53 protein-coding genes (1 of these 53 only partly in view) are annotated in these 57156 nt (G+C 67.3%); 14 read left to right on the top strand and 39 right to left on the bottom strand.

The window, feature by feature from the left end; all coding sequences use genetic code 11:
• The 8 genes from ACL9RL_RS15810 to ACL9RL_RS15775 all read right to left on the bottom strand — a co-directional run.
• Positions 1–1020: the 5' portion of a vWA domain-containing protein gene (locus tag ACL9RL_RS15810; protein ID WP_422781237.1), read on the bottom strand. Its footprint begins 24 nt before the window's first position; 1020 of the gene's 1044 nt are visible here — the first part of the coding sequence; the start codon lies at positions 1018–1020; the stop codon falls past the left edge of the window.
• The gene (locus tag ACL9RL_RS15805) at positions 1017–2015 is read right to left on the bottom strand and encodes a vWA domain-containing protein (RefSeq protein WP_422781236.1); all 999 of its coding nucleotides are present in this window, start codon (positions 2013–2015) and stop codon (positions 1017–1019) included. The genes ACL9RL_RS15810 and ACL9RL_RS15805 overlap by 4 nt, the downstream gene beginning before the upstream one ends.
• Positions 2006–2536 carry a hypothetical protein gene (locus ACL9RL_RS15800; RefSeq protein ID WP_422781235.1) on the bottom strand — a complete coding sequence of 177 codons (531 nt, stop codon included), beginning with the start codon at positions 2534–2536 and terminating at the stop codon, positions 2006–2008. Before ACL9RL_RS15800 ends, ACL9RL_RS15805 begins: the two co-directional genes overlap by 10 nt.
• The gene (locus ACL9RL_RS15795; RefSeq protein ID WP_422781234.1) at positions 2523–3410 is read right to left on the bottom strand and encodes a DUF58 domain-containing protein; all 888 of its coding nucleotides are present in this window, start codon (positions 3408–3410) and stop codon (positions 2523–2525) included. Before ACL9RL_RS15795 ends, ACL9RL_RS15800 begins: the two co-directional genes overlap by 14 nt.
• 7 nt (positions 3411–3417) lie before the next feature.
• Positions 3418–4452 (bottom strand): AAA family ATPase, encoded by a 1035-nt coding sequence (locus ACL9RL_RS15790; RefSeq protein ID WP_422781233.1) that lies wholly within the window; start codon positions 4450–4452, stop codon positions 3418–3420.
• A gap of 161 nt (positions 4453–4613) precedes the next feature.
• A complete protein-coding gene (ispG, locus tag ACL9RL_RS15785; RefSeq protein ID WP_422781232.1) occupies positions 4614–5774 on the bottom strand; it encodes a flavodoxin-dependent (E)-4-hydroxy-3-methylbut-2-enyl-diphosphate synthase in 1161 nt (386 codons plus the stop codon).
• 66 nt (positions 5775–5840) lie between these two features.
• Positions 5841–6488, bottom strand: coding sequence for a CoA transferase subunit B (locus ACL9RL_RS15780; RefSeq protein WP_422781231.1), 648 nt, complete (start codon positions 6486–6488; stop codon positions 5841–5843).
• 2 nt (positions 6489–6490) lie between these two features.
• Entirely contained in the window at positions 6491–7327 is an 837-nt protein-coding gene (locus ACL9RL_RS15775; protein WP_422781230.1) for a CoA transferase subunit A, read from the bottom strand.
• A 60-nt stretch (positions 7328–7387) separates the two neighbouring features.
• Between ACL9RL_RS15775 and ACL9RL_RS15770 the strand changes: the two genes are divergently transcribed.
• Complete coding sequence (locus ACL9RL_RS15770) at positions 7388–8698, top strand: acetyl-CoA C-acetyltransferase (RefSeq protein ID WP_422781229.1); 1311 nt, start codon at positions 7388–7390, stop codon at positions 8696–8698.
• A gap of 78 nt (positions 8699–8776) precedes the next feature.
• Here ACL9RL_RS15770 and ACL9RL_RS15765 read toward each other — a convergent pair whose 3' ends face one another.
• The 6 genes from ACL9RL_RS15765 to ACL9RL_RS15740 form a co-directional block, all read right to left on the bottom strand.
• Positions 8777–9298, bottom strand: a complete 522-nt coding sequence (locus ACL9RL_RS15765; RefSeq protein ID WP_422781228.1) for an SHOCT domain-containing protein — start codon at positions 9296–9298, stop codon at positions 8777–8779.
• Positions 9299–9464: 166 nt separating this feature from the next.
• Complete coding sequence (locus tag ACL9RL_RS15760; protein WP_422781227.1) at positions 9465–10127, bottom strand: response regulator; 663 nt, start codon at positions 10125–10127, stop codon at positions 9465–9467.
• On the bottom strand, positions 10124–11509 hold the full coding sequence (locus ACL9RL_RS15755) for a sensor histidine kinase (RefSeq protein ID WP_422781226.1): 1386 nt from the start codon (positions 11507–11509) through the stop codon (positions 10124–10126). The genes ACL9RL_RS15760 and ACL9RL_RS15755 overlap by 4 nt, the downstream gene beginning before the upstream one ends.
• Positions 11510–11694: 185 nt before the next feature.
• A complete protein-coding gene (locus ACL9RL_RS15750) occupies positions 11695–13026 on the bottom strand; it encodes a M50 family metallopeptidase (RefSeq protein WP_422781225.1) in 1332 nt (443 codons plus the stop codon).
• Positions 13027–13149: 123 nt separating this feature from the next.
• Positions 13150–14241: a 1-deoxy-D-xylulose-5-phosphate reductoisomerase gene (locus ACL9RL_RS15745; RefSeq protein ID WP_422781224.1), complete on the bottom strand. Its 1092-nt coding sequence runs from the start codon at positions 14239–14241 to the stop codon at positions 13150–13152.
• Positions 14242–14355: 114 nt separating this feature from the next.
• Entirely contained in the window at positions 14356–15375 is a 1020-nt protein-coding gene (locus ACL9RL_RS15740; protein ID WP_422781223.1) for an FKBP-type peptidyl-prolyl cis-trans isomerase, read from the bottom strand.
• Between the two features lie 166 nt (positions 15376–15541).
• Here ACL9RL_RS15740 and ACL9RL_RS15735 point away from each other — a divergent pair, with 166 nt between their 5' ends.
• Positions 15542–16306: a lysophospholipid acyltransferase family protein gene (locus ACL9RL_RS15735; RefSeq protein WP_422781222.1), complete on the top strand. Its 765-nt coding sequence runs from the start codon at positions 15542–15544 to the stop codon at positions 16304–16306.
• Positions 16307–16488: 182 nt separating this feature from the next.
• Here ACL9RL_RS15735 and ACL9RL_RS15730 read toward each other — a convergent pair whose 3' ends face one another.
• Positions 16489–16968 carry an OsmC family protein gene (locus tag ACL9RL_RS15730; RefSeq protein WP_422781221.1) on the bottom strand — a complete coding sequence of 160 codons (480 nt, stop codon included), beginning with the start codon at positions 16966–16968 and terminating at the stop codon, positions 16489–16491.
• An 81-nt stretch (positions 16969–17049) separates the two neighbouring features.
• Here ACL9RL_RS15730 and gabT point away from each other — a divergent pair, with 81 nt between their 5' ends.
• Positions 17050–18420 carry a 4-aminobutyrate--2-oxoglutarate transaminase gene (gene gabT / locus ACL9RL_RS15725; RefSeq protein ID WP_422781220.1) on the top strand — a complete coding sequence of 457 codons (1371 nt, stop codon included), beginning with the start codon at positions 17050–17052 and terminating at the stop codon, positions 18418–18420.
• A gap of 23 nt (positions 18421–18443) precedes the next feature.
• Complete coding sequence (locus ACL9RL_RS15720) at positions 18444–19436, top strand: asparaginase (protein ID WP_422781219.1); 993 nt, start codon at positions 18444–18446, stop codon at positions 19434–19436.
• Between the two features lie 1196 nt (positions 19437–20632).
• Here ACL9RL_RS15720 and ACL9RL_RS15715 read toward each other — a convergent pair.
• Positions 20633–21454: a PP2C family protein-serine/threonine phosphatase gene (locus ACL9RL_RS15715; RefSeq protein ID WP_422781218.1), complete on the bottom strand. Its 822-nt coding sequence runs from the start codon at positions 21452–21454 to the stop codon at positions 20633–20635.
• A 249-nt stretch (positions 21455–21703) separates the two neighbouring features.
• On the opposite strand from ACL9RL_RS15715, the gene ACL9RL_RS15710 reads away from it, so the two are divergent.
• The 4 genes from ACL9RL_RS15710 to ACL9RL_RS15695 all read left to right on the top strand — a co-directional run bounded on the left by ACL9RL_RS15710 (position 21704) and on the right by ACL9RL_RS15695 (position 26682).
• Positions 21704–22186 (top strand): Lrp/AsnC family transcriptional regulator, encoded by a 483-nt coding sequence (locus tag ACL9RL_RS15710; protein ID WP_422781217.1) that lies wholly within the window; start codon positions 21704–21706, stop codon positions 22184–22186.
• Between the two features lie 54 nt (positions 22187–22240).
• Positions 22241–23734 carry an aspartate aminotransferase family protein gene (locus tag ACL9RL_RS15705; RefSeq protein ID WP_422781216.1) on the top strand — a complete coding sequence of 498 codons (1494 nt, stop codon included), beginning with the start codon at positions 22241–22243 and terminating at the stop codon, positions 23732–23734.
• A gap of 102 nt (positions 23735–23836) precedes the next feature.
• Positions 23837–25525, top strand: a complete 1689-nt coding sequence (locus tag ACL9RL_RS15700) for a sensor histidine kinase (RefSeq protein ID WP_422781215.1) — start codon at positions 23837–23839, stop codon at positions 25523–25525.
• Complete coding sequence (locus tag ACL9RL_RS15695) at positions 25522–26682, top strand: diguanylate cyclase domain-containing protein (protein ID WP_422781214.1); 1161 nt, start codon at positions 25522–25524, stop codon at positions 26680–26682. The genes ACL9RL_RS15700 and ACL9RL_RS15695 overlap by 4 nt, the downstream gene beginning before the upstream one ends.
• A gap of 118 nt (positions 26683–26800) precedes the next feature.
• Here ACL9RL_RS15695 and ACL9RL_RS15690 read toward each other — a convergent pair whose 3' ends face one another.
• Positions 26801–27472 carry a hypothetical protein gene (locus tag ACL9RL_RS15690; RefSeq protein ID WP_422781213.1) on the bottom strand — a complete coding sequence of 224 codons (672 nt, stop codon included), beginning with the start codon at positions 27470–27472 and terminating at the stop codon, positions 26801–26803.
• A 172-nt stretch (positions 27473–27644) separates the two neighbouring features.
• Here ACL9RL_RS15690 and ACL9RL_RS15685 point away from each other — a divergent pair, with 172 nt between their 5' ends.
• Positions 27645–29141 carry a glycosyltransferase family 2 protein gene (locus tag ACL9RL_RS15685; RefSeq protein WP_422781212.1) on the top strand — a complete coding sequence of 499 codons (1497 nt, stop codon included), beginning with the start codon at positions 27645–27647 and terminating at the stop codon, positions 29139–29141.
• Positions 29141–29518, top strand: coding sequence for a hypothetical protein (locus tag ACL9RL_RS15680; protein ID WP_422781211.1), 378 nt, complete (start codon positions 29141–29143; stop codon positions 29516–29518). The genes ACL9RL_RS15685 and ACL9RL_RS15680 overlap by 1 nt, the downstream gene beginning before the upstream one ends.
• A gap of 125 nt (positions 29519–29643) precedes the next feature.
• Here ACL9RL_RS15680 and ACL9RL_RS15675 read toward each other — a convergent pair whose 3' ends face one another.
• From ACL9RL_RS15675 to ACL9RL_RS15655, 5 genes are all read right to left on the bottom strand, one after another.
• Complete coding sequence (locus ACL9RL_RS15675) at positions 29644–30609, bottom strand: response regulator transcription factor (protein WP_422781210.1); 966 nt, start codon at positions 30607–30609, stop codon at positions 29644–29646.
• Positions 30610–30667: 58 nt separating this feature from the next.
• On the bottom strand, positions 30668–31651 hold the full coding sequence (locus ACL9RL_RS15670; protein WP_422781209.1) for a glycoside hydrolase family 6 protein: 984 nt from the start codon (positions 31649–31651) through the stop codon (positions 30668–30670).
• 145 nt (positions 31652–31796) lie between these two features.
• On the bottom strand, positions 31797–33857 hold the full coding sequence (locus ACL9RL_RS15665) for an ABC transporter ATP-binding protein (protein WP_422781208.1): 2061 nt from the start codon (positions 33855–33857) through the stop codon (positions 31797–31799).
• Positions 33854–35587, bottom strand: coding sequence for an ABC transporter ATP-binding protein (locus ACL9RL_RS15660; RefSeq protein WP_422781396.1), 1734 nt, complete (start codon positions 35585–35587; stop codon positions 33854–33856). The genes ACL9RL_RS15665 and ACL9RL_RS15660 overlap by 4 nt, the downstream gene beginning before the upstream one ends.
• A 122-nt stretch (positions 35588–35709) precedes the next feature.
• On the bottom strand, positions 35710–36360 hold the full coding sequence (locus ACL9RL_RS15655) for a TetR/AcrR family transcriptional regulator (protein WP_422781207.1): 651 nt from the start codon (positions 36358–36360) through the stop codon (positions 35710–35712).
• Between the two features lie 195 nt (positions 36361–36555).
• Between ACL9RL_RS15655 and ACL9RL_RS15650 the strand changes: the two genes are divergently transcribed.
• Entirely contained in the window at positions 36556–38580 is a 2025-nt protein-coding gene (locus ACL9RL_RS15650) for a BCCT family transporter (protein ID WP_422781206.1), read from the top strand.
• Here ACL9RL_RS15650 and ACL9RL_RS15645 read toward each other — a convergent pair.
• The gene (locus ACL9RL_RS15645) at positions 38540–39523 is read right to left on the bottom strand and encodes an aldo/keto reductase (protein ID WP_422781205.1); all 984 of its coding nucleotides are present in this window, start codon (positions 39521–39523) and stop codon (positions 38540–38542) included. The genes ACL9RL_RS15650 and ACL9RL_RS15645 overlap by 41 nt on opposite strands.
• Positions 39524–39656: 133 nt before the next feature.
• Between ACL9RL_RS15645 and ACL9RL_RS15640 the strand changes: the two genes are divergently transcribed.
• The gene (locus tag ACL9RL_RS15640; protein ID WP_422781204.1) at positions 39657–40289 is read left to right on the top strand and encodes a methylated-DNA--[protein]-cysteine S-methyltransferase; all 633 of its coding nucleotides are present in this window, start codon (positions 39657–39659) and stop codon (positions 40287–40289) included.
• Positions 40286–40867 (top strand): DNA-3-methyladenine glycosylase I, encoded by a 582-nt coding sequence (locus ACL9RL_RS15635; protein ID WP_422781203.1) that lies wholly within the window; start codon positions 40286–40288, stop codon positions 40865–40867. The genes ACL9RL_RS15640 and ACL9RL_RS15635 overlap by 4 nt, the downstream gene beginning before the upstream one ends.
• 65 nt (positions 40868–40932) lie before the next feature.
• Here the strand turns inward: ACL9RL_RS15635 and ACL9RL_RS15630 are convergent, their stop codons facing one another.
• The 16 genes from ACL9RL_RS15630 to ACL9RL_RS15555 form a co-directional block, all read right to left on the bottom strand.
• Positions 40933–41703, bottom strand: a complete 771-nt coding sequence (locus ACL9RL_RS15630) for a YaaA family protein (RefSeq protein ID WP_422781202.1) — start codon at positions 41701–41703, stop codon at positions 40933–40935.
• Positions 41704–41709: 6 nt separating this feature from the next.
• Complete coding sequence (locus ACL9RL_RS15625; RefSeq protein WP_422781201.1) at positions 41710–41994, bottom strand: F0F1 ATP synthase subunit epsilon; 285 nt, start codon at positions 41992–41994, stop codon at positions 41710–41712.
• 2 nt (positions 41995–41996) lie between these two features.
• On the bottom strand, positions 41997–43463 hold the full coding sequence (gene atpD / locus ACL9RL_RS15620; RefSeq protein ID WP_422781200.1) for a F0F1 ATP synthase subunit beta: 1467 nt from the start codon (positions 43461–43463) through the stop codon (positions 41997–41999).
• A 40-nt stretch (positions 43464–43503) separates the two neighbouring features.
• Positions 43504–44403 carry a F0F1 ATP synthase subunit gamma gene (locus ACL9RL_RS15615; RefSeq protein ID WP_422781199.1) on the bottom strand — a complete coding sequence of 300 codons (900 nt, stop codon included), beginning with the start codon at positions 44401–44403 and terminating at the stop codon, positions 43504–43506.
• 3 nt (positions 44404–44406) lie between these two features.
• Positions 44407–46035, bottom strand: a complete 1629-nt coding sequence (gene atpA / locus ACL9RL_RS15610; RefSeq protein WP_422781198.1) for a F0F1 ATP synthase subunit alpha — start codon at positions 46033–46035, stop codon at positions 44407–44409.
• Between the two features lie 99 nt (positions 46036–46134).
• Entirely contained in the window at positions 46135–46932 is a 798-nt protein-coding gene (locus ACL9RL_RS15605; protein WP_422781197.1) for a F0F1 ATP synthase subunit delta, read from the bottom strand.
• Positions 46932–47486 (bottom strand): F0F1 ATP synthase subunit B, encoded by a 555-nt coding sequence (locus ACL9RL_RS15600; RefSeq protein ID WP_422781196.1) that lies wholly within the window; start codon positions 47484–47486, stop codon positions 46932–46934. The genes ACL9RL_RS15605 and ACL9RL_RS15600 overlap by 1 nt, the downstream gene beginning before the upstream one ends.
• A 30-nt stretch (positions 47487–47516) precedes the next feature.
• Entirely contained in the window at positions 47517–47750 is a 234-nt protein-coding gene (gene atpE, locus ACL9RL_RS15595; RefSeq protein WP_422781195.1) for an ATP synthase F0 subunit C, read from the bottom strand.
• Between the two features lie 45 nt (positions 47751–47795).
• Entirely contained in the window at positions 47796–48611 is an 816-nt protein-coding gene (atpB, locus tag ACL9RL_RS15590) for a F0F1 ATP synthase subunit A (protein WP_422781194.1), read from the bottom strand.
• A 222-nt stretch (positions 48612–48833) separates the two neighbouring features.
• Positions 48834–49283, bottom strand: coding sequence for a hypothetical protein (locus ACL9RL_RS15585; protein ID WP_422781193.1), 450 nt, complete (start codon positions 49281–49283; stop codon positions 48834–48836).
• Positions 49280–50533 (bottom strand): MraY family glycosyltransferase, encoded by a 1254-nt coding sequence (locus tag ACL9RL_RS15580; RefSeq protein ID WP_422781192.1) that lies wholly within the window; start codon positions 50531–50533, stop codon positions 49280–49282. Before ACL9RL_RS15580 ends, ACL9RL_RS15585 begins: the two co-directional genes overlap by 4 nt.
• Entirely contained in the window at positions 50530–51216 is a 687-nt protein-coding gene (locus tag ACL9RL_RS15575; RefSeq protein WP_422781191.1) for an L-threonylcarbamoyladenylate synthase, read from the bottom strand. The genes ACL9RL_RS15580 and ACL9RL_RS15575 overlap by 4 nt, the downstream gene beginning before the upstream one ends.
• A 67-nt stretch (positions 51217–51283) precedes the next feature.
• A complete protein-coding gene (locus ACL9RL_RS15570) occupies positions 51284–52312 on the bottom strand; it encodes an MraY family glycosyltransferase (RefSeq protein WP_422781190.1) in 1029 nt (342 codons plus the stop codon).
• Positions 52309–54123 carry a polysaccharide biosynthesis protein gene (locus ACL9RL_RS15565; RefSeq protein ID WP_422781189.1) on the bottom strand — a complete coding sequence of 605 codons (1815 nt, stop codon included), beginning with the start codon at positions 54121–54123 and terminating at the stop codon, positions 52309–52311. The genes ACL9RL_RS15570 and ACL9RL_RS15565 overlap by 4 nt, the downstream gene beginning before the upstream one ends.
• Before the next feature lie 12 nt (positions 54124–54135).
• Positions 54136–55185 (bottom strand): NAD-dependent epimerase/dehydratase family protein, encoded by a 1050-nt coding sequence (locus ACL9RL_RS15560; protein WP_422781188.1) that lies wholly within the window; start codon positions 55183–55185, stop codon positions 54136–54138.
• A complete protein-coding gene (locus ACL9RL_RS15555; RefSeq protein ID WP_422781187.1) occupies positions 55182–55979 on the bottom strand; it encodes a glycosyltransferase in 798 nt (265 codons plus the stop codon). The genes ACL9RL_RS15560 and ACL9RL_RS15555 overlap by 4 nt, the downstream gene beginning before the upstream one ends.
• 289 nt (positions 55980–56268) lie before the next feature.
• On the opposite strand from ACL9RL_RS15555, the gene ACL9RL_RS15550 reads away from it, so the two are divergent.
• Positions 56269–56907, top strand: a complete 639-nt coding sequence (locus ACL9RL_RS15550; RefSeq protein ID WP_422781186.1) for an HAD-IA family hydrolase — start codon at positions 56269–56271, stop codon at positions 56905–56907.
• Positions 56908–57156: the final 249 nt, after the last annotated feature.

Raw genomic sequence — 57156 nt, 5'->3', positions numbered from 1 at the left:
TCGGAGTTCCCGCAGCGAGCCGATGATCCAGCCGAGCTCCGTGAGCAGGAGCGTCCCGAACACGATCGCCGCGATCCAGTACAACTCATCGGTGCGGGTCACGTCCATCCCAGCATCGACCTTCGTCTGGCCGACCGAGAGGCCGTCGAGCGCCGGCGCGATGTCCGCCCCTGGCTCCCGATGGAACGCCTGCACGCCGAGCTGGGTCGCGATGCTCGTGAGGGTGGCGTCGTCGGCGTGCGACAGCGCATCGGTCCCGGTCGTGTAGTCCTGGATGTAGCGCGGGCTGAGCTCCTCGAAGCCGCTGAACTCGCGCATCCGTCCGCCGGCCTCCGTGCCGTAGCCGAGGACTGCTCCGCCCTGGACGAGCGGTGCGATCGGATCGAACGACGCGACGGCCTTCCCGCTCGTCTGCTCGCCGTCACCGAGGTAGAACACGATGCGGTTGCGATCCGCGTCCTGCTCCTCGGCCTTCGTGAGGAGCGTGGTGAGGAATTCGACCGGGGCGTCGATGCTGCTGCCGCGCGAGTAGTTCGTGATCTCCTGTGTCATCGCCTCGACCGCGGAATCGAGCGCGCTCGCATCGGTCGTCAACGGGACGCGCTGCACCGTGACGGCGTCGAAGGTCACGAGCGAGAACCTGGCGCCCGCGAGCCGGTCGGCGATGGCGGCGATGTCGGCCTTCGCGCCGTCCAGACGGGTCGCCGGGCGGCCGGCATCTGTGCCAGGCGCCCCTCCGACGACATCCCAGTCCTCAGCAGCCATGCTGCTCGTGGTGTCGACCACGAAGTACACGTCGAGGTCGCCCACCGCGGCCGGCGGACGGTGTGTGCCTGGGATCGTCGGGCGCAGCGCGATCACGAGCAGCACGAGCACGAGCAGGACCCGGACGATCCAGTGCCACGCCCCGGCGTGCTTCCGATTCCGGAACCACTGCCAGATGCCGAAGGCCACGAGCACACCGGACATCGTGGCCAGGATCCACACCGGCAGGACGGGTTCGAGGGTGATGGCGGTCATCGTCGCAGCCTCCATCCGACGAGCATCAGGAGCGCGAGCGCGCCGAACCCGATGAGCACGAACACGAGCGGCTCATCGGTCTGCACCAACTGCTTCGCGCCCTTGAGCGTCTTCGTCTGCTCCGCCGTGATCTGTTGGACGATCGAGGGCACGGCACCGGTGTCGGCGAGGGCGTAGTACTCGCCGCCCGTCGCCTCGACCACCTGCTGGAACTGCTTCGCGAGGTCGTCGAGGTACTCCTTGCTCGCGACATCGCCCGGGTTGATCCCGTACACCGTGATGCCCTTCGCCTTCGCGAACTCGCCAGCCTCAGGCAGTGTGAGGATCGGTTCCCCCGCCACGTAGTTGTCGGTCGCGAGGATGATCGACCGCGACCGCTCCTCCCCCAGCTTGTCGAAGCGCATCACACACGACCCGAGCCCGTCCCCGATGAGGGACGAACCGTTCCCGAGGTCCGTCCCGTTCCAGTACTCGTAGGTGCTGTCCGGGGAGGTGAAGTCCTGCACGAGGTGGTCGAGCTGACCGGCGACGTACTCGTAGTCGCTCGTCAACGGGAAGTGGGTGGCCGCAGAGGCGTTGAACAGTACGAGCGAGATGCGTTCCCCGTCGAAGCGCTTCACGAGGTCCTCGAATACCCCGACGATCGCCGCGTCGTACTCGGTCATCGATCCGGACACGTCGAGGCACAGCACGATGTCGCGGTTGCGCATCTCCGGCTGGTACACGGTCGTCGAGACGACGCGCGAGCTGAGCGCCGTTCCGGTCAGCAACAGCACCCCGACGACCGCGACGGCCCCGAGGACGAGCGCCCGATACCGTCCGAGCGCGCGGCGGTAGCCCGGCAAGGAGGTGAGCCTCGCCGAATGTGCTACGAGCACACGATCCGCCTCGGGCGCGCGGTTCCGACGTGCGCGTCGCACGAGGACGATCGTCGCGACGACGACGGCGACCACCGCGGCCCAGACGATCGGCATCCACCAGTAGATCAGCGCCACGTGTCCACCACCCCCCTCGCGATGGCTGCCGCATCGCGCACACTCCCGGACTCGAGTTCGCGGAACTCGGCCGGATAGTAGGCGAATACGGCTTGCGCGACCGGGAACAGTTCCGCCCGGTTGAGGTCGTCGAGCGTCATGACCTGCGCCCGGACGCCTCGCGACTCCTGGGCGTACATGCGGACGATGCGCCCGAGCTGTTGATGCGCGATGCGGGACGTCACGGCGCCTGAGGCGTACTCTCGCTCGATCTGGTCGATGAGTCCGAAGAATCGGGACCGCAGCACCTCGGTCGACGGCGGCACGAACGCGGGGGGTTCGGGCGCCTTGGCACGGCGACGGACGTGGCGGATCATCCACACGTACCAGACGACGACGAGCCCGAGCAGGACGAGTCCGAGGATCGGCCAGAGCACCGAGTACTGCGTCGGCGCGTAGTAGCCGTTGTCCCCCGGCACCGGCGTCGAGGCGCCTCGGAACACCGCGGCAGCCACAGCCGGCATCACGTCACCGCCTGGCATGACGGTGCGCTTCCAGGAGTCTGAAGAGGGCAGGGATGACGTCGTCGTCGCCCGTGATGCGGCGGCTGCTGATGCCGAGGGACTCCAGCATGTCCACATGCCGCTCCGACAGCACGGCCACCGATGCTTCGAACTCGTCGCGGAGCGCAGCGTCGTTGCGGACGAAGGACGGCAGGAGCGCCCCGCCCTCGACATCGGTCATCTCACGCCAGGTGTAGTCCCTGCGCATCAGATCGGCATCACCGACGGACACCCACAGCACCTCGTGTTGTGCGTGCAGCCGGCGCAGCAGGTGCACTCGCTGCTCCGAGAACTCGTCGTCGTCCGCCACGATGACGACCAGCGACCGCTTGTGGACCGCCCTCGTGACGTGGCCGAGCAGCCGGTCGAGATCGCTCCGCGGCGCGTCGGCCGACGACCGGCGGTCGATGCGCTGCAGGAGGCGTTCCAGCCCACCCTCCGTCCCAGCAGGCGGCAGGGTCTCGATGCTCTCCGCGTCCCCCGCGACGAGGCTCACGAGGTCGCCGTGGCGGACGGCGAGAAAGCCGAGCACGCCGACGGCGAGGACCGCGACCTCGCTCTTCTGGCGACCGCTCTCGGCGACCGCCGCGAAATCCCGCCCGGTGTCGACGACGAACAGCACCTGATGCTTGCGGTTGGCGATGAACCGCTTGACGAGCGGCGAGCCGTGCCTGGCCGTCGCCTTCCAGTCGATGTCCTTGATCTCGTCGCCAGGCGCGTACTGCCTGAGGTCGTCGAAATCGAGGCTGCGACCCTGGAACACCGAGCGGTACTCGCCGTCGAGCATCCCGCGCACCCGTCTGTGCGCGTGGATGAAGAGCTTCGACTTCACTCGGTGGAGGAGCGCTGGCATGGTGCGCCTACGGTGCTTGGACTGCGGCGAACACGGCGTCGATGATGGTCTCCGGGCCGACATCGTCCGCTGCGGCCTCGAAGTTCAGGATGATGCGATGGCGGAGGACCTGGTGCCGGTAGCTCTTCACGTCCTCCGGGATGACGTGGTCGCGTCCGGCGAGGATCGCGAGCGAGCGGGCGACGGTGCTGAACGCGATGCTCGCGCGCGGGCTGGCGCCGTACTCGATGTAGCTCGCGAGCCGGGGCGAGAGGTAGTCGCGTGCGTGCCTCGTCACGTAGACGGTCTGCACGATGTAGTTGAGGATCGACGGGTCGAGGTACACCCGCTTCGCGAGCGCCTGCAGGAAGAGCACGTCCTCGACGGTGACGTGGGGGTGCGACGGGCGCTCGGCCGATCCATCATCCGGAGCATCCGGCACAACCGGCTCGTCGTAGACGCCGGCGTTGACTCGGCGGACGATCTCCGCCTCCTCGCCGATCGTCGGGTAGCTGAGCACCTCCTTGAGCAGGAAGCGGTCCAGCTGCGCCTCGGGCAGCTGGTACGTGCCCTCCTGCTCGATGGGGTTCTGCGTCGCGAGGACGAAGAACGGCTTCGGGAGGGCGTAGTTCACGCCGCCGATCGACGTCTGGCGCTCCTGCATGGCCTCGAGCATGGCGCTCTGCGTCTTCGCGCTCGAACGGTTGACCTCGTCGAGGAGCACGAAGTTCGCGTGCACCGGCCCGAGCTGGGTCTGGAATCCGCCCGTGCGGGCATCGTAGATCTGGGTGCCGATGATGTCGCTCGGCAGCAGGTCCGGTGTGCACTGGATGCGCTTGAACGAGGCGTGGACGGCCTCGGCGATCGATTCTGCCGCGGTCGTCTTGGCGAGCCCGGGCACGCTCTCGAGGAGGACATGGCCGCCTGCGACGAGCGCGGCGAGCAGGCTCGTGCGCAGACTGTGCTGGCCGACGACCTTGCGATCGTAGGCGCCGACGATCGTGGTGAGGATGGAACGGGCCCGATCGAGCTCATCGGCGTGGATCGGTGTGTGGTGCGTCACGGCGCGCGTCTCCCCTGGTGCCTGCGGTCGGTGCGCACCAGTCTATGCGTGTGTCACGACATCATCGGCACTCACGGCGAACGCTCCGTTCGGCCGGGGACGAAGCGCCGGTGGCGCTGCTCGTTCCGCGCGCGAACGGAGCGTTCGAGTGCTCGGTGACGTCAGTTGGAGCCGACGGTGACGACGGGGCTGCCCGTCGAGGTGTCGTCCGCCGGCATCTCGGCCGCGAGACGGTTGGCCTCGGCGATGAGCGTTGCGACGATCTCGCTCTCCGGGACGGTCTTGATGACCTCGCCCTTGACAAAGATCTGGCCCTTGCCGTTTCCGGATGCGACACCGAGGTCGGCCTCGCGGGCCTCGCCCGGACCGTTCACGACGCAGCCCATGACGGCGACGCGGAGCGGGACGCTCATGCCTTCGAGGCCGTCGGTGACGTCGTTGGCGAGCTTGTAGACATCGACCTGGGCGCGGCCGCAGCTCGGGCAGGAGACGATCTCCAGCTTGCGCTCGCGGAGGTTCAAGGACTGCAGGATCTGCAAGCCGACCTTGACCTCTTCCGCCGGCGGAGCGGACAGGGACACGCGGATGGTGTCGCCGATGCCCTCCGACAGGAGGATGCCGAACGCGGTCGCGCTCTTGATCGTGCCCTGGAACGAGGGGCCTGCCTCGGTCACACCGAGGTGCAGGGGCCAGTCGCCGCGCTCGGCGAGGAGGCGGTACGCCTTCACCATCACGATGGGGTCGTTGTGCTTCACGGAGATCTTGAAGTCGTGGAAGTCGTGCTCTTCGAAGAGGCTCGCCTCCCAGACGGCGCTCTCGACGAGTGCCTCGGGCGTCGCCTTGCCGTACTTCTGCAGCAGGCGCGGGTCGAGCGATCCGGCGTTGACGCCGATGCGGATGGAGACGTCCGCCGCCTTGGCGCGCTTCGCGATCTCGGCGATCTGGTCGTCGAACTTCCGGATGTTGCCCGGGTTCACGCGGACGGCCGCACACCCGGCGTCGATGGCCGCATAGACGTAGGCCGGCTGGAAGTGGATGTCCGCGATGACCGGGATCTGGCTCTTCTTCGCGATGATCGGCAGGGCTTCTGCGTCGTCACGGCTCGGCACGGCGATGCGCACGATGTCGCAGCCGGAGGCGGTGAGCTCCGCGATCTGCTGGAGCGTCGCGTTGATGTTCGTGGTGGGGGTCGTGGTCATCGACTGGACGCTCACGGGTGCGTCGCCGCCGACGAGCACCTTGCCCACCTTGATCTGCCGGGACTTGCGCCTCGGACTCAGTGTTTCGGGAACTTTGGGGAGACCCAGATTGATTGCTGCCACACCGGTAGCTTACGCGCGTGGCCGGGTGGCGGCTCCCCGCCCGCTGGGAGCCGCCTGATCGAACGGTCAGGAACCGAGTCGCCGATCGACGATGAGCGGGGGCTCGGTGGCGGCGATCACCTCGTCGAGCGTGACCCCCGGCGCGAGTTCCCTGAGGACGAGACCTGCCGGTGTGACGTCGATCACGGCGAGATCCGTGATGATCCGATCCACCACCCCGCGCCCCGTGAGCGGCAGGGAGCAGGCGTTCACGATCTTCGCGCCGCCGTCCCTGGCGACGTGCTCCATCAGGACGATGACCCGCCCTGCGCCGTGCACCAGATCCATCGCGCCGCCGGGGCCCTTCACCATCTTGCCCGGGATCATCCAGTTCGCGAGGTCGCCCGTCCGGCCCACCTGCATCGCCCCGAGGATGGCAGCATCGATCTTGCCGCCGCGGATCATCGCGAAGCTGAGCGCAGAGTCGAAGAAGGAGGCGCCCGGGAGGGTCGTCACGGTCTCCTTGCCGGCGTTGATGAGGTCGGGGTCGACATCGTCCTCGCTCGGATACGGGCCGACGCCGAGGATCCCGTTCTCCGATTGCAGAACGACCGTGACACCGTCCGGGACGAAGTTGGGCACAAGCGTCGGCAGCCCGATGCCGAGGTTGACGTAGGAGCCGTCGACCAGCTCCGCTGCTGCGCGGGCGGCCATCTGTTCGCGGGTGAGCGCCATGATCAGCCCTCCCGTCCGGTCGAGGCCGAAGCGCCCGGCGGAGTGGGGTCGCCCTCGCGCTCCTGGCGCACCGTGCGCCGCTCGATCCGTTTCTCGATGCCAGACCCGACCTCCAGGATGCGGTGCACGAACACACCTGGCAGGTGTACGGCGTCCGGATCGATCTCGCCCGGTTCGACGAGTTCCTCCACCTGCGCGATGCACACGGCGCCGGCCATCGCCGCGAGCGGTGAGAAGTTCCGTGCCGACTTGTCGAACACGAGGTTCCCGAATCGGTCGCCGCGCTTGGCGTGGACGAGGGCGAAATCGGTCGTGATGGCTTCTTCGAGGACGAAGTCCCGGCTGGTCCCGCGCACGTCGAAGCTGCGCACCTCCTTCGGCGGGGAGGCGATCGCGATCCCGCCCGCGCCGTCGTAGCGACGGGGCAGTCCGCCCTCCGCGACCTGGGTGCCGACACCCGTCTGCGTGAAGAACGCCGCGATGCCGGACCCGCCGGCGCGCAGCTTCTCCGCGAGGGTGCCCTGCGGGGTGAGTTCCACCTCCAGCTCCCCGGAGAGGAACTGCCGCTCGAACTCCTTGTTCTCCCCCACATACGACGACGTCATCTTCCGGATGCGCCCCGCTGCGAGCAGCAGGCCGAGCCCCCAATCGTCGACTCCGCAGTTGTTGCTCACGACGGACAACCCGCTTGATCCGCGCTCGAGCAGCGCCGTGATGAGGGCCATCGGATTGCCGCAGAGGCCGAAGCCGCCCACCGCGATCGATGCCCCGTCCTGGATGTCGGCGATGGCCTCGTGAGCCGAGCCGACGGTCTTGTCGATGGTGATTCCACCGTTCATGCCGTTTCCTCCTCGCCACCGGACCACGTCGTCCGGTGTGCACCAACCGTCTCCCGCCAGGTGAGATCCGTCAAGCCGCGTGCGAAGCTGGATGCAGACGAACGGACGAAGGGGTCGGTGGGATCGATGGTTGCGGAGCAGATTGACGGCACGGACGAGGGCGGCGCAGGAACGGGCGGTGCGCACACGAGCAGCGCCATCGACGTCGTGATCCTGAACGGCGCCAGAACCCCGCAGGGCCGGCTCCTCGGCCAGCTCGCCGCGTTCAGCGCCGTCGAGCTCGGCGCCTTCGCTGCGACGGCGGCCATCGAGCGCGCCGGCGTCTCACCCGAACAGATCGATCAGGTGATCATCGGGCAGGTCCTCCAAGCAGGCGCCGGCCAGAACCCAGCGCTCCAGACGGCGCGGGCGGCCGGTGTGCCGTGGGACGTGCCGTCCGTCACGATCAACAAGGTGTGCCTGTCCGGCATCCAGGCGGTCATCGACGGTGCACGCCTCATCCGCTCCGGGGAAGCCGGCGTGGTCCTCGTCGGAGGGCAGGAATCCATGACGAACGCCCCGCACCTGTTGCCCGGGGCGCGTTCCGGCTACAAGTACGGCTCACGCGAGGTCCTCGACCACGCGGCGTTCGACGGCCTCACCGATGCCTACGACCACACGTCGATGGGCCTCAGCACCGAGCAGCACAACGGGCCGCTCGGCATCGACCGGGCCGTGCAGGACGAGACGGCGCTCGCATCCCACCTCCGTGCGGCGGCGGCGCAGGCCGAGGGCGCGTTCGATGCCGAGATCGTCCCGATCGAGGTGACCGGACGTCGCGGGACGACCCGCATCGACCGGGATGAGGGCGTCAGAGCCGATTCGACGATGGAGTCGCTCGGGGCGCTCCGGCCGGCGTTCACGGCCGACGGCACGGTGACGGCCGGGAACTCGTCTCCGCTGAGCGACGGCGCTGCCGCCATCGTGCTCGCGAGCCGCGCCTTCGCGGAGGCGAACGGCCTCAGCTGGCTCGCGGAGGTCAGGAGCGCAGGGCAGGTGGCCGGGCCGGACAACTCGCTGCACGCGCAGCCGTCCCGCGCCATCGCTGCAGCGCTCGCCCGTGAGGGTTGGAGCGCGTCGGAGCTCGACCTCATCGAGATCAACGAGGCGTTCGCGGCCGTGACCGTCCACTCGACCCGTGAACTCGGGGTCGGATCTGACGTTGTGAACATCCACGGCGGGGCGATCGCGATCGGGCATCCGATCGGCGCGTCCGGTGCACGGCTCGTGCTGCACGCGGCTGCTGAGCTCGCGAGGCGAGGTTCCGGACGCGCTGCGGTCGCGCTGTGCGGCGGCGGCGGGCAGGGAGACGCGGTGCTCCTCGTGCGCTGACGCAACACTGCTCGTGCACCGACGTCGGAATTCCGATGTCTGTGCACGAGCAGCGAGGTGAGCCGGGTTCCGCTCAGCTCACTTCCCGGGCGGGACCTGGGGTGCGGGCGGTGCCGGTGGAGCCGGTGGAGCCGGCGGGGTGTTGTTGGCACGCAGGACTTCGAGCCGTGCCCGGTACTCCACCTCGTCGATGTCGCCCTTGGCGAATCGCTCGGCGAGTGTCTGCTCGGCGGCGACGACCGCCTGGTTCTGGCCCCATCCCCACGGACCGGCCGCTCCCGCGCCCTGGCCGTACGCCTGGCCGTGACCAGGCCCGTATCCCGGACCGAAACCGGCTCCGACGCCCGGGCCGTAGCCGTATCCGTACGCGGCGCGGTGCTCCCACGCCCGACGACGCCAACGACGCCCGAAGATCGCGGCGAGCACCACGATGACGACGAACCAGAACAGCGGGATGAGCAGGAACCACCACGCGCCACCGCCCCACGGCCCGTGCATGCCCGGGTGCATGCCGGGGTTCATGGCCCCGTGCAGGCCCGGGTGGTGCATCGCTGCGCCGACTGCGGCCTGTTGCAGTGCGGCAACGGTTGAGCTGAACATCGGAGGACTCCATTCGATTGAGGACGCTGCTGCGTCCGGTCATCCAGTCCCTCCAGCATCCGCGGATCCGCCAGCGCGCGGATCTGCTCCATGGATGATTCCGCCCTACTCCCCAGGGAGCACCCCGCGCGCGGGCGGGAGCTCGGAGGGGCGGAGCACAGGGCGCTCAGGAGCCTCCTGGCGCCACCAGACCGGTCTCGTAGGCGATGACGACGAGCTGCACCCGATCGCGCGCGGCGAGTTTCGACATGATGCGCGACACGTGCGTCTTGGCCGTGAGCGGGCTGACGTAGAGTTCCGAACCGATCTCGTCGTTCGTGAGGCCACGTCCGACGAGCGCGAGCACCTCACGCTCCCGATCGGTCAACGCGGCGAGCGCAGCGGCGTCGACCGGATCACGCAACGAGCCGGACACCCGGGCGAGCAGACGCTTCGTCACCCCCGGGGAGAGCAGCGCGTCTCCGGCCGCGACGACGCGCACCGCACGGATGAGTTCGGCCGGTTCCGTGTCCTTCACGAGGAAACCGCTCGCTCCGGCGCGGATGGCCTGCGCGACGTACTCGTCGAGTTCGAACGTCGTCACGACCACGATGCGCGTCCCGGCGAGCGCCGGATCGGCGACGATCGTCTCGGTCGCCCACAGCCCGTCGCCGTCCGGCATCCGGATGTCCATCAGCGCGACGTCGGGTCGTTCGCGACGGATCACCTCGACGGCCTCCGTCCCGGTCGCGGCCTCCCCCACCACCTCGATGTCCGGTTCCGATCCGAGCAGCGCCCGGAATCCACCGCGGATGAGCCCTTGATCGTCCGCCAGCACCACACGGATCACGGCTGTCCTCCTCCGGCGCCGGCGTCTCGGGACGGATGCTCCGCGACCGGCAGCGATGCGACGACAACGAACCCGCCTGACGCCCCTGCCCCCGCTTCGAGCGTTCCACCGAGCAGCTCCGCCCGTTCGGTCATCCCGAGCAACCCGTTGCCGCGTTCCTCCAGGCCGGCCGGCGCACCGTGACCGTCGTCGGTCACGGTGAGGCGGTAGTGGTCGCCCTCCTCCACGAGCACGATGTCCAGCCGGTGCGCTCCCGCGTGCCTGATCACGTTCGTCACGCTCTCCTGGGCGATGCGATACAGCGCCAGTTGGGTCGAGGACGGCGGCGGGGTCGCACCGATCCGGACGTCGAGCGTCGCCTCGATCCCCTGTGACGCGAGGCTCGCGACGAGACTCGGCAACTCACCGACGCCCGGGCTGGGGCGGCGCGGAGCACGCCCGCCTGTCCACGGGTCGTCAGCACCATCGGGCGCACCGGCTGTACCACCGGTCGCATCCGCCCGGCCAGTCCAGCCGGGCCCGCCACCGCCGCCGGCCGAACCGCCGTCGGAACGCAGCACGTCGAGCAACCCGCGCACCTCGTCGAGCGACGACTTGCTCGCGGCCTTGATGTTCGTGAGCGCTTCCCGAGCGCGCTCGGGTTGCGTGTCCATCAGGTGCAGGCCGACTCCCGCCTGCACGTTGATCTGCGCGAGCGAGTGCGCGATCACGTCGTGCAGCTCTCTGGCGATGCGCACCCGTTCCTCCTGCGCGGCGGAGGTGCGGCGCTCGCGCTGCCGCCTGCGGTACTCCGCGAGGCGCTCCATCTGCGCACGCGCGCCCTCCGCGAGCAGGTTGGCGAGGATGAGCAGCACTGTCGTGATGCCGACCCGCAATCCGGACAGTTCGCGCCCGACGAGCAGCGCGACGCCGAGCACGAGCACCCACCCGACGAACAGCGACACGTACGTCCATCGTCTGGCTCCACGGATGATCCCTGATGCGGCGGCGAAGGCGAGCGCGATGGCCGGGGGCCCGGCGGCCGGACCGATGAGCATCGACGCTCCGGACAGGGCCGCGACCACGGCGACGGTCGGACCGGGGAACCGCCGCGCCCCGAGGAGCGCGATGGGGCCGAGGATCGAGAGCAGGATGGCCGTGAGGTGCATCCAGTGCAGCTCGCGTCCAGGATGGTCGAATCCACCGAACGGCCCGCCGCCGCGCCCGGCCGCGAACACGGTCGCCGGCACCTGCACGAGGAGCGAGACGATGACCGGGAACCACAGTCGTGCTGCGGGCGGCATGGGCCCGAACCGCCTCGGGCGATCCCATGGGAGCCCGCCGTCGACGCCGGCCGCGTCCCAGACTGGACGCGCCCAACGGTGGTGCTCGGTCTGCGGCATGTTCTGCATGCTACTCGGGAGCGAACGTGGGATTCGTCGGCCGGTCGGCGGAGCATCGTCGACGCGGGTACTCCCCCGGGAGTAGACGGCACGTCAGCGCCGTCGCACCGCCCGACTCACCAGGCATGGCCCAGCAGCCCGACTCAGCAGCCCGACTCACCAGGCCCGGCTCACCGGCCGCTTGCTCACCCGAACAGGTTGACGGGCTTCACGATGTCGGCGTACACCAGCAATGCGCTCATCCCGCCCAGCAGGATCACCACGGTGAAGGTCAGCGGGATGAGCTTCGCGGCGTCCACGGGGCCCGGATCGCGACGCTTGAAGAGCTTCGCCCAACCCCGGCGGATCGCCTCCCAGATGCCGGCGGCGACGTGTCCGCCATCGAGCGGCAGTAAGGGGATGAGGTTGAAGACGAACAGCGCGACGTTGAGCGATCCGAGGATCCCGAAGATCGTCGCCGCCTTGCTCGCGACCGGGATCGCGTCGAGGCTGACGACCTCGCCGACGATGCGGCCGACGCCGACGACGCTCATGGGGCCGTTCGGGTCGCGCTCGCCCGAGCCGAACGCCGCCTTGCCGACGTCGATCAGCCGCTGCGGCAGGTTCAGGATGATGCCGGCGGTCCGGGAGACGGTGTCGCCGACGGTGGGGAGCACGGTCGCGGGCGACTGCTGCACAAGACTCGCCTGCGGGGTGATGCCGACGAAGCCGACGTCGTGGGTGACGGCCTTGCCGTCCTTGTCCGTGACGACCTTGCCGGTCGCGCTGTCGACGACGTCGCGTTCGAGCAGGAGCGGCGTCATCGTGAGGTCGAGTTGCTTCCCGGAACGCTCGACCACGAGTGCGAGCGGCTTGCCGGGGTTGCTCTGGACGAACTTCGAGACCTGGTCGAACGTCGACACGCTTGTGCCGTTGATGCTCGTGATCGTGTCGCCCGGCTTCAGACCGGCGGCGGCGGCCGGGCCGGCCGGATCGGAGGGATCGCAGGTCTGCCTCGTGCTCGTCGACGGTTGGACGCACGCCGAGATGCTCGCGAGGGTGCTCGTGTTGGTGGGGACGCCGAATCCGACGGTTGCGATGCCGATGAACAGCACCGCGAGGATGAGGTTCATCACTGGCCCGCCGAGCATGATGATGATGCGCTTCCAGACGGGCAGCCGGTAGAACGTCCGGTCCTCGTCCCCCGCACCGATCGTTTCCGCGCTCGCCTCACGGGCGTCCTGCACGAGCGTGTCGAAGAAGCCCGTGCTCGCGTTCCGCGGCGCCTCCCCGTTCTTCGGCGGGAACATGCCGATCATCGAGATGTATCCGCCGAGCGGGATCATCTTGACGCCGTACTCCGTCTCGCCCTTCCGTTTGGACCACAGCGTGCGGCCGAAGCCGATCATGTACTGCGTGACCCTGACGCCGAAGAGCTTGGCCGGAACGAGGTGCCCGACCTCGTGCAGACCGATCGACACGACGAGGCCGATGAGCACGATGACGATGCCGAAGATGTACAGGAGGACGGTTTCCACGGTGTCACGATAGCGGCAGGCGCTGTGGGCCGGCTGCGCGATGCCTGTGCGCGGCCGGGAGGGTCGCTGAGCGTCCGACCGGACGTTGTGCGGGCAGGGTCCGGCGACGATCCGGCGGAGCGATCAGCTCCCGGCTGCCGCCATCACGGTCTGGGCCTTCGCGCGCGCCCAGGTCTCGGCCTCGCTCAGCCCCTCGCGGGTCAGCGCGCCCTCCGGTGCCTCGTGCGCTTCGACGACCCGACGGACGGTGTCGAGGATGTCGAGGTAGCCGATGCGGCCGGCGTGGAATGCCGTGACGGCCTCCTCGTTCGCCGCGTTGAACACGGCCGGGAACGTCCGTCCGTATCCGCCGACCTGCTTCGCGAGGCGGACGGCGGGGAACGCCTCGTCGTCGAGCGGTTCGAAGGTCCAGGTCTGCGCCGTCGTCCAGTCGAGCGGTTTCCCGACGCCTGCGACGCGGTTCGGCCAGTCGAGGCCGAGTGAGATCGGCAGCCGCATGTCGGGCGGGGACGCTTGTGCGATCGTCGACCCGTCGACGAACTCGACCATCGAGTGCACGATCGACTGCGGGTGCACCGCGACGTCGATGCGGTCGTACGGCACGTCGAAGAGGAGGTGTGCCTCGATCACTTCGAGGCCCTTGTTGACGAGGGTCGACGAGTTCGTCGTGACGACGAGCCCCATGTCCCAGGTGGGGTGCGCGAGTGCCTCGCGCGGGGTGACGTCGGCGAGCGAGTCCCGGCTGCGTCCGCGGAACGGGCCGCCGGACGCGGTGAGCACGAGCCGTCGGACCTCCTGCGCCGCACCCGAGCGGAGGGCCTGGGCGATCGCGGAGTGCTCCGAGTCGACCGGCACGATCTGCCCAGGCGCGGCGATGGATCGCACGAGGTCGCCGCCGACGATGAGCGACTCCTTGTTGGCGAGTGCGAGCGTGCGTCCGGCTTCGAGTGCCGCGAGGGTCGGTCCGAGGCCGACGGAGCCGGTGATGCCGTTCAGCACGACGTCGGCGTCGACGCTGCGGACGAGCCGTTCTGCGTCCGCCGCACCGAGCGCGACGTCGTCGACGTGGAAGTCCGCGGCCTGTTGCTCCACGGCCTCCCGGTTGGTGCCGGCAGCGAGGCCGACGACTTCGAAGCGCTCCGGATTGGCCCTGATGACGTCGAGTGCCTGCGTTCCGATGGAACCGGTCGACCCGAGGATGATCACACGTCTCACGTCGCCCAGCCTACTTCCCCCGACTTCCCGTTCATCTCGCGAGGGGTCGCAAACGGCGGGTTCCGGGTATCAGCACCCGCCATTCGCGACCCCTCGCGGGATGGAGGTGGCGGGCTAGCCTGCAGGGGTGGGAGTGGGGGTCGCGGCTGCCGTGGGTTCGCTCGCGTCGAGGATGTCGATCACGAAGACGATCGTGTCCGTGGCCTCGATGCCGGCGCTCGGCGATCCGCCGCTCGGTCCGTACCCGAGCTCAGGTGGGATGACCGCCAGCACCTGCGAACCGATGTGCTGACCGGCGATGGCGCTCGTGAACCCTGGCACGACCTGCGAGAGCAGGAAGTTGGCCGGCCCCTTGCCCCAGCTCTCGTCGAACACCTTGCCCGTGCGCCAGTTGACGCCCTGGTAGTTGATGATGACGCGGGAGTCCTTCGTCACGACGGGGCCGTCGCCCTCCTGGAGGACGGAGACCTCGAGCGATGCCGGCGCCGTGGCGTCGGGGATCGTGACCGTCGGGCGTCCGGCGGAGTCGAGCTGCACACCGGGGAGTCCTTCTGTCGGCTCCTTGGGGGTTCCGTCGGCCTTGGCGTCGCTGCGGACCGTGCCGAGGATGTCGGCGACCACGACGATGGGCTGATCGGCCTTGACCGCTCCGTTGGACGCACCGGCGCTGCCGTACGCCTCCGAGGACGGTACGACGGAGACGACGCGCGAGCCGACATCGACGCACTCGAGTGTGCGGACGAGCCCCTTCATCCACTTCTGGTCGTCGATCACGATGGCTTCCGCCGGGCTCGTGCCGTACGCCGTCTGCGCAACGAGGTCACCGGTGACACCGTTGTAGATCGTGAGGTCGACGAACGTCGTGTCGCCCGGCTTCACCTCGGTGCCCTTGCCCTTCACGACGACGTCGCGCTCGGTGGACGTCGCTTCGAGGGTGCCCTTCTTGAAGACCACGGTCGGGACGGCCCCGAAATCGCCCTTCACGGAGATGGCTTTGGACGCCGACCCTGATTCGGTCGAGGCGCACTCGCCGGTCGCGGCCGCTGAGGTGCTCGAACTGCTCGGCGTCGAGCTGCACGCGGTCAACGCAGCCAGCGACGCAATGACGGCCAGGAGGGAGAGGCTCTTGCGCACAGAGGAACTTTCGGTCGATGCTTCGGGTGTCGGATCAGTCTCACCCATGGAGCTTGTGGGTTGCTGATAGCGGCCCGCATGTCGGCCGCACGTTTCATTGTGGTGCAACTCCAACGACACCTGTCGTATGCCGGATGGAGCATAAAAGCCGAGTACAGTCGTCGACATGGCCGAGACGGAACTCACCGAGGATGCGACGGAAGCACCCTCGAGACCCGGATTCCTGTACCTCTTCGGCCGCGCGATCCTGATTCCGACGGCAAAACTGCTCTACCGTCCGAAGATCATCGGCCGGAAGAATGTGCCGAAACGCGGCAAGGTCATCCTGGCGAGCAACCATCTGTCGTTCATCGACAGCATCGCGATTCCGATCAGCGCGCCGCGTCGGGTCCAGTTCCTCGCGAAGTCCGACTACTTCACCGGCAAGGGCCTCAAAGGCTGGTTCTCGCGCAACTTCTTCACCTCGATCGGCGCCGTCGGTGTCGAGCGGGGCGTTGGCCAGGCCGCGCAGGAGGCGCTCGATCAGGGGCGCCGGATCCTCGAGGGCGGGAATGCGTTCGCGATCTATCCGGAGGGGACGAGGTCGCTCGACGGCCGGCTCTACCGCGGTCGCACGGGTGTCGCGTGGCTCGCGTTGACGACGGGTGCGACGGTCGTCCCGGTCGGTCTCATCGGCACGGCCGATCTGATGCCAGTCGGTTCGAAGATCCCGAAGTTCAAGCCGGTCACGATCGTGTTCGGCGAACCGATCGATGTCAGCCATCACGGACCGGCCGATTCCGGTCGTGCCCGCCGGAAGGCGACGGACGAGATCATGGCGGCGATCCACGGGCTCACCGGGCAGGAACTCGCGAACGCCTACAACGAGTCGAAGTCGGCGGACCCGGTCGAGCGCATCAAGCGTGCCGTCTGGCGCCGAGAGCGCCTCTAGCCTGCGTCCGTCGGTCCCTGAGCCTGTCGAACGGCCCGCCTGCCCCAGCACGACCACGCCCGGTCCCTGAGCTTGTCGAAGGGCCCGTCGGTCCGCTGCGTGGCGGCGCGCTTCGACAAGCTCAGCGACCGAAAGCTCCGTCTCAGCGACCGGAGGCCCCGTCTCAGCGACCGGAGGCCCCGTCAGGAACCGGCGACGACGATGACCGGTTCGTGGTGCACGGGGAAGTTCACCGAGTTCGCGATGAAGCACAGCGCGTTCGCCCGGGAGTGCGCGGCTGTCGCGGCGTCGACCATGTCGGCCGACGCCACCGTGACCCGCGGACGCAGCACGACCTCGGTGAACGCTCCACCGCCCTGGCCGTCCTCCGCCATCCGGCCGACGGCGTCGTCCGCATAATCCGTGACGACGACCCCGAGGGTGACCGCGACGTGCAGATAGGACAGCAGATGGCATTCGGCCAGTGCCGCGAGGAGCAGCTCCTCCGGATTCCACCTGGCCGGGTCCCCGCGGAACGGCTTGTCCGCAGACGCCTCGATCGTGTGCTTCCCCCGGGCCGTGACCGTGACCTCGCGGCTGTACTCGCGATATCCGCTCGTTCCGGTGCCGAGGTTGCCGTCCCAGACGACCCCGACGGCGTACTCATGACGTCCGATGACCATGCCACCAGTATTCCACTGGCCTCACCGCGCGCCTCCCTCCCAGCTGTCCTCGGGCGACGCCCGGAGTAGGCTGGTCCAACTATGACTGACACCCTCGACACCACCACTCCGTCCACCACGAGCACCCCCGTGGCCCAGGAGCGACGCATCGTCACGGCCGTTCCCGGCCCGCGCTCGCAGGCCATCCACGCCCGCCGTACCGCCGTCGTCTCCGATGGCGTCACGAGTGTGCTGCCGGTCTACATCGAGCGCGCGCACGGCGGCATCGTCGTCGATGTCGACGGGAACCAGTTCATCGACCTCGGCGCCGGCATCGGCGTCACCACCATCGGCCACACGGAGGAGTCGGTCGTCGACGCCATCCGTCAGCAGGCCGGCGATGTGCTCCACACCCTCTTCACGATCACGCCGTACGAGGAGTACGTGCGCGTCGCAGAGCTCCTCGCAGAGCACACCCCGGGCGACTTCGCGAAGAAGAGCGTCCTGGTGAACTCCGGCGCAGAAGCGGTGGAGAACGGCGTGAAGATCGCCCGCAAGTACACCGGACGCCGCGCCATCGCCGTCCTCGACCACGGCTACCACGGCCGCACCAACCTGACGATGGCCATGAACTACAAGGCTGCGCCGTACGCGACCGGCTACGGCCCCTTCGCCGGCGACGTGTACCACGCACCCAACTCCTACCCGTACCACGACGGCCTGACGGGTGAGCAGGCTGCGGCCCGCACCATCGCGTACCTCGAGAAGCGCATCGGCGCCGTCGACCTCGCGTGCCTCGTCGTCGAGCCCATCCAGGGCGAGGGCGGCTTCGTCGTCCCGGCAGAGGGCTTCCTCCCCGCACTGCAGGACTGGTGCACGGCCAACGGCGTCGTGTTCATCGCGGATGAGATCCAGAGCGGCATGGCCCGCACCGGAGCGTACTTCGCGAGCGAGCACCTCGGGCTCGTCCCCGACCTCGTGCTGAGCGCGAAGGGCATCGCCGGCGGTCTCCCCCTCGCCGCCGTCACGGGCCGCGCGGAGATCATGGATGCGAGCCAGCCCGGCGGCCTCGGCGGCACGTTCGGCGGTAACCCGGTGGCGTGTGCGGCATCGGTCGCCGTCTTCGACGCGATCGAGCGCCGCTCGCTCCTCGGCGAGGCCACCCGCATCGGCAACACGCTCACGGCTGCACTCAACGGGCTCGCCGAGAAGTACGACATCATCGGCGAGGTCCGCGGCATCGGTGCGATGATCGCGATCGAGCTCGTCCAGCCTGGCACCGGTTCTACCACGAAGGAGCCGAACGCCGCAGCGGTCAACGCGATCGCCGCAGCTGCCGCTCAGCAGGGCGTCCTGGTCCTCACGGCAGGCACGTACGGCAACGTCCTGCGCTTCCTGCCGAGCCTCGCGGTCACGGACGAGCTCCTCGCCGACGCGATCGAGGTCATCGACCAGGCGTTCGCAGCCCTGTGATTGCTGGCGGCCCGGGCAACGGTGTGACAGGCACGTTCGGTCTCGGCGAGGCCGTTGAGCTTGCGGTCCTGGAGCGCAGCGGTTTCATCGAGTCGAGACACGCAGGTTCCGCCGTTGTGCTCGGGCCGGAGGGCGACGTCCTGGCGTCGTTCGGCGACCCGTCGGCGCCGATCTTCCCCCGCTCGTGCTTGAAGCCGTTCCAGGCGATCGCGATCATGGGGGCCGGCGTCACGCTCGAGGGCACGCAGGCGGTGCTCGCGACGGCGAGTCATGCTGGGACGAACCGTCACGTTCAGGTGGTGCGGTCGATCCTGGCGAGGGCCAGGATCGACGATTCCGCACTGCAGTGCCCGGCCGATTGGCCGGGCGACACCCGCAGCCGCGACGAACTCGTGCGCGATTCGCTCGGGCAGAGCCCGTTGTACATGAACTGCTCCGGCAAGCACGCCGCCATGCTGCTCGCGTGTGCGCAGAACGGGTGGGATCCGTCGTCCTACCTCGATCCGGCACATCCGCTGCAGCTCGCGGTCCGCGACACCATCGAGCGGTTCACGGGTGAGAAGCCCTCCGCCACGGGGGTCGACGGATGCGGGGCGCCGGTGTTCGCGATCTCGCTCAACGGGCTGGCACGCGGCATCGGCAGGGTCGTCGGGTCGTCTCCGACGTCGCCGTTCGCGTTGTATCGCAACGCCGGGCTGCTGACGGCGGCCGTCCTCGCGAACGGATGGGCGCTCGACGGTCCCGGCCGCGCGAACACCCTCGTGATCGAACGTCTCGGGATCTTCGCGAAGCTCGGCGCAGAGGGCGTGATGGTGATGTCCTCCCCCGGCGGAGCCACGGTCGCGCTCAAGGTCCTCGACGGTTCGCTGCGGGCGTCAACGATCATCGGTCTGCGTCTCCTGGCGTCGGTCGGCAGCATCTCCTCGGAGGCCGTCGACCAGCTCGTTCCGGAACTCGGGCTCGCGATCGCCGGCGGAGCAGCGCAGGTCGGATCGATCCGCGTCACCACCGTCTGAGGCAGTCGCGGCCCGGCGGCGGTCGGGCTGTGGTCCCGCCGCGACCGCCAGGCGGGCTTGTGTGCGACCGAGCACGGCCGGCACGATCGTCGTCGGGCCGGCCGTGCACCACAGCGTCGCGATCCCGTCGAGACCGACGACGAGGACGACCCCTCGCCGAACCCTGCGCAGGCCGACACTGCCGGCGACACCCGCCGCGGGGTTCGCAGCGAGGCCGAGCGCCGTCCCGGCGACCACGTCGACCGTGTGCGCATCGATCATCCGGACCTCGACCCCGGCGACCAGCAGGACCGCTTCATGCTCAGTGGCCTGCGTGGCGCCGGAACCCGTGGCACTTGAACCAGTGGCGCCCGTCACAGGAGCTGACGAGTCCGCGGCCCCCGGCTGAAGCCGGTCCAGCGCGTCCAGCACGTCGAGTGCGCCCTGCATCTCGAGTGCGTCCGGCGATTCCCGGACATCGCTTGTGATCGAAGACGCGATGAGCTGCAGCACCACATTGCGCGCGATCGACCGCGCCAGGGCCCACCCGGCGACGATCGTGATTCCGGACGCGACATCGACGACCACGGGCTGCAGAGGCGCCTGGTCGAGCCGGCTCCCAGCGGCGACCGCCCCGCGTCCGATGGCGACGAGTCGACGTCGAGGGCCACCGCAGCCGACGTCACCCACACAGCGCATGCTGCGGTCTCCGTCCGCAAGGCGCGTCACGAGCGCTGCGCTCATCGGCCAGTCCTCCTCGATGCCGGCACGCTCCTCGGCGAGCGCGAGCGCCGCCTGTTCCGCTGCCTCGACAACGGCCCTGGCGGCGGCTCGGGCCTCGCCGGCACGCGCCAGCCGCGCACTCCGGCGTTGCTCGACGAGCCAGGCGAGGAACATGACCGGGCAGAGTGCGAGGCACCACAGGGGTTCCAGCCGCCCGGTGACGGCGAAGAGCAGCACCGCGAACACGACGGGCACAACGGCCACGAGCACCGGGAACGCCCCTTGCCGTGCGCGGCGGCTGGTTCGGTGGTGATGTCGTCCGGTCATCCACTCAGTGAATCAAGCCGTGGTGCGGCTCGATCGACGAAGCCGTCGGATTGTGGACAACACGGCCTCAGCAGCCTCCTGTGGAGGAGACTCCGGCGGCGCAGGAACGCGGCACCTCAGCCACTCAGCAACACGGCGACACAGCAACGCGGCAACGCCGGTCGCGATCAGTTCGTCGGCACCGAACCGGTCACAACGGCCGTCTGTCCGGTGGCGACGGCGACCGGGTCGGCGATGTCGAGGACGACGACGCTCACGTTGTCACGCCCGCCGTTGTCGAGGGCGGCCCGCACGAGCAGTTCCGCGGCGTCGACCGGCGTCTTCCCCTCGGTGAGGAAGTACCAGATCCCGTGATCGGTGAGTTCTTTGGTGAGCCCGTCCGAGCAGATGAGCCACCTGGCTCCGGTCTCGATGGGAAGGAGTTCGACATCCGGGATCGGGTCGTCGGACGGCCCGACGGCCCGCGTGATCATGTTGCTGTTGGGGTGGAACTCCGCTTCCTCCGGGCTGATCGCACCGGCGCGGATGAGCTCCTGGACGATCGAGTGGTCCTCGGTGATCTGCTGGAGTTCCGTATCCAGCAAGCGGTAGACGCGGGAGTCGCCGATGTTGAAGACGGCGAGGCGCCCTGCGCCCTCGTCCGAGGTGAGGATGACGCCGGTCACGGTTGTCCCCATGCCCAGTTCGCCTTCGCCGGCGTTGTCGATCATGTCGGCGACGGCGAGGCGCAAGGCTTCGACGAGTCCCTCGACGGTGAGGATCTCCGCCCCCTCCGTTGCGGCGGTGAGCTGCTTCGCGACCGCGGCGCTGGCGACCTCGCCCGCCGAGTGCCCTCCCATGCCGTCAGCGACGGCGAAGACGGGCGGGATGGCGACGAGCGTGTCCTCGTTCAGTTCGCGTCGTTTGCCGACGTCCGTGATCGCTGCCCATGCAAGCGACAGGTGCTGTCCATCGGGCAGGGTGACGATGCGTTCCCCGTGCTCGGTCACGTCGGGCTCCTCTTCGCTCGCACCGGCCGGTCGGCAAGTGCACCCACGACGATAGTACGGGAACGGGCATCATCCGAGCCGACGCTCTGGCGATCCGCACCCGACGCCCGGCAGATGCAGGCAGACCACGGCACCAGAATTCGCGAGATACGTTGCATATCCTGCCGATGCTGACGATCTCGTCCGTATCAGGCCGCAACAAAAACGGAATCGCTTGCCGGGCGAGTCTCTCGATGTCACAATCGACGCATGACTCGAATCTCCTCCGACGTGACCGCACGCGCCACCGGGCCGGACGAGATCTCCAAAGCCATCATCGAACAGTTGCAGACGGACGGCCGACGCTCCTACGCGGAGATCGGGAAGGCCGTCGGGCTGAGCGAGGCCGCCGTGAGACAGCGGGTGCAGAAGCTCACCGAGTCCGGCACCATCCAGATCGTCGCCGTGACCGACCCCCTGCAGCTGGGATTCACGAGGCAGGCGATGATCGGCGTCCGCGCCGCCGGTGACACCAGAGAGGTCGCCGCGCGCCTCGCGGAATTGAGCGCCGTCGACTACGTCGTGCTGACCGCCGGCTCCTTCGACATCCTCGTCGAGGTCGTCTGCGAGGACGACGAGGAGCTCATCGCGCTCCTGAACGACGAGATCAGGGCCATCGAGGGTGTCGCGAGCACCGAAACCTTCGTCTACCTCCGCCTCCACAAGCAGCGCTACGACTGGGGCACCAGGTAGCGCTGCGCACGACCAGCAGCACCGGCACGATCCGACTCGACGAGGAGCACACGGATGAGCACAGAGAACACAGGCACTGAGAACACAGGCACCGACAACACAGGCACTGAGAACACAGGCACCGACAACACAGGCACCGAAACAGGCAACACCGACACAGGCGACACAGGCCCCCGCGCCTACGACACCGCAGCCCTGCATGCCAAGGCCAAGGACCACCTCTGGATGCACTTCGCCCGGCAGTCGGCGTACGACTCCCCCGGCGGCGTCCCGATCATCGCGAGGGGCAGCGGCCATCACATCTGGGACACAACGGGCAAGCGGTACATCGACGCGCTGTCCGGCCTGTTCGTCGTCAACGCCGGCCACGGCCGTGAACGCCTCGCGCACGCGGCGGCGAAGCAGGCGTCGGAGCTCGCGTTCTTCCCCGTCTGGTCCTATGCCCATCCTGCGGCGATCGAGCTCGCCGACCGCCTGGCGGACTACGCCCCAGGCGACCTCAACCGGGTGTTCTTCTCGACAGGCGGCGGCGAGGCCGTCGAGACGGCCTTCAAACTCGCCAAGCAGTTCTGGAAGCTGCAGGGCAAGCCGGGCAAGCACAAGGTCGTCTCCCGCGCCGTGGCCTATCACGGCACGCCGCAGGGCGCCCTGGCGATCACGGGGATCCCGGCGATGAAGGCGATGTTCGAACCCGTCACCCCCGGAGGGTTCCGGGTGCCGAACACGAACTTCTATCGTGCACCGGAGCACGGCGACGACCTCGAGGCCTTCGGCCGTTGGGCGGCGAACCGCATCGAGGAGATGATCCTCTTCGAAGGTCCGGAGACCGTCGCGGCCGTGTTCCTCGAGCCGGTGCAGAACGCCGGCGGATGCTTCCCTCCCCCGCCCGGCTACTTCGCCAGGGTGCGGGAGATCTGCGACACCTACGACGTGCTCCTCGTGAGCGACGAGGTCATCTGCGCGTTCGGGCGCATCGGCCGCATGTTCGCGTGCGACGAATACGGGTTCGTCCCCGACATGATCACGTGCGCGAAGGCGATGACGAGCGGATACTCGCCCATCGGCGCGACGATCGTGAGCGACCGCGTGTACGAGCCGTTCCGCACGGGGCAGACGAGCTTCGCCCACGGCTACACCTTCGCCGGCCACCCCGTCTCGGCGGCCGTCGCGCTCGAGAATCTCGACATCTTCGAGGAGGAACGGCTCAACGAACGCGTGCGGGAGAACTCGCCGTTGTTCCGGGCAGAGCTCGAACAGCTGCTGGATCTGCCGATCGTCGGCGACGTCCGTGGCGACGGGTACTTCTTCGGGATCGAGCTCGTGAAGGACAAGGCGACGAAGGCGACGTTCGACGACGACGAGTCCGAGCGGCTGCTGCGCGGATTCCTCTCCGAGGCGCTCTTCGAGGCCGGTCTGTACTGCCGGGCGGACGATCGCGGCGACCCCGTCATCCAGCTCGCCCCTCCCCTGACGACGGGACCGGCGGAGTTCGCAGAGATCGGCCAGATCCTGCGGGGTGTGCTCGGCGAGGCGTGGTCGCGTCTCTGACGCGCCGTGACCCGCCGCTGACCAGCCTGACTCCGGGAAAACACCGACCCCCGAACGACGGGGTGTCCCACCAACGGGTGTCGGTCGCGGTACTCTCGTGCCATGTCTGAGAATGGGATCGAGCGGTCGACGGAGCCGTCACCCAACGACCTCCCTCCGTCTCCGCTCGATGCGATCGCCGGACAGCCCGTCAATCGGTTGAGCGGGTTCGGCGCGTTCCCGCAGCTGCTGTTCGGTCTCGCGGTCGTCGCCGTGCTGTTCTCCACGATCCTGTTCCAGGGCGTCGACAACTCCTCCCTGCTGTTCTACGCCGGCATCATCCTCGCGTTCGTCGCGACGGCCATCTCGCCGATCATCCCGTGGAACCGCATCCCGAAGCTCCTCATCATCCTGCCCATCATCGACATCATCGCGATCGAGTTCGTCCGGCAGGGCGAACCGCAGATCGGCGCCGGATTGCTGTGGGTGTTCCCCGTGATCTGGATGTCGGCGTCGTTCGGCGTCTTCGGCGCAGTCACGAGCATGGTGCTCGTCTGCCTGTCCGCGTGGAGCAACATCGTCTTCTCGCCGTCCCCGCTGACGATCGCGAGCCTGCCGCAGCTCATCGTCCTCCCGATGGTCCTCGCCTTCGTCGCGACGTCGACGACGCTGACGGCCAAGCGCGGGGAGGCGCAACGCGTCCTGCTCAACAAGCAGGCCGGACAGTTGGAGACGGCGCTCTGGCGGGCACAGGAGCAGGAGCGGCGCCTGGCCGAGATCCTGAACGCGGTCAACTTCGGCGTCGTCCGCTTCGACCGGCTCGGCGCACGCGCCATGGTCAACCGGTTCCAGTCGAAGCTGCAGGAGGAGATGGGCGCGTTCTCCGACATCGACCCGAACGTCCCGGTGTGGGCGGCGGACGGGATCGTGCAACTCGAACCCGCCGAGAAGCCGTTCCTCCGCGCACGCGGCGGTGAGGAGTTCGACAACCTCATCGTCTGGTTGGGCGGGCCAGGCACGGAGCGTGTTGCCCTCGCCATGACCTCCAGGCGGCTCTACGACCACGACGGCGACTATGACGGGACCGTTCTGGTGTCCCGGAACGTGACGGCGGAGATCAACGCCGTGCGTGCGCGCGACGACCTCGTCGCATCGGTCTCCCACGAGCTGCGGACCCCGCTCACCTCCATCCTCGGGTACCTCGACCTCGCGCTCGACGATCCGGATCTCCCGCCTCGCGTCGCCAAGCAGCTGACGATCGCCCAGACCAACGGCGACCGGCTCCTCGAACTCATCGCCGACATCCTCGCTGCCTCCCGCGACGCGAACCGGACGATGGAACTCGAGCGCACGACGTGCGACCTGCGGGAGATCGTCGAGCGGTCGATCGAGTCGCTCAGCCCCAGGGCGGCGGAGCGCGGCATCACGGTCGAACGCCACGACGAGGAGGACGTCGAGCTCTTCGCCGATCCGTTCAGACTGCGTCAGGTCGTCGACAACCTGCTCTCCAACGCGATCAAGTACAACCGCGACGGCGGCGAGTTGAGCATCGGTGTGACCGCGGAGGGCGACACCGCCTGGGTCATCGTCCGCGACGGCGGCATCGGCATCTCCGAGGAGGATCAGTCGAAGCTCTTCGAGCGCTTCTTCCGCTCCGACCTCGTCCGCAACTCGACCGTGCACGGCAGCGGCCTCGGGCTCGCGATCAGTCGAGACATCGTCCGGCTGCACGGCGGAGACCTCACGGTCCACAGTGTGCTCGGCGAGGGCACAACCGCGGTCGTCCGCATCCCGAGAGGCGTGAGCGCATGAACATCGACCCGGCGACCATCTCCATCGCGAGCGCCCTCGTGGTGTTCGTCACGGGCGCGACGTTCATCCTGAACACGTTCCTGCGGAAGGACGACCCGGCCGGACGCGTCTGGTCCGTGTCGTACATGGCCGGCATGTTCACGAGCTTCTCCTACCTCGTCGCGGCGATGAGCCCCGACGCATGGTGGGCGATCGCCGCCGGAAACGCCAGCTACGTGCTCAGCATGGCGGCGCTGTGGTCCGGCGCCCGCCTGTTCAACGGCAAACCGGGGCTCCTCTGGGTCGCGCTCATCGGAACGGCCGCAGCAGCAGTCGGCGTGGTCGCTGCCGGTCCGACCGGCGGCTACTGGGCCGGTTCAGGGGTGATGTTCGTCTGCATCTCCGTCTTCACCGGTCTCGCCGCGGCTGAGACCCTCATCGGTGCGATGGGCGACAACCCGAGTTCACGAGGCTTCACCGTCGCCCTCATCATCGCGAGCCTGTTCTTCGCCGGGCGCTTCATCGTCCTGCTGGTCGAGGGGACGGAGGGGACCCTCTTCACCACGATCTTCAGCACGTCCTCCGCGTCGCTGCTGCTCATCGTGCTGCTCATCGTCGCGACGATCACGCTCTCGATCATCCGGGCGGAGCGGGCGGCGCCTGCGAGCAGACGGCACGGCAGCATCGTCGCGTATACGAACGACGACGTCCTGTTGAGCGAATCGTTCGAGCGGATCACGACCGACTGGCTCGACCGTGCGGAGTTCCACGACGAACAGCTCGCGATCCTGCACGTCCGCCTCGACGACCTCCTGGAGGTGCGGACCGCCTTCGGCGCCGGCTTCAGCAGTCAGGTCGCGAGCGACTTCATCGCCTCGGTGCGACGGTACGGACCGACCGTGTCGGACATCGGTGAGGACGGCACGGGGTGTGTGCTCATCGCGACGCCGGCCGAAGACGCGGATTCTGCGCTCCAGGCGGCCCGGAGCATCCAGGAGGGTCTGCTCGACCACCCGGTCGAGACGACGCCGAGGCTCCGGCCGACCGCGAGCGTCGGCATAGCACTGACCGACTTCATCGGGTACGACGTCGCCACCCTGATCGAGGCGGCCCGTGCGGCGAGCGCTCGGGCTGCGGAGGCCGGCGGCAATCGGACGATCATCGCCGCGAACGTCTGAGGACGCTGAGCGCGCGGGCCGCGGGCCGCTCGGGGTTTCGGGCCGTTCAGAGTTTCAGGACGCTCAGGGTCTCGGGACGCTCAGGCCGCTCGGTCGGCAGCAGTCGCGTACCGAGCCGTCACTCCGGCTTCGGCGCGATCGCGACCGTGAGCGAGTCGACGGCGGTCTGCTTGGCGTAGTCGGTCGCGAGCGGCGCCGACTGGATGAGCAGCTCATACGTGATCGTGAGCGTCACGCCGGTCGCCGCGGGGTCGATCTCCGGCAGGACGAACGTCTCGCTGTAGCTGTACGGCGACTTGATCAGGTACCCGGGGTTGACCGTCGTCTGGTCGGTGAACGGTGCGGGCGCCGGCAGTTCGCCCTTCGGCCCGTGCACCGCGGTCGTGAGGGTGACCCGGGACAGGTAGACGTTCTGTCCGTCGTCCGGCGCGAGCGTGCCGATGAGGGAGAAGCTGAGCGGCTTGTTCGCCGCCGCCGTCCACTTGTCCATCGACAGCGTCGACCAGTACGTGGCCGTGAGGCTCGCGGCGCCGGCCGTGAGCGTGTGCACCGCGTTGCCGGCGGCCAGCTCGTTCGGGACGGCCGTGACCTGCGGGGCCTTCGTTGCGGACTTCGATGCGCTCGCGTGCGGAGCGGCGGTGCCTCCGGCCTCCCACGGAGGCGTCCCGCAGGCGCTCAGCGCCAGGAGGAGCGCCCCGGCGAGCACAACCGAACCCGCCCTCGCAAGCCGTCTCTTCGAGGCCTTCTGGGCGGTTCCACGGTTCGGGTTCGTGGTGCTGGAGTGCTGCATCGGGGTGCTCCTAGTCCATGCGGCATCACCCACGAATGGGGGCCACAGCCAATCTTGAGGAAATCCTGAGCCGACGCTACCGCATTCACGCGGAGAACCAGTGCTCGGCACGGCAGAGTAATGAGTGCGACGCGGAGACGTTGCACCCGATCCAACAGGAACAGGACCCAGGATGTCTGATATCGAAGCTCGCCCCGGTAGCGCTCGGTCGGCCGCGAAGACGACGGACGGACGATACATTCACACGCAGCCGCTTCTCGCACCCGAACTTGAAGCGTCCGCGAATGAGTTCATCGACTCCGTCAACTCGCTCCAGGAGGCCCGCGCCACGATCGGGTGCATCGTCCCCGCCTACAACGAGGAGGAGACCCTGCCCCAGGTGCTCGAATCGTTGCTGGCGCAGACGCGCCTCCCCGACGTGATCCACGTCATCATCAACAACACGACGGACAAGTCGGTCGATGTCGCTGCACCGTACGCAGGGCCGCACTCGACCCTCGACGCCGAGGGCATGGAGCAGTTCACCGAGGTCTTCATCCACGACATCGGCAAGAACCCCGACAAGAAGGTCGGCGCGCTCAACTACGGGTTCACGCTCGTGGAGGGGTACGACTACCTGCTCGGCGTCGACGGCGACACGGTCGCCGAGACCAACGCGATCGAGTCGCTCGAGGCGGAGATCGTCTCGGACACCCGCATCGGCGGCATCTCGGCCATCTACTCGATCGACGACAAGCCGTTCGCCAAGCAGCTGATGCCGGCGTTCCTCATCGCCGGTCAGCGCACGCAGTTCGCGGCGTTCAACATGCAGAACATGCTGCGCGGCCGCAACATGGCGGTGCTCGGCGGTCAGTACTCGATCTTCTCGGTGCAGGCCCTGCGCGACGCCATGGAGCAGAACCACCAGTCGACGCCGTGGGTCAAGGACTCGGAGGTGGAGGACTCGCTCCTCTCCCTCCAGATCAAGAGTGCAGGCTACCTCACGAAGATCTCGGCCCGCGCCAGGGCCGATGTCGGCGGCATGACGACCGTCCGCTCGCTCGACGCGCAGCAGGTCAAGTGGAACTACGGCGCCATCGAGCTCATGTGGCCGGGACAGCGTGGCGACACCAAGGGCCAGCCGTTCCACCCGAACCTGCGTCTCCGCTGGCTCGAGAACGCCGAGATGCTGCTCAACATGGTGACGCGAGTCCTGTTCGTTGTGCTGCTCGCCGGTTCGCTCTCCATCCACGCGTTCGTGTTCAGCCCCGTCTGGCTCATCCCGCCGATCGTCGCCATCCTCCTCAACCTGCGCATCGCGCTGTCGATGAAGAACCGCAACATCCGCGACATCCTGTTCGCCGTCCTGATCTTCCCGGCCGAGTTCTACATGTGGATCCGGATGGGGCACTTCATCCGGGCGTGGACGAAGTTCGCGAGCAACAAGAAGGTCGACAACTGGGCGGAGCAGGCCAAGGCCGAGCGCGGCTCAGGCAACGCGCACCTCGCACCCCTCCTCTTCGTCCTCGCAGCGATCATCGCGATCGTCGCGGCGTGGACCCAGCTCTCCCCCGTCGTCCAGTCCACGATCCTCTGGGCCGGTTGGCCGGTCCTCGGCGTCATCACCGTCCTCCAGACGCTCAGTATGTTCGGCAAGCTGATCCGTCGTCAGCGCGGATACCGGGTGTGATGGATCTCGACCATACGGGCGTCAGCGCCGACGAGCTGAGAAGGTTGCTCCGAGAACTCTCGGGCGACCTTCTCAGCCGTCGGCGTTTTGTGCGCACCTATGTCGAGATGTGGCCCACGAGGCTGTCGCGTCTGGTCGCGGCGATCGATGACGACGACCTCGACGAGACCAAGGTCGTGCTGCTGAGCATCCGGTCCTCGAGCGTTATGCTCGGTGTGACCGGTCTCGCGCATCTGGCGACGCAGGGGCTGCACGCCCTCGAACGGCACGACCTGATCGAGTGCCGTCACGTGCGCGACCTCCTGGCGGAGTCCGGCGATCGTGCGTGCGAGCGGCTCCTGGAGCTCGAGGCGACCGAGTCGATGCTCGGACGCTAGCCGCTTCACCGCCGGCTTCGGCCCGCGAACTGTCAGTCGTGGTCGTTCAGACCCACGTCGAAGCCGCCACGAGTGACAACTCGCGGGCTTGGGCCGGTGGGCAGGGTGGCTGGGCGGGCGAGCGGCTAGTCGTCGGAGGTCATCCGGTAGCCGACACCGCGGACGGTCTCGATGAACCGGGGAGCGACCGTGCTGTCCGCGAGCTTCCGGCGGAGGTTCGCGAGGTGGACCTCGATGGCGCGCTTGTCGGCCTCGCTCACGTAGTAGGCCGTCACGTAGCTCTCGCCGCGGAGCATCAACGCGAGGTCCGCCTTGCTGCGGACGCGGCGCCGCGACTCCATCAGCGCCTGCAGGAGTTCGAACTCGCTGCGGGTCAGATCGATCTCCGTCCCTTCGATCTCCACGATGCGCGTGGCCGGGCTGAGCCGGAGGCCGCGGTGGATGAGCCATCCCTCGGTCTCCGGGTCCGACTCGACCTGCGGCGGCAGGATGATCGGTGCGACGACGGGCAGCGACGGCGCGACGTGGCGGGCGATCTGGTTGGGTCCTGTCGCCGGTCCGGCCTCGACGAGCTGGTGCTGGTCGAGCATCTGCCCCTGCGGCAAGCCCTGCACGGCCGGCTGACCGACGGGCGATGCCTGCAGGTACTGCACCGGCTGCTGCTGGGTCTGCTGGCCCTGGGATTCAGCGGACCCGTCGCCGCCGATCCGCGGACGTCGGAGCATCGCCTCGATGCGCGCGCGGAGCTCTCGGGGACGGAACGGCTTCGTCATGTAGTCGTCGGCGCCGGAGTCGAGGCCCTGCAGGGTGTCGATCTCGTCGCCGCGAGCGGTCAGCATCACGATGTACGTGTCGCTGATGGCGCGGATGCGCTTGGCGGCCTCGAACCCGTCGATGCCTGGCATGCTCACATCCAGCGTCGTCACGAGCGGCTGGTGCGAGCGGACGGCCTCGACGCCGTCGAGTCCGTTCGCCGCGGACACCGTGTCGAATCCGGCCTGCTCCAGGACCGTTTCCAAGAGCTGCCTGATGTCGGCGTCGTCCTCGATGACGACTGCCGTCCGGCGTTCATTCCCACCCTGTGACGTCACGACTCTCTCTTCCCGGCCGTACCAGCACATCCGGACCGGGATGTGGTCGACACCGTCGCTACCATGCGCTGAAACCCTGTGCGAGCTCACTCGCTCGCTGTGGCCACCATACCCCAGCCTGGGGGCCACCGCCGCACTCTCCGTCGCTCTCTCCCGGCGCCTTGATCCAGAGGTTCGCGTCGAGGTGTGGCGCGGTCACGCTGAGCGGTTCCGCACCGACTGTCCGACCGGCCGGATTGCACCAGTCGCCGTTGGATCCGCTGCCGTTGCGCGAGGTGTCGATGACGAACGGCTTGCCACCGAGGAGCTCGCTCAGCTGGGCCGCGTAGTGCAGTTCGGAGTCGGTCGCGTTGTAGTTGGAGACGTTCGTCGCGAAGCCGCGCGCGTCATCGATTCCGGCCTCGCGGAGGAGCGTCGCCATCTCGCTCGCCGGTCGCCAGGTGGAGTGCCCGCCGTCGAGGTAGACGTCGGCGCCCGCCGCGGTCAGCTGCTTCGTCGCCTGCTTGAGCTGGGACATGCGTTCCGCCTGGTTGCCGCAATCGGGTGCGAGGGCGACGGCGTCCGGTTCCATGATGACGGCGACCTTGTGGTCTTTCAGGGCCCCTGCGATCTCCCCGACCCAGTCCTGGTAGTCGGCCGATGCGGTTCCGCCGGCCGACTGGTTGCCGCAGTCCCGTTGTGGGATGCCGTACACGACGAAGACGGGCATGCGGCCGGTCGACGCAGCCTGCTGCACGATGCCGTCCACCGTCCGACCGACCGTCGCGGTCGGGAAGCGCTCCGGGAGCAACCAGATCGCGGTCGGTTGGGCCGCGAGCTGCTTGGCGGCCGTCTTGGCGTCGCCGGTCGACGTCTTGACGGCTTTCGCCGCCGCAGAGTCCGGATAGACGTACAGCTGCGCACCGGCGAAGGGGCCCTCATCGGCCGATGCGGCGCGTCCGATCATCACTGCGACGAGCGCGGCGGTCGCCACGACCACGGCGACGACGCCCCACACGATCGAATTCCGGACGCGGCGCCCCGCGCGTTTGTCTTTCGGCACCGTTCCTCCTGCAGGTCTTGTGCCATTGTGCACGAGAACCGGGCCCGCGCCTGACATCCCGACCGTTTTTCAGCAATTCCGGTGTGGTGCCGGGCAGGCCCGCACCGGACAGCCCGCGCCGGACAGCGCGGGCCGGCCCACCGCCTCAGGAACCGGTGCCGGGCGATGCGACCTGGTCGACGACCTCGTCCTCGTCCACGAGTGCACTCGAGAACTGGGCGTTCGAGAGGGTCCAGTAGGCGCCCTTCGCCTCCAGCAGCTCCTCGTGTGTGCCCTGCTCGACGATCGACCCGTTCTCCATCACGAGGATGAGGTCGGCATCGCGGATGGTCGACAGCCGGTGCGCGATGACGAAACTCGTCCGCTCCTGCCGCAGCGCGGCCATCGCCTGCTGCACGAGCACCTCGGTGCGGGTGTCGACCGATGAAGTGGCCTCGTCGAGGATGAGCACCTTCGGCTGGGCGAGGAACGCCCGCGCGATCGTGATGAGCTGTTTCTCACCCGCGGACACGTTCGACGCCTCGTCGTCCAGCACGGTGTTGTATCCGTCCGGCAGCGAGTGCACGAACCGGTCGACGTACGCGGCCTTCGCAGCGGCGATGACCTCCTCGTCGCTCGCTCCGGCGCGTCCGTACCTGATGTTCTCCAGGATCGAACCGCCGAACAGCCAAGTGTCCTGCAGGACCATGCCCGTGCGCGATCGGAGGTCGTCCCGCGTCATCGTCTTGATGTCGACGCCGTCGAGGAGGATCCGTCCGGAGTCGACCTCGTAGAAGCGCATGATGAGGTTCACGAGGGTCGTCTTGCCCGCACCGGTCGGACCGACGATCGCAACCGTGTGGCCCGGTTCCGCGACGAGGTCGAGGTGCTCGATGAGCGGCTTGTCCGGGACGTATCGGAACGACACGTCCTCGAACTGCAGGAGCCCCGTTCCGCCGGAGGCGCGGTCGACGCCATCGGTGCCGCGGGCGCTGTCCGGTCCGCCGCTCGTGGTTCCGGCGTCCGGCGACTGCGGGTCGGTCGGGTCCGGGGACTGCTCCTGTGCGTCGAGGAGTTCGAAGACGCGCTCGGCGCTCGCGACGCCGGATTGCAGGAGATTGGCCATGGAACCCAACTGGCTGAGCGGCTGGGTGAACTGCCTGGAGTATTGGATGAAGGCCTGCACGTCACCGAGTCGCATCGCGCCGGCTGCCACCTGCAGACCGCCGACGACCGCGATGGCGACGTACACGAGGTTCCCGATGAACATCATCGCCGGCATGATGATGCCGGACACGAACTGCGCACCGAACGAAGCCTTGAAGAGGCGCTCGTTCTTCTCCCCGAAGTCCGCGATCACCTCGCGCTGACGGCCGAAGACCTTCACGAGCGCATGCCCACTGAACGACTCCTCGACCTGCCCGTTGAGTTCGCCGGTGTGCTGCCACTGCTGCACGAACAGCTTCTGCGAACGCTTTGCGATGACGACCGTCACGAGCAGCGTCAGCGGGATCGTCACGAGTGCGATCACGGCCAGCAACGGCGAGATGATGAACATCATCACGATGACGCCGACGACCGTGAGCAGGGAGGTGAGCGCCTGGCTCAGCGTCTGCTGCATGCTCTGGCCGACGTTGTCGATGTCGTTCGTGACCCGGCTGAGGAGCTCGCCGCGCTGCATCGTGTCGAAGTAGTTCAACGGCAACCGGTGGATCTTCGATTCGACGTCCGCGCGCAGACGGAACATCGTCCGCTGCACGACGGTGTTGAGGACGTACGCCTGCAGCCATCCGAAGACGCTCGACAGCACGTAGATCGACATCACGAGCAGCAGGATCATGCTGAGCGCCTGGAAGTCGATGCCGTGACCGGGGTTGAGGGTCATGCCGCTCAGCAGGTCGGCCTGCCCGGTGTCGCCCTTCTGCCGCAGCCCCTCGATGACCTGCGCCTTCGTGGCGCCTGCAGGGAGCTGCTTGGAGATGATGCCCTCGAAGATGATGTTCGTCGCCTCACCGAGCAGCTTCGGGCCGGCGACGCTCAGGGCGACGCTCACGACGCCGAGGACCGTCACGAGGATGAGGGCGAACGAGTGGGGCGCGAACCGACCGAGCAGTCGCTTCGCCGACGGGCCGAAGTTGAGCGACTTCTCTGCGGGCATCCCGCCGCCCATGCCGCCGCCCATCGGGCCGCCGCGCCTCGGTGCCGGTCGTCTTGTGGTCTCGCTCATGCTGCCGCCTCCGCTGCGTGCTGCGACTCGACGATCTCGACGTAGGTCGGACACGTTTCGAGCAATTCGGTGTGGGTTCCGCGACCGACGATCCGTCCGTCCTCGAGGACGAGGATCTGGTCCGCATCGACGATCGTCGACACCCGTTGGGCGACGATGATCATGGTGGCGTCTGCGACGTCGCGGGCGAGCGCTTTACGCAGGCGGGCGTCAGTCGACAGGTCGAGCGCGGAGAAGGAGTCGTCGAAGACGAAGATCTCCGGACGTTTGACGAGTGCCCGTGCGATCGCGAGGCGCTGGCGCTGTCCGCCGGACACGTTCGTCCCGCCCTGTGCGATGGGCGCATCCAGCTGCTCGGGCAGCCGACGCACGAAGTCCCTGGCCTGCGCGGTCGTGAGCGCAGCCCAGAGCTCCTCGTCGGTGGCGTCCGGCTTGCCGTAGCGCAGGTTGCTGGCGATCGTGCCGGAGAACAGGAACGGCTTCTGCGGGACGAGGCCGATGCTCGCCCACAGGACGTCCTGGTCGAGTCGTCGCACATCGACGCCGTCGACCTGGACGCTGCCGCCGGTCGCGTCGAAGAGCCTCGGCAGGAGGTTCACGAGCGTCGTCTTGCCAGAGCCCGTGGAGCCGATGATCGCCGTGGTCGTCCCAGGGGCCGCCCGGAAGGAGATGTCGCTCAGCACCGGGTCGTCGGCGCCAGGGTAGGAGAAGGACACGTCGACCAGTTCCACTTCGCCGCTCGGGGCGACGAGGTCGATGGGGTCTGTCGCGGGCACAACACTGGATTCGGTGCCGAGGACCGCTCCGATCCGATCCGCGCACACCGCGGCGCGCGGGATCATCACCGCCATAAACGTCGCCATCATGACCGCCATGAGGATCTGCATGAGGTACTGGAGGAACGCCGTCAGTGTGCCGATCTCCATCGACCCCTCGTCGATGCGGAAGCTGCCGAACCACAGGACGGCGACGCTCGACGCATTGAGGACGAGCATCACGATCGGGAACATCAGCGCCATCAGACGCCCGGCGCGGAGCGCGGTGTCCGTGACCTCCTCGTTGGCGACGGCGAAGCGGGTGCGCTCGACGTCCTCCTTCACAAACGCCCGGATCACCCGGATGCCGGAGAGCTGTTCGCGCAGGATCTGGTTGATGCGGTCGATGCGGGTCTGCATCAGTCGGAAGAGCGGAACCATCCGCACGACGATCAGTCCGACGGCCAGCAGGAGCACCGGGATGCTCACGGCCATGAGCCAGGAGAGTTCGAGGTCCTGTCGGAGCGCCATGACCACACCGCCGACGGCGAGGATCGGAGCTGACACCATCAGCGTGAAGGTCATCAGCACGAGCATCTGCACCTGCTGCACGTCGTTCGTGTTGCGGGTGATGAGGGACGGAGCGCCGAACTGGGCGACCTCACGCTCGGAGAACTCGGAGACGCGCCCGAAGACGGCCGCCCGCAGATCCCGGCCCATCGCCATCGCGGCCCTCGCACCGAAGTACACGGCGCCGATGGCGCACACCACCTGGGCGAGGGTGAGGACGAGCATCAGGATGCCCGTGTTGAGGATGTACTGCGTGTCGCCCTTCGCGACGCCTTGGTCGATGATGTCGGCGTTCAGGGTCGGCAGGTAGAGGGACGCGATCGACTGGAACAGCTGCAGGACAACCACGGCGAGGACGAGCGGCCAGTAGGGGCGCAGATATTTGACGCTGAGGCTCCAGAGCATGGGCCCATCCTTTCGAGCGTTCTTCGGCTGGCGCTTGGGGGTGTTGTGATCGTCCTGCCGTGCAATGCCGATCGCGGTGCCGGTCGCGGTGCCGGTCGTGGTGTCGGTCGTGCTGGATTCGCTCATGTCGCGGCTCCGTTCGTCGGGATGGCGCCCACGACGCCGTAGAGGAGGATGTCGGTCAGTTCGTCATCGGTGAACTCGGTGCCCTCGTTGAGCTGTTCGACCGAGGAGGCGAACGCCAGCAGGCGCGCGATGTGCGCCACGCGGACGGGAGGCCAGTTGAGTTGGTCGCGGTGCGGTTCGAGGGCCGTCTCGATGATGTTCGCGAACTCCATGCGTGCGCGGCGGCCGGGCGGCGGACCGGAGTGCTCTGCCGCCGCCATGATGCGGAACACCCCGCGGAAGCGTTCGCGCAGCGCCACGAGCATCGTGCGCACCTGCCGTTCGACGGGCCACGCCGGTTCGATGCTGCGCAGCTCGTTGCGAAGGGGCTCCGGGTCCAGGTAGGCGAGGATCGCGGCGCTGATGATCGCTTCCTTGTCTCCGAACGCGCGGAAGAGCGTCCCCTCGGCGAGTCCGGCGGCTTCTGCGATCTGCTTCGTTGTGACGTTGCGGCCGTGTTCGAGCAGGAGCGGGATGACGGCGGCCACGATCATGGCGCGCCGATCCTCCGCTGGGAGCGGGGCCGCACGACCGCTCGGGGTGGTGCGCGGCGGTTGCTGGTCCTCGACCGAGGTGAGTTCCGGCGCGGTGACGTCGAGTGGATCCACAGGAGAGATCATAAGTGAGTGAGCGCTCACTCGCAATGCTCCCCTCGCATCTGTTCAGCCGCGCTTGTGCTTAATCGACTGCGGCACTGCACATCAACCCCTCTCGTGCAACGTTGTCGCCCACAACGGCTTTCCGTAGGGTTGGAGCGATCGCCGGGGACGATTTCCGGCGGCGAACCGGGAGCAGGCTGCACCATGAGCGCACGAACACCGAAGCCGAAGACCGCGAAGACGCGCTCCACACCACTCGCGACAGCCGAACCGTCGGCTGTTGACAGGACGGCCGCAGCGGGCGGCCCCGCGGGAAGCGGCACTGCAGCAGGTGGCACCGCAACAGACGGCACGCCATCGTCCAGATACATCCCGTGGGTTCTCTGGCCAGCACTCGTCGTCATCCTCGGCGTCGCGCTGTTCTCGATCGTCTTCCCAGGCCAGGCCGAAGCGGTCTTCGGCGCCATCCAGAGTGGGATCATCGGCGGGCTCGGCTGGTACTACGTCCTCCTCGTCGCCGCGTTCGTCGTCGTCGCGATCGTGTTCGCCGTCTCCAAGTTCGGCGACATCAAGCTCGGCAAGGACGATGAGGAACCCGAGTTCAAGCTCGTCTCCTGGTTCTCCATGCTGTTCGCCGCCGGCATGGGCATCGGCCTCGTCTTCTACGGCGTCGGCGAACCGCTCACCCATTTCCTCGATCCGCGGCCCGGCGTCACCGGTTCCCAGCAAGCGCTCGCGCAGCAGGCCATGACGCAGACCTACCTGCACTGGGGCCTCCACGCCTGGTCGATCTACGCGGTCGTCGGTGTGGCCCTCGCGTATGCCGTCCACCGCAAGGGCAGGCCGATGTCGATCCGCTGGGCGATCGAACCGCTCCTCGGCAACCGTGTCGCCGGCGGCTGGGGCAACGCGATCGACGCCATCGCCGTCATCGGCACGGTGTTCGGCGTCGCAACGTCCCTCGGCCTCGGCGTGCTCCAGATCTCGGCCGGCCTCGGCTACACGGGCATTGCCCAGCCGGGCATCGTCACGCAGATCATCCTCATCCTGGTGATCACGGGCATCACGATCTTCTCCCTCGTCTCCGGTGTCCACAAGGGCATGAAGTGGCTCTCCAACACCAACCTCATCCTCGCCGCCGTGCTGCTGATGTTCGTGCTGTTCGCCGGCCCGACGCTCTTCCTCCTGCGCGAATGGGTGCAGGCGATGGGCGCGTACCTGCAGAACGTCGTCGGCCTGACCTTCAACGTGTCCGCGTATCAGGGTGCTGCCGGAGAAGCCTGGCAGGCGTCGTGGACCACGTTCTACTGGGGTTGGTGGATGTCGTGGGCCCCGTTCGTCGGAGTGTTCATCGCCCGCATCTCGCGTGGCCGGACCGTCCGCCAGTTCATCCTCGGTGTGTTGCTCGTGCCGACCCTGCTCACGTTCCTGTGGTTCGCCGTGCTCGGCGGCACGGCCATCATGCAGTCGCTGAACGGACGCGACTTCAGTGGGGCGAGCGGTCCCGTCGACCTCAACACGGCGCTGTTCAACATGCTGGCCGGGCTGCCGGGTGGCAACATCGCCACGATCGGCGCGATCCTGCTCATCCTGTTGTTCTTCGTGACCTCCGCGGACTCCGGTTCACTCGTGATGGGCATGCTCACGACGGGTGGCAGCGAACCGCGCAACCGGGTGCGGATCGCGTGGGCGGTCGTGACGAGTGTGCTGTCGATCGCGCTGCTCATCGCCGGTGGCCTCGCCTCCATGCAGACCGCCGCGATCATCACGGCGCTGCCGTTCAGCATCGTCATCATCCTGATGTGCGTGTCGAGCTTCAAAGCGTTCACCGCCGAGGTCAAGGCGGAGACGAAACTCCGCCGCGAAGCGTTCCGCGATCGACTGACCCGACATGTGTCCGCCGACGTGACGGAGCAGATGAGCGAGCAGGTCGCAGAGCAGGTGTCCGAACAGGTGGCGGAACAGGTGTCCGAACAGGTCGCGGAGCAAGTGGCCGAGCAGGTCGCGGAGCAGGTGTCCGGCGATGCTGCTGCCCGGTTCGCCGAGAACGTCGCCGAGCGCGTGACCGAGCAGCTCACCGAGACCTTCACGGCCGCGCTCGACCTCGAATCGGTCCGTCAGGAGCAGCTGCGGGATGAAGCGACGACGACGCCTGCACCTGCATCTGCACCGGCGTCTGAACCCGGGACTACGCCTCCGGCCGGACCGCCGGCGGGAACAGCGCGCTGATCTCCGCGACCTCAGCAGCGGTCGGTGTCCAGGCGGCGCCGGCTGCCGCGTTCGCCCGGACCTGCTCCGCTGTTGTGGCGCCGGCGATGACGCTCGTCAGTTCCTCCCGGGCGAGCAGCCAGCCGAAGGTCGCTTCCAGCATCGAGATGCCGCGCTCGTCCGCAAACGCCTGGAACCGTTCGATGTCATCCCACGGCGCCGCATCCAGGAGGTGCTTCCGCTGGCGCATCAGCCGGCTGCCGGTGGGTCCGCCGGAACGCGTGAACTTGCCCGTGAATAGACCGTTGTAGAGCGGGAAGTACGGCAGGAAGCCGAGCCCCGTACGACGGATGGCCGGGAAAAGCTCGTCCTCCGGCTGCCGCACGAGCAGGCTGTACTCGTTCTGCGCCGAGATGAAGGCGGTGCGCTGCTGCGCCTTCGCCGCCCAGTCAGCGTCCACCAGCTGCCAGGCCGCGAAGTTCGAGTGGCCGTAGTAGCGGATCTTGCCCTCTGCGACGAGGTCGTCGAGGGTCGCGAGGGTCTCCTCGATGGGCGTGTTCGGGTCGGGGGTGTGCAGTTGGTAGAGGTCGATCCACTCCGTCTGCAGGCGACGGAGTGAGCCTTCGACCGACTGGCGCAGGTACCGCCTGGACGCCTTCGCACCCCAGTTGCTGATGGGACTCGGGAAGTCGGCGTGGCCGAACTTCGTGGCCAGAACGATCTGATCGCGTCGCTTCCCGAGCGCTCGGCCGAGCAGCGTTTCGCTCAGGCCGTACTCCTTGCCGTAGATGTCGGCGGTGTCGAACAGGGTGATGCCGGCGTCGATCGCCGCATCGACGACCGGAACCGTGCCGTCAAGCTCTTCGGAGACGGTGCCGGATCGGCCGAAGTTGTTGCAGCCGAGTCCGACGGTGGAGACGACGAGGCCGCTTCGGCCCAGGGTGCGATACGCGATGTCAGGCATGCCTCCAGGCTAGCGCCGCGCGCTGGTGGACTGCACAGCGCTGGTGGAGTGCACAGCCGCTGCTGCGCGACGACTTGTCCACAGGTCGATGGAAAGCCCGTTCTCCGGTGACCCGGCCGCCTAGCGTCGGGACATGACATCTGCACCCACTCCCACACCACGCACACTCGCCCCCACTCAACAGTCCAGACCGACACCCGTGCGCGTCCCGGATCTCCTGACGAGGTTCATCCGCATCCCCAGTCCGCTCGGCCGGATCGAAATCGTCGCCGACGCCGGGGAGCATCCCGCCATCGTCGGCGTGACCCTCGAGAGCGCGGGTGCACTCCCCCTCGACGATCTCGACGACCGGCCGGATGAACTGCTCTTGGAGGCCGCGGACCAGATCGGCGCCTACTTCCTCGGGCAGGTCCCTGTGCCGATCGGCGCCGCGGGACCACCGGCTCCCCCGCCACCGTTCACGGTCCCCGTTAGAGCGGAGGGCACCGCGTTCCAGCGTGCCGTCTGGGCGCAGCTCACCCGTGTCCCGTTCGGCACCGCGACCACGTTCGGGGACCTCGCTGCGGCCGCCGGTGCCCCGGCCGCCGGACGCGCGGTCGGCTGCGCCGTGCGCCGAAACCCGCTCGCGCTCCTCGTCCCCTGCCATCGGGTGCTCGCGAGTGGCGGACGATTCGCCGCCTATTCTGGAGTGAACCGCTCCGGCGGCAACGGCCAGCCGACCAAGGCCTGGCTGCTCGAACACGAGGGGATCGACCACCACCCATGACTGCACGCGCATCGCTCATCGTCGGATCAGACGGCAAATCACGATGCTCATGGGTCGGCCTGGACGAGGAGTACACGCGGTACCACGACGAGGAATGGGGCGTCCCGCTCCTCGGCGACCAGAAGGTCTTCGAGAAAATCAGCCTCGAAGGATTCCAGGCGGGGCTCTCCTGGATCACGATCCTCCGGAAGCGCCCGGCGTTCCGCGAGGTCTTCCATGATTTCGACATCGAGCGTGTTGCCGCCATGACGGACGAGGATGTGGAGCGATTGCTCCAGGACGCGCGGATCATCCGTCACCGGGGCAAGATCACCGCGGCGATCGGCAATGCGCGGACGACGCTCGCCCTCGGCGAGAGTCTCGCGGACCTCGTGTGGAGCTTCGCACCGACCGGGACGCTGCGTCCTCGACCCGTGGCCTGGACCGACGTCCCGGCCGTCACGCCGGAGTCGACGGAACTGAGCAAGACGCTGAGGAAGCGCGGCTACCGGTTCGTCGGTCCGACGACGATGTACGCGCTGATGCAATCGGCCGGCATCGTCGACGATCACTTCGAGGGGTGTTGGCGGGCCGAATAACCGGGTCAGCGGTTGTCCCGGACGCCGGGTACTCGGGTAGCCGAATAGCCGCCTAGCTACGCACCTCACACGATGAGCGCGAGCTCCTCCGGTCCGCTCGCCGGGCGAACGCAATCGGCCGTGTGCCATTCAAGGCGCCAACCAGCATCGCTCCCCCACTCGAGGAGATCCTCCGCCGTGCCGAAGTCCACTCCGGCTTCGAGGACGGCTCGGGTGAATCGACCCTTCGCCTGCTTGTTGAAGTGGTTGAGCGCACGACGCTTGCCGTCGGCTGCTTCGGTCAGCACACGCAGGAACACAGCGTCGCGACGCACCGGCAGCGGAGCGAGTGCCGTATAGCCCTCGGAACGGAGGTCGAGCAACAGGCCGGAACGCGCAGCCAACTCAGCGGCCGCATCCGTTGCCCAGTGGCGGCGGAGCACGATTCCGGGCACACGCGAGTCATGCGACAGCCGGTAGGCGGGAACCGGGTCCAACCCGCCGATCGGTCCGAGCAGTGCGGACTGGATGACGAGGTGCTCTGCCGCGAACGCGCGAGCATCGTCTGTGAGGGTGGACGCGTCGAGCGCGTCGTAGAGGACACCCGTATAGCGATCGATCGCCGGCATCGTGGCCGAGGTGGTGAGCGCCCGGTTGCGAGCGATCTCGCCGTGTTGTTTCGGTCCCAGCTTCAACGCGGCGATCGTGGCCGCGTCATCGGACGCAAGGGAGACGACGGCTTGGACGAGCTCGACCCTCGACGCGCCCAGTGCGGGGAACCGCAACCTGGACGCGTCGAGGGGAGCTTCGTCGCCACCGTCCCGCTTCGTTTCCGAAGGGGGAAGGAGCAGCAGCACTTCTGGTTAGGACTGCTTCACGAGGGAGGCGTTTCCAGCCACCACCGTGACGGTGTTGTTTTCAACCGACAGGAAGCCGTCCTCAGCGCTCGCGACGAGCTTGGAGCCGTCTTCGAGCGTGATGCGGACTTCACCGGCGGCCAGGATCGCGAGCACAGGCTCGTGACCCAGGAGGATACCGATCTCGCCATCGACCGTCTTGGCGACGACCTGGCGCGCCGCACCGGACCACACTTCGTGGTCCGCTGCGACGACACTCACGGTCAGCGCGGTCTGCGGAGCGGCAGCCATGACTAGCCGTTCTCCTTCTGGATCTGTGCCCAACGCTCTTCGACGTCGTTGATGTCACCGACGTTGAAGAAGGCCTGCTCGGCCACGTGGTCGTACTCGCCCTTGGCGATCGCGTCGAAGGACTCGATCGTGTTCTTCAGCGGAACCGTCGAACCCTCGACACCGGTGAACTTCTTCGCCATGTAGGTGTTCTGCGACAGGAACTGCTGGATGCGGCGTGCACGCGAAACCGTGACCTTGTCCTCTTCGGAGAGCTCGTCGACACCGAGGATCGCGATGATCTCCTGGAGTTCCTTGTTCTTCTGGAGGATCTGCTTGACCGTCGTCGCCACACGGTAGTGGTCGGCGCCCAAGTAGCGGGGGTCGAGGATGCGGCTCGTGGAGGTCAGCGGGTCGACGGCCGGGTAGAGGCCCTTCGATGCGATCTCACGCGAGAGCTCGGTCGTTGCGTCGAGGTGCGCGAACGTCGTTGCCGGAGCCGGGTCGGTGTAGTCGTCGGCAGGAACGTAGATGGCCTGCAGCGAGGTGATCGAGTGACCACGCGTCGAGGTGATGCGCTCCTGGAGGAGACCCATCTCGTCGGCGAGGTTCGGCTGGTAACCAACGGCGGACGGCATACGACCGAGCAGGGTCGACACCTCGGAACCGGCCTGCGTGAAGCGGAAGATGTTGTCGATGAACAACAGCACGTCCTGCTTCTGCACGTCGCGGAAGTACTCGGCCATGGTCAGGGCCGACAGGGCGACGCGCAGACGCGTTCCCGGCGGCTCGTCCATCTGGCCGAAGACGAGGGCGGTCTTGTCGAAGACGCCTGCTTCTTCCATCTCGTGGATGAGGTCGTTGCCCTCACGGGTACGCTCACCGACACCGGCGAACACCGACACACCACCGTGGTCCTGCGCGACGCGCTGGATCATCTCCTGGATGAGGACGGTCTTGCCGACACCTGCACCACCGAAGAGGCCGATCTTTCCACCCTGGACGTACGGGGTGAGGAGGTCGATGACCTTGATGCCGGTCTCGAAGAGCTGGGTCTTCGACTCGAGCTGGTCGAATGCCGGTGGCTGGCGGTGGATCGGCCAGCGCTCGGTGATCTCGATCTGCTCGCCCGGCTCACCGTTGAGCACCTCGCCGAGGACGTTGAAGACCTTGCCCTTGGTGACTTCACCGACGGGAACCGAGATCGGCTCTCCGGTGTCGGTGACTTCCTGGCCACGGACCAGACCGTCGGTCGGCTTCAGCGCGATGGCACGGACGACGTCGTCGCCGAGGTGCTGTGCGACCTCGAGCGTCAGGACGCTCGTCTCGTCACCGATGGTGACGTTGGTCTTCAGTGCGTTGTAGATACCGGGAATCGCATCGTGCGGGAACTCGATGTCGACGACCGGACCGGTCACGCGAGAGATGCGGCCGATGGCGCCGGCCTTCACCTCTGCAGCGCCCTGCTCGGCAGTTGCGGTGGGGGTCATGTTCTTTTCTCTTCTCTGTCTCTACAGATACGTGTGCGTGTTACTTGGCGGACGAGAGCGCGTCAGCGCCACCGACGATTTCGGAGATCTGCTGCGTGATCTCGGCCTGCCTGGCGTTGTTACGGAGGCGCGTGTAGTCGGTGATGAGCTTGTCCGCGTTGTCGCTCGCGGACTTCATCGCCTTCTGCGTCGCAGCGTGCTTCGCGGCGGCGGACTGCAGGAGGGCGTTGAAGATGCGGCTCTCGATGTACGTCGGGAGCAGCGCGTCAAGCACGTTCTCGGCGTCGGGCTCGAACTCGTACAGCGGCAGTGCCGTTGTGTCCGTCGGCTCCTCGACGCCTTCGACCACTTCGAGCGGCAGGAGACGGACGACCTCTGGGGTCTGCGTCATCATGCTCACGAGGCGGTTGTAGACGATGTGGATCTCGTCGACGCCGCCGTCCTTCGCGTCCTTCAGGAAGGACTCGAGGATGGCTGCGCTGATCTCCTGCGCCGTTTCGAAGTCGGGGTTCTCGGTGTTGCCGACCCACGATCCTGCCGACTCGCGCCTGCGGAAGGTGAAGTAGGCGACTGCCTTGCGTCCGACGAGGTAGTGCGTGACTTCCTTGCCCTGGCTCTGCAGCAGCTCGGTCAGCTCGCTGGCCTCACGGAGGACCTGCGAGTTGAACGCACCGGCGAGACCGCGGTCGGAAGCGAATACGACGACCGCAGCCCGCTCAACCTTCTCCGGCTCGGTCGTGAGCACGTGGTCGACGTTGGAGTACGTCGAAACGGCCGACACGGCACGAGTGATCGCACGAGCGTACGGTCCGGAAGCAGCGACCCGCGCTTGCGCCTTCTGGATGCGCGACGCGGCGATGAGCTCCATCGCCTTCGTGATCTTCTTGGTCGTCTGCGCAGACTTGATCTTCTGCGTGTAGACCCGGAGTTGAGCGCCCATGGGCTAGCGGCGACCCTTCACGATCTTCTCCTGGTTGACGTCTTCAACCGGGAGCTCCTCGAACTGCTCGGAGCCGAGGGCCTTGCCCTCGCTCGTCTGGAACTCGAGTGCGAACTTGTCGACCTCGGTCTCGAGCGTCGCGACGGTGGCGTCGTCGAGCACGTTGGTCTCACGCAGCGTCTTCAGGACGTCGGTGTTGCGGCCCAGGTAGTCGAGCAGTTCGCGCTCGAAGCGCAGCACGTCCTCGACGGGGACCTCGTCCAGCTTGCCCTTGGTTCCGGCCCAGATCGAGACGACCTGCTCCTCGACGGGGTACGGCGAGTACTGCGGCTGCTTGAGCAGCTCGGTGAGGCGTGCGCCTCGGGCGAGCTGACGGCGGCTGGCCTGGTCGAGGTCGGATGCGAACATCGCGAATGCCTCGAGCGAACGGTACTGGGCGAGCTCGAGCTTCAAGGTACCGGAGACCTTCTTGATGCTCTTGACCTGTGCGTCACCACCGACACGGGAGACGGAGATACCGACGTCGACCGCTGGACGCTGGTTGGCGTTGAAGAGGTCGGACTGCAGGAAGATCTGGCCGTCGGTGATCGAGATCACGTTGGTGGGGATGTACGCCGAGACGTCGTTGGCCTTGGTCTCGATGATGGGCAGACCCGTCATCGAACCGGCACCGAGCTCGTCGGACAGCTTCGCGCAACGCTCCAGCAGACGGGAGTGCAGGTAGAAGACGTCACCGGGGTATGCCTCACGTCCCGGCGGACGGCGCAGGAGGAGCGAAACGGCGCGGTAGGCCTCAGCCTGCTTCGACAGGTCGTCGAAGATGATGAGGACGTGCTTGCCGCCGTACATCCAGTGCTGGCCGATGGCCGAACCCGTGTAGGGGGCGAGGTACTTGAAGCCGGCGGGGTCGGAAGCAGGCGAGGCCACGATCGTGGTGTACTCGAGAGCGCCGGCCTCTTCCAGGGCGCCCTTGACCGAAGCGATCGTCGAGCCCTTCTGGCCGATGGCGACGTAGATGCAGCGGACCTGCTTGTTCGGGTCGCCGGTCTCCCAGTTCGCCTTCTGGTTGATGATCGTGTCGATCGCGATGGCCGTCTTACCGGTCTGGCGGTCGCCGATGATGAGCTGACGCTGGCCGCGGCCGACGGGGATCATGGCGTCGATGGCCTTGATGCCGGTCTGGAGCGGCTCGTGGACCGACTTGCGCTGCATCACGCCGGGGGCCTGCAGCTCGAGAGCGCGGCGACCTTCCGATGCGATGTCGCCGAGTCCGTCGATCGGGTTGCCGAGCGGGTCCACAACGCGTCCGAGGTAGCCGTCGCCGACGGGAACCGAGAGGACCTCGCCCGTACGGGTGACTTCGAGGCCCTCGACGATGTTGCCGAACTCGCCCAGGACGACGACGCCGATCTCGTTCTCGTCGAGGTTCAGGGCCAGGCCGAGGGTGCCGTCCGCGAAGCGGAGGAGCTCGTTCGCCATGGCGCCGGGGAGGCCTTCGACGTGCGCGATGCCGTCTGCAGCATCGATCACGTGACCGACCTCGGTGGCCGCAGCCTTGCCGGGCTCGTAGGCCTTGACGAAGTCCTTGAGAGCATCCCGGATCTCATCTGGGCTGATCGTGAGTTCTGCCATCATGTTCCTTTTGGTTGTGGAACCCTGCGGTTCCGAGAGGTGCGATCCGTCAGGATCAACGTCTGGAGTTGTGGTAGCCGTTCGTGTGCCAGTTGCGGGTCAGCTGGCGAGCTTGAGGCGGAGGTCGTTGATGCGGGCTGCGAGGCTTCCGTCGATGACGTTGTCCCCCACCTGCACTCGGATTCCGCCGACGACGGCCGGGTCGATGACCTGATTGATCTTCACCTGACGGCCGGTGCTGGCTGCGAGGTGTCGCTCGAGACGCTCGAGCTGCGCTGGAGCGATGGGGGTCGCCGTGGTGACCGTTGCGACCGCGAGGCCCTGCTGGTCTGCCACGATGGCGGCCGCGTAGCGCAGCAGTTCACCGATGCGGCGACCGCGGGGCTGCTGCACGAGCTGCCCCACGATGCTCACGGTCTGTGCGCTGGCCTTGCCGGAGAGCAGCTTGGCAACGAGGTCTGCTTTGGCCTCCGTGCTACCGAGCTTGCTCGTGAGAGCGAGCTCGAGCTCGTTGTTGCTGCTGACGACGTTGCCGAACTCGAACAGTTCGGCTTCGATGTCGCCCTGTGCGCCGGCCGAGATCGATGCGGCGCGGAGGCCGATCTCCTCGATGCCTGCGAGCAGGTCCGTTTCGTTCGACCAGCGGCTGGAGGCCACGGTCTTCAGCAGGCCGAGCGCGTGAGCGTTGACCTGGGTGCTGAAGATGCGGTCGACGACGGCGGTCTTGGCCTGGGCCTCGGCCGCCGGGTCACTGAGTGCTGCACTCAGGTGCGTCGACGATCCGATGGCCCGGCCGGCTGCGAACAGTCCGTCCGCGGTGGCCAGATCGGCGCCCGCGCCGAGGGCGGCGAGGGCGTCCTTCGACGTGACGAGTGCTTCTCTGGTCGCGCTTCCCATTACTGTGCTGCCTTCTCCGACGCTTCGAGGTCGGCGAGGAACCGGTCGACCACGGCTGTGGCCTTCGCGTCGTCGTTCAGCGTTTCGCCGATGACGCCGCTTGCGAGATCGAGGGCGAGTGAGCCCACCTCTGCGCGGAGCGACACAACGGCCGCCTGGCGCTCAGCTTCGATCTGCGTCTGCGCGCTCGCGGTGACGCGAGCGGCTTCCACGGTTGCCTGATCCTTCAGTTCTGCCAAGATCTTCTGGCCGTCGACACGGGCCTGCTCGCGGATGCGGCCTGCCTCCTGTCGGGCTTCTGCCAGCTGAGCGTTGTACTGCTCGAGTGCGGCTTCAGCCTGCTTCTGCGCCTCGTCTGCCTTGGCGATGTTGCCCTCGATGGCCGCTGCGCGGTCGTCGAGGAGCTTCTGCACCTTGGGCAGGATCATCTTCCAGAAGAAGAAGAGGATGATGAGGAACGCAACACCGGACCAGAGGATGTCATACCATTCCGGGAGCAGCGGGTTATGCGTAGACGCTTCCTCCGCTGCAGCAGCAATCACTGCGTGTGACATCGTTCCTCCTTCTGAGGTGTGAAAGAGGGCTTACTGGAAGATGTAGAAGGTCGCGATGCCGATGAAGGCGAGCGCCTCGGTGAATGCGATACCGATCCACATGAGGACCTGGAGACGGCCGCCCAGCTCGGGCTGGCGCGCGGTGCCTTCGATCGTCTTGCCGACGACGATACCCACGCCGATGGCGGGGCCGATGGCTGCGAGGCCGTAACCGACCGTCGCGATGTTTCCGTTGATAGCAGCGAGAACGGTAGTGGCGTCCACGTTATTTCCTTCCGATGTGTGAGCAGGCGGTGTGCCTGACTCCGATTAGTGCTCTTCTGCGACCGCGAGCTGGATGTAGACCGCGGTGAGGAGGGTGAAGACGTATGCCTGGAGGACGGCCACCAGGAGTTCGAAGAGGGTGAAGGCGAAGCCGAAGGCGAACGTTCCGACACCCAGCAGGGCGAACCAGCCGCCGAGGTTGAAGAGGAAGAACTGCGTTGCTGCGAAGAACAGCACAAGCAGGAGGTGACCGACGACCATGTTCATCAGGAGTCGGAGGGTCAGTGTGAGCGGCCGGATGACGAAGGTCGACACGAGCTCGATGGGCGTGACAATGATGTACACGGGCCACGGGACGCCGGCCGGGAAGAGGGAGTTCTTGAAGAACTTCTTCGGGCTCTTGCGAACACCGGCGTAGATGAAGGTGATGTAGGACACCGCCGCGAGGACGAGGGGCACACCGATGACGGACGTTCCTGCGAGGTTCAGGCCGGGGATGATACCCGTCAGGTTCATCGTGATCACCATAAAGAAGATGGTGGTCAGGATGGGCAGGAAGCGCTTGCCGTCCTTCTTGCCGAGGAGGTCTTCCGCGATGTTGATGCGGACGAAGTCGAGGGCCATCTCGGCGAGGCTCTGCGCCCGACCGGGAACGAGCTTCATCCTCCGGGTGGAGAGCCAGAAGAACAGCAGGATTGCTGCGACGGCGATGAAGCGGATGATGATGACCCGGTTGATCGCGAACGGCGTGCCCTCGAACAGGACGATGTCGGGGAAGAATTCATCGATGGACGGCCCGTGGAATTGACCATCGTTGGCGGCCAGCGGGGCGAGCAGGTGCAAGGCGTTAGCGAACAGCACGTATCTCCTGTTTCGGGGCGTGGAGCGCGGCTCTCGCGACGACGAACGGGGGGAATGTATCCTCTCGACACGCCGAAGCATGTTCAGTGGGAGGATTCACGGACAACTCTAGCAAGGAATTCAGCCTCCTACGAACCCAGAGGGTGTATTCAGCGTGAGGATTCCGCAAAAAAATCGCGCGGATGCCGCGGAGAGCGGGTTGGATGCCGAAACGGGCATGTTCTAGGCGCCCGAGTTCTCTTCTGGCTTCGTGAGCACGTCGTGGGACACGTAGGGAACCCGTACCTTGGCAGCCACGACGGCATCCACCACGAGTGATCCGACGACGCCGACGATGACGCAGATGAACAGGACTGGCGCGTTGACCCACGGCTGGCTCTTGAGGATGAACCCGAGCACGAGGAACAGGACGAACTTCAGCAGCCAGCCGCCCATCACGACGCCGAAGAAGATCGCGACGAAGAACTCGCGCCCTGCATAGCGGTTGGCGAAGAGGATGCTGACCGCCGTGATCCCGACGAACACGAGCGACATCGCCGTGCCGATGAGCGCGCTCGTGAGTCCGCGCGTCCCGTCGATCGAGTAGCCGATGATCCCTCCGACCACGGCGATCACGAGGGCGAGGAGCGCGCCCCACTTGAGGGCGGCCTTGAACACGGCGTTGGAATTCATGGGGAGTCTTTCTTGGCGAGGGTGTCGAGTACCTCGTCCGGAACGGGCGCATCCGAGTTACGGGCTGCTGACGCTTCGTCCAAACGATCGTACTCGACCAACCCGAGAGCTTCCCCGGTTTCCGGGCTGAGCGCCTGCACGGCCTGCTCAGCACGACGGCGCTGGCCGAGCGGTGCGAGTGTGAACGCCGTGCAGACGGCCACGCCGGCGACGACGAAGGCGAGCGCCCACCACGGCTGCACGGCGAAGAAGAGGAGGCACCCGACGGAGATGACGGTCGTCCAGCCGTAGAAGATCAGGACGGCGTGCAGTTGCGAGTGTCCCATGTCGAGCAGGCGGTGGTGCAGGTGGAGGCGGTCTGCGCTGAACGGCGACTTGCCTGCGCGCAGCCGGCGGAGCACGGCGAGGGCGAAGTCTACGAGCGGCACCACGAGGATCGCGAACGGCAGAATGATCGGGATGAACGCCGGGAGCAGCTGGGTGTTGCCGAGCGCAGCCGGGTCCACCTGGCCGGTCACCGCTGCCGCGGACGTCGCCATCAGGAGACCGACGAGCAGAGCGCCGGCGTCGCCCATGAACAGCTTGGCCGGATGCCAGTTGAGCGGCAGGAACCCGACGCAGGCGCCAACCAGGATCGCGGCGATGAGGGAGGCGAGGTTGAAGTAGTCGCTGGCGCCGGTGCCGGTGACGAGCAACTGCGTGTAGATGAAGAACACCGTGTTGGCGATGATGGCGACACCGGCGACGAGCCCGTCGAGGCCGTCGACGAAGTTGATCGCGTTCATCACGAGCACGATCGCGAAGACCGTCATCGTGAACGAGACCCAGGACGAACCGACGGTCAGGCCGCCGATGGGGAGCGAGTAGATCTGCACGCCGAGCCAGGCGACGAGGCCGGCCGCGAGGAACTGGGCGGCGAGCTTGATCATCCAGTCGAGGTCCCACAGGTCGTCAGCGACGCCGATCGCGACGATGAAGAGCGCTGCGCCGAGGATCGCGAACACAGGTTCGGCGTCGGAGAAGACCAGGGAGAAGAACGGCAGTTGCGAGGCGACGCCGAAGGCGATGAGCATCCCGACGAACATGGCGACGCCGCCCAGACGCGGTGTCGGCGTGCGGTGCACGTCGCGATCGCGGATCTGCGGGTAGATGCGGTACTTGATGCCGAGTCGCAGGGCGAGGTGCGCCATGCCGTACGTGATGCCGGCGCTCACGACGAGCACGATGACGTACCCGTAGAACTGGTTCATGGGGCCGGCGGCGCCTGCACGGCCGGGGCGTCGGCCAGCAACTCCCCGACGACCTCACGAAGCTGGTCGCGCGTGACGGCGCCGTCGCGCAGCACCGTGATGCGTCCGCCCGGGGTGTCGAGCGCGGTCGCGTCGACGATGGTCGAGGACTGTTCGCCGCTCTCCCCTCCGTCAAGGTAGACGGCGACGGATTCGCCCAGCATGGCCTCGGCATCGGCGGCATTGCTCGCGGCCGGCTTGCCGGTGAGGTTCGCGGAGGACACCGCGAGCGGGCCCGTCTCTGCGAGGAGTTCCAGGGTGACCGGGTTCGCCGGCATCCGCAGGGCGACGGTTCCGGCCGTCTCCCCCAGGTCCCAGACGAGCGAGGGCTGCGCGTTCAGCACAATCGTGAGGCCGCCCGGCCAGAATGCCTCGACGAGTTGCCTGACCGCATCGGGAACCGTCTCCGCGAGTGCTTCGAGCGTGTTGATCCCCGGGACGAGGACCGGCGGAGGCGACTGCCGCGTGCGTCCCTTCGCGTCGAGCAGCCGTTGCACGGCGGTCGGCGAGAACGCATCGGCTGCGACGCCGTACACCGTGTCGGTGGGGAGGACAACGAGCTCACCGCGGCTGATGGCCGTTCTGGCGAGGCGCATCCCCGAGAGGAGCTGCCCCTGGTCGTTGCAGTCGAAGATCTGCGGCATGTTGGAATCGTCCTGGTTCGCGAACGGGAAGGACGCACCCGAGTGGGGCGCCTGGGCTATCGATCAATCATACCGACGGCGTGCTCGGCGAAGCATGGGATGCCCCAGCCGAGGATCTGCCACCGAAGAGCAGGCGGGGAAGCGCGAGGTAGAGCCCGACGACCACGAGGATCCCGAGGACGGACAACAGCTGTCCCCACAGCGGGCCATACGCGAGCACAACACCCAGCCCGGCGGTCAGAACGCTCGCGAAGGACACGATGACGGTGGACCACAGGTGACCGAGGCCGCCGGCCGCTAGGCGTTGGTAGACGTGGCTGCGGTGCGCCTCGTGCAGCGCCTCGCCACGGCGCCAGCGCTGGATGATCGTCACGCCGCTGTCCGCGACGTAGATGAGCACCGGGCCGGCGAGTGCGACGATCGAGATGCCGCTGAAGCACGCGTAGATCGCGACGGCGACGAGGCCTCCGCCCAGCAGGTAGCTGCCGACATCACCCAGGAACATGCGCTTCTTGGCGATGTTCCACGGCAGGAAGCCGAGGAAGGCCGTTGCGATTACGAGCCCGGCGGCAGCGACGCCCGGCAGGTCGAATGCGAATCCGAGGATCGTGTAGAAGCCGCCCACGACGACGCCGTGCATCGAGGAAATGCCGTTGATGCCGTCCATGAAGTTGGCGATGTTGGTGTACGCGACGAGGGCGACGATGCCGAGCGGGATCCACCACGGCGTCGCCCCCATCGCGATGACCATCGCGGTCGTCGCGCCGAGGCCGATGACCACCTGGAACAGGAACCGCACCTTGACGGGGAGCCCGCGGACGTCCTCGATGAAGCCGACGGCTGCGTTCAGGACCGCGATGGCCGCGACGGCCCACAACGGGCCCTCGTCGAAGAGGACAGCGGTCAGACCGAGTCCGATGGCGACGGCGATCGTCACGCCGATGCCGCCGCCGCGGATCGTCGGGGTGACGTGCATCGAGCGGTGGTTCGGGGTGTCGACGACCGCGCGGTGGATCAGGATCGGACGGATCACGAACTGGGAGCAGAGGCTCACCAGGAACGCGATGGCGCCGACCAGCCAGACGGCGCTCGTCATTGCACCAGGTAGTGGGTCGTCGCGTCGTCCCTGATGGTCTCTTTCCACATCTGGAAGTCGAGCTCTGCAGGGTCCAGCGGCGTGATGCGCGTGTGGGAGACCTTCGGGTGCTTCGAGCGGTCGGCGATCTCGTCGGTGTCGACGAGCACCTCGTGCAGCTTCTCACCGTGGCGCAGGCCCGTGTAGACGATCTCGATCTGCTTGCCGGACGCAGCGATCATGCGCTTGGCGACATCGAGGATGCGGACGGGGCTGCCCATGTCGAGGATGAGGACCTCGCCGGGGTCGCCGATCGCGCCGGCCTGGATGACGAGCTTCGAGGCTTCCGGGATCGTCATGAAGAACCGCGTGACATCCGGGTGGGTGACGGTCACCGGGCCGCCGGCGTCGATCTGCGCCGCGAAGGCCGGAAGCACCGAGCCGCGGCTGCCGATGACATTGCCGAAGCGGACGGAGAGGTACCTGGCGCCGGTCTCCTCCGCCATCCAGGCGGTGAGCTTCTCGGCGACGCGCTTGCTGTAGCCGAGGACGGTCGTCGGGTTCGCAGCCTTGTCGGTGGAGATGTTGACGAAGGTCGCAACCCCGACCGCCTTGGCGGCGTTCAGGACGTTGAGGGAGCCGAGGACGTTGTTCTTCCAGGCCTCGTCGGGGTACTGCTCGAGCATCGGAGCGTGCTTGAGTGCCGCCGCGTGGAACACGACGTCCGGCTTCCGGTCCTCGAAGATCTCCAGGAGCGACGGGTAGTCGCGGATGTCCGCCAGCACGACCTCGCGGGTGTCGAGGAGGCCGTGGCCCGAGATCGAAAGCTGCGTCGAGTGCAGCCCCGTCTCATCGCGATCGAGGAGGACGAGCTCGGCCGGGCCGAACTGGTTGACCTGACGCGCGAGCTCGGAGCCGATCGAACCGCCCGCACCCGTCACGAGGACGCGCTTGCCGGTGAGATACCCGGCGATGCTCTCCACCTGGAGGTCGACCGGGTTGCGGCCGATGAAGTCCTCGACGTTGAGGTCGCGGATGCTGGGAGCCGCCTGACCCTTGGCCGGATCGAACATCTCGTCGATCGTCGGCACAACGAGCAGACGCAGCTTCGCCTCGTCCGCCTGCTCGCTCACGCGGCGCACGAACGCGTTGTCGACATCGGCGATGCTGATGATGATGGCCTGCGCGCCGGTCTGGGCGGCTGCATGGACGAGGTCGTCTCCCGTGCCGACGACCGGGACGGTCGCGACGCGGAAGTTGCGCTTCCCCGGGTCGTCGTCGATGACGCCGACGGGCAGGTACGGCGACTGCGGGTCCTGCATAAGACGAGGGACGATGGACATGCCGAGCGCACCCGCGCCGTAGACGAGCACCCGCTGCGCCTGCGTCGGGCGGCTTCGGCTGTCCACGAAGAGTCGTTTGATGTACCGGCAGATCCCCATGAACACCACGGCGAACGGGAATGCGATGACGGTTGTACTGCGCGGGATCCCCCACGAGACGCCGAAGATGGCGTTCACGACGAAGAGGATGCCCGTCACGATCAGCACCACGATGAGCAGCTGCTTCGCCTCGTAGAAACTGCCGAAGCTGTGCAGGCCGTGGTAGTGCGACCAGATGTAGGCGACCACGAGCTGCGCGACGACGGCGATGATGCAGAAGAACACCGTGCCGATGATCGAGACGCGTTCGTACTCGAATTCGTACCGCACCACGAGGGCCACAACGATCGCGAGCACCCAGCAGAGTGCGTCGAGGGCCGATTTTCCGGCAAAGCGAACGGCCGGAGCCTGAGTCCACCGGCGGGAGGCGTCGGGTGAAGGAGGAGTCATAACCTGGCAATCCTACCGATCGTGGGCTGCGGGTTCGCTGCGGACCGCCGGAGTGGGCTGGTTTCGTGCATCGGCCAAGGCACGAACCGATGAGGTGAGGCCGTCGATCGTCGAGGTGGGCATCCGCTCCGCTCCGAGGGCGCTGAGGAGGCGTGCGCCTGAGACACGGAAGTCCTCCGTGAGCTTTGCGAGCCGTCTGCTGTTGAGCGGAACCGCCGGGACCACATCGCCGATGCGTGCGCCGAAGCGGATGAGCCCTTGCGGGATCCGCAGGTGCCGGACGCGACGGCCCGTGACCCGGCCGATGATGTCGACGAGTGCGGAGGTCGCGATCGGGTCGTCGTCTGCAACGTTGTAGATGCCTGTCGCGACACGGTCATCGCGGAGGATCTCGCTGATCGCCCAGGAGAGGTTGCCGACGGAGACGAAGGTCCGCTCCCCCGAGAACGCGTCGAGCGGGTACGGGATGCCGCGGGAGATCAGCCCGAAGAGGAGTCCGAGGTTGCCGGGGTCGCCCGGCCCGTGGACCATCGTCGGCCGGAGGACCACCACGCGTTTGCCCTGCGGCTGCTCCACGGCGAGCAACAGGCGTTCCGCCGCCAGTTTCGACTTGCCGTAGGGGGTCACGGGGTGCGGTTCGGCGTCTTCGTCGAGGACGCCGGAAACGCTCTCCTCGTTGACCGCGGCGACGCTGCTCAACTGCACGAACGTCCCGGCGTCGCTCGCTAGGAATGCGGAGTAGGCGCGTTCTGCGAGTTCCGTGTTGATGCGGAAGTACTCGTCCGGTGCGCTCGTGCCGTCGAGGTCATGCGCTTTGCCGGCGAGGTTCACCACGGCTGCGATGCCGGAGGGGAACGGTTCGTCGCGCCATCCCCGGAGCGACAACGGGACGACCTCGAAGCCGGACCGCTCGAGCACGGGGACCAGGTTCCGACCGATGAAGCCGGTCGCGCCGGTGACGAGGATTCGCGGCTTGGGAGATGTCGGTTGTGCTGCGTCGTGCTGCGCGTCCCGCGGCGTGTTGTGCTGCTCGTCCCGCGGTGTGTTGTGCTGCTCGCTCATCGTCCGAACCATCCCCACTTGCGGAAGTACACAAAAGCCCCCTGAATCGAATACCACATGAGCTTTCGATTGCGGTGGGAACCCTTTTCGAAGTGGTGATGGATCGTGGCGCCCGGGAAGTAGGCGGTGCGGGAGACCTGCAGGAAGCGGCGCGTGAGGTCGGCGTCCTCGATGTACATAAAGATGCGTTCATCGAAGAACCCGACCCGTTCGAGGGTGTCGGTGCGCAGGAACATAAAACATCCGGACAGGTACGGGATGTCGAACATCGTCCGGTCATAGTCGTGCGCCGGATTGCGGTCCTTGTCACGGTATTCGTACGCAGCCATACGCTTCGCGAACAGCTTCTGCAGTCCGCCTGGCAGGAACCGGCGTGCGAACAGGTCGAACGGCGTCGGATTCGTCTTGCAGAGGTACTGGAGATCGCCGTTCGGGTACAGCACCTTCGGCATCGTGTGGCCGACTTCAGGGTGTTCGTCCATAAACGTGACGAGCGAGGTGATGGCTTCAGCGTCGAAGTACACGTCCGGGTTGATCACGATGTGATACCTGGAGTTGCCGAGCACCGCTGCGATGGCGAGGTTGTGCGCTGCACCGAATCCGGGGTTCGCCGGATTGTGGAGGTACTCGATGCGGTCGTCGTTCGCGAGGTCGCGAAGTGCGTCCGTCGGTGAGTTGTCGACGAGGTACAGCTTCTCCACGAGATCGCTCGACAGTGTCGAACCGATGGCGGCCTCGAGCTTCGTGCGATCGTTTTGGTACATCACGATGCACCCGGTCACAGGACGGCTCACTCGGACACCTCTCTGGGGCTGTTTTGGCTGGGCTGTGCAGCTGGGGCGGTATGGCTTGGGCTGTGTGGCTGGAAGTGTGCAGCTGGAAAGGTGTGGCCGATGCAGTCGTGCGTCACTCGGCCAGCGCCACCGAGCCAGTCTACGTTGCGCCCCTTCGGCTGCGCTTGAGAAGCGCAGGAGGACCTTGCATGAGCGGATGCAGCGCGGACGAGGCTCCGGAATCATGGATGTGCACGGATGTGCAGCTCCGTCCGCCAGATGACCAGAGGTGGTCGCCCATAATTGAGGAGTGGCTCAACGTGTGTTCTTCTTCGACTGTGACAAGACTCTGTATGACTACGATTTCCGCAAGCGGCTGCCCGCGCTTGCGCGATTGAGTGGTGTGAGCCAGTACCGTCTCGCCAAGGAATGGTGGGAGGGCGGCTACGAGAGTGCAGCCAACATCGGCGAGTATTCGACGAGTGAGGAGTATCTCGCGACGTTCGCCGAGGTCACCGGGCATGCGCTCACCCTCGACGAGTGGCAGGAATCGCGTCACGCTGCGATGACGCCGATTCCCGGGGCGATCGCCGCGTTGGAGCGGACGTTGACGCTCGGTACCGTGTCCCTGTTGTCGAACAATCCGATCCCGTTCAAGGATTCGTTCCCGGTGCTTGCACCCGAGGTTGCACCGCTGCTCGGTCAGAACGATCTGGTGTCTGCGGTCCTCGGTGCGGAGAAGCCCGAGCGACGCATCTATACCCGTGCGCTCGGTCGGTACGGTGTGCCGGCGGATCACGCGATGCTCATCGACGATTCTGCGGCGAACTGCGCCGGTGCACGTGAGGTCGGGATGTCCGCATTCCACTTCACGAAGGCCGCTGACGGCAGTTTCGACATCGATGGCCTGAACCACGCGATCGACGAGTTCGTCGCCGCGACCGCCTAGTCCCTGCGTCGTTCGACGGACTGGAGCCCGTGTGTCCCCGTCTGCACTTCGACAGGCTCAGTGACCGGGTTCTCGCGTCGGGGGAGGTCGGTCCCTGAGCCTGTCGGAGGGGCTGCGGTTTCGGGCACTTCGACAAGCTCAGTGACCGGTGCTCTCGACGTCTGGCTGCGCTTCGGTCCCTGAGCTTGTCGAAGGGGCTGCGGTTTCGGGCACTTCGACAGGCTCAGTGACCGGGTTCTCGCGCCGGGG

This window comes from Plantibacter sp. Mn2098, from assembly GCF_049319745.1.
Taxonomy (GTDB): Bacteria; Actinomycetota; Actinomycetes; order Actinomycetales; family Microbacteriaceae; genus Plantibacter.
The sequence above is the reverse complement of the archived record's forward strand: the minus strand, read 5'-3'. Positions and strand labels throughout refer to the sequence as shown.

What these genes read in the sequence shown, in the direction of transcription:
- ACL9RL_RS15605 (WP_422781197.1), bottom strand. Translation starts at nt 46,932, where the DNA reads ATGGGAAGCGCGACCAGAGAAGCACTCGTCACGTCGAAGGACGCCCTC.
- ACL9RL_RS15795 (WP_422781234.1), bottom strand. Translation starts at nt 3,410, where the DNA reads ATGCCAGCGCTCCTCCACCGAGTGAAGTCGAAGCTCTTCATCCACGCG.
- ACL9RL_RS15765 (WP_422781228.1), bottom strand. Translation starts at nt 9,298, where the DNA reads ATGTTCAGCTCAACCGTTGCCGCACTGCAACAGGCCGCAGTCGGCGCA.
- ACL9RL_RS15565 (WP_422781189.1), bottom strand. Translation starts at nt 54,123, where the DNA reads ATGACTCCTCCTTCACCCGACGCCTCCCGCCGGTGGACTCAGGCTCCG.
- atpA (WP_422781198.1), bottom strand. Translation starts at nt 46,035, where the DNA reads ATGGCAGAACTCACGATCAGCCCAGATGAGATCCGGGATGCTCTCAAG.
- ACL9RL_RS15730 (WP_422781221.1), bottom strand. Translation starts at nt 16,968, where the DNA reads ATGGTCATCGGACGTCATGAGTACGCCGTCGGGGTCGTCTGGGACGGC.
- ACL9RL_RS15680 (WP_422781211.1), top strand. Translation starts at nt 29,141, where the DNA reads ATGGATCTCGACCATACGGGCGTCAGCGCCGACGAGCTGAGAAGGTTG.
- ACL9RL_RS15775 (WP_422781230.1), bottom strand. Translation starts at nt 7,327, where the DNA reads ATGAACGGTGGAATCACCATCGACAAGACCGTCGGCTCGGCTCACGAG.
- ACL9RL_RS15800 (WP_422781235.1), bottom strand. Translation starts at nt 2,536, where the DNA reads ATGCCAGGCGGTGACGTGATGCCGGCTGTGGCTGCCGCGGTGTTCCGA.
- ACL9RL_RS15580 (WP_422781192.1), bottom strand. Translation starts at nt 50,533, where the DNA reads ATGAACCAGTTCTACGGGTACGTCATCGTGCTCGTCGTGAGCGCCGGC.
- gabT (WP_422781220.1), top strand. Translation starts at nt 17,050, where the DNA reads ATGACTGACACCCTCGACACCACCACTCCGTCCACCACGAGCACCCCC.
- ACL9RL_RS15575 (WP_422781191.1), bottom strand. Translation starts at nt 51,216, where the DNA reads ATGCCGCAGATCTTCGACTGCAACGACCAGGGGCAGCTCCTCTCGGGG.
- ACL9RL_RS15640 (WP_422781204.1), top strand. Translation starts at nt 39,657, where the DNA reads ATGACATCTGCACCCACTCCCACACCACGCACACTCGCCCCCACTCAA.
- ACL9RL_RS15625 (WP_422781201.1), bottom strand. Translation starts at nt 41,994, where the DNA reads ATGGCTGCCGCTCCGCAGACCGCGCTGACCGTGAGTGTCGTCGCAGCG.
- ACL9RL_RS15685 (WP_422781212.1), top strand. Translation starts at nt 27,645, where the DNA reads ATGTCTGATATCGAAGCTCGCCCCGGTAGCGCTCGGTCGGCCGCGAAG.
- ACL9RL_RS15690 (WP_422781213.1), bottom strand. Translation starts at nt 27,472, where the DNA reads ATGCAGCACTCCAGCACCACGAACCCGAACCGTGGAACCGCCCAGAAG.
- ACL9RL_RS15735 (WP_422781222.1), top strand. Translation starts at nt 15,542, where the DNA reads ATGGCCGAGACGGAACTCACCGAGGATGCGACGGAAGCACCCTCGAGA.
- ACL9RL_RS15570 (WP_422781190.1), bottom strand. Translation starts at nt 52,312, where the DNA reads ATGACGAGCGCCGTCTGGCTGGTCGGCGCCATCGCGTTCCTGGTGAGC.
- ACL9RL_RS15660 (WP_422781396.1), bottom strand. Translation starts at nt 35,587, where the DNA reads ATGCTCTGGAGCCTCAGCGTCAAATATCTGCGCCCCTACTGGCCGCTC.
- ACL9RL_RS15645 (WP_422781205.1), bottom strand. Translation starts at nt 39,523, where the DNA reads ATGCCTGACATCGCGTATCGCACCCTGGGCCGAAGCGGCCTCGTCGTC.
- ACL9RL_RS15665 (WP_422781208.1), bottom strand. Translation starts at nt 33,857, where the DNA reads ATGAGCGAGACCACAAGACGACCGGCACCGAGGCGCGGCGGCCCGATG.
- atpD (WP_422781200.1), bottom strand. Translation starts at nt 43,463, where the DNA reads ATGACCCCCACCGCAACTGCCGAGCAGGGCGCTGCAGAGGTGAAGGCC.
- ACL9RL_RS15695 (WP_422781214.1), top strand. Translation starts at nt 25,522, where the DNA reads ATGAACATCGACCCGGCGACCATCTCCATCGCGAGCGCCCTCGTGGTG.
- ACL9RL_RS15585 (WP_422781193.1), bottom strand. Translation starts at nt 49,283, where the DNA reads ATGAATTCCAACGCCGTGTTCAAGGCCGCCCTCAAGTGGGGCGCGCTC.
- ACL9RL_RS15635 (WP_422781203.1), top strand. Translation starts at nt 40,286, where the DNA reads ATGACTGCACGCGCATCGCTCATCGTCGGATCAGACGGCAAATCACGA.
- ACL9RL_RS15600 (WP_422781196.1), bottom strand. Translation starts at nt 47,486, where the DNA reads ATGTCACACGCAGTGATTGCTGCTGCAGCGGAGGAAGCGTCTACGCAT.
- ACL9RL_RS15700 (WP_422781215.1), top strand. Translation starts at nt 23,837, where the DNA reads ATGTCTGAGAATGGGATCGAGCGGTCGACGGAGCCGTCACCCAACGAC.
- ACL9RL_RS15710 (WP_422781217.1), top strand. Translation starts at nt 21,704, where the DNA reads ATGACTCGAATCTCCTCCGACGTGACCGCACGCGCCACCGGGCCGGAC.
- ACL9RL_RS15780 (WP_422781231.1), bottom strand. Translation starts at nt 6,488, where the DNA reads ATGGCGCTCACCCGCGAACAGATGGCCGCCCGCGCAGCAGCGGAGCTG.
- ACL9RL_RS15755 (WP_422781226.1), bottom strand. Translation starts at nt 11,509, where the DNA reads ATGCCGCAGACCGAGCACCACCGTTGGGCGCGTCCAGTCTGGGACGCG.
- ACL9RL_RS15560 (WP_422781188.1), bottom strand. Translation starts at nt 55,185, where the DNA reads ATGAGCGAGCAGCACAACACACCGCGGGACGAGCAGCACAACACGCCG.
- ACL9RL_RS15615 (WP_422781199.1), bottom strand. Translation starts at nt 44,403, where the DNA reads ATGGGCGCTCAACTCCGGGTCTACACGCAGAAGATCAAGTCTGCGCAG.
- ACL9RL_RS15650 (WP_422781206.1), top strand. Translation starts at nt 36,556, where the DNA reads ATGAGCGCACGAACACCGAAGCCGAAGACCGCGAAGACGCGCTCCACA.
- ACL9RL_RS15705 (WP_422781216.1), top strand. Translation starts at nt 22,241, where the DNA reads ATGAGCACAGAGAACACAGGCACTGAGAACACAGGCACCGACAACACA.